The organism is uncultured Eudoraea sp., assembly GCF_947258925.1.
Classification (GTDB): domain Bacteria; phylum Bacteroidota; class Bacteroidia; order Flavobacteriales; family Flavobacteriaceae; genus Eudoraea.
Map to the genome: position 1 here is coordinate 30,856 of NZ_CAMYKG010000015.1, position 57,283 is coordinate 88,138.

Consider the following 57,283-nt stretch of genomic DNA (forward strand, 5'->3'; position numbering starts at 1 on the left):
AGATGATGCCCTGCATATTATAGCCCAAAAGGCAGACGGCGCCATGAGAGATGCCTTGTCTATTTTTGACCGTGTAGTCAGCTTCTCCGGAAATAAACTTACCAGGGCAGCTGTAACTGAGAATTTGAATGTCCTGGATTACGATACATATTTTGCGACAACTGATCTAATTCTTGAACATAATATTCCACAATTATTAGTTTTATTCAATCAAACTTTGGCAAAAGGTTTTGAAGGCCATCATTTTATCAGCGGCCTGGCTTCTCATTTCAGGGATCTACTCGTTTGCAGACATGAAGAAACTATTGAATTATTAGAGGTTGGTGAAAAAGCTAAAAAACAATACCTAGAACAATCCAAAAAAACTTCTGAATCTTTTTTATTAGAAGGTATTGCACTGGCAAATGAGTGTGATCTTAATTACAAGGCCAGCAAAAACCACAGATTGCTGGTTGAATTAACCTTAATGAAATTGGCTTCCATAGATTTTAATGGTGAAAAAAAAAATCTTAAAAACTTAGATGGCACATGGGATCGTGAAATCCAATTAATTCCCACCTCTTATTTTATTGATACTCTACCGGCCAATGAACCCACAGCAAGTATTGCATCACAAATACCTTCAGAGCAGATCAATACTAGTATATCTCATGAAGAGAAAGTCTATAGCAATGAAGAAGCCGAAGTTACTGAAGCGGAAAGAATTGATTCAGAGCCCTTGACGCAAGTTATATCTGAAGATGTATTGATATCCGATCCAAAGAAGAAGATTAATATTAAAGAGCGATCCAAAAGAGTTTCGGGGCTTTCATTATCTAGTTTAAAGGCGAAAAAAGAACATCAGCTGAAAAAGATCGAAGTTGTCATAGATGAAGACAACTTACCTCAGGAACCTTTTACGAAAGATGAATTGATCAAAAATTGGGAAGCATATGTTCACAAACTGGACGAAACAGGCAAAAAGATTATGGCCTCAAATCTCAGTTCGGATCGGCCAAAAATAATTGATAATACTACCATTTGGATCGAGTTGCCAAATAGTACAATGAAAAAAGAAATTGAAAGGGAACAATACCATCTTTTGTCATACCTCCAAAAACAACTCAACAATTATAGCATTGAATTGAAAATAACCGTTAATGAGGAAATTGCTAAAAAATTTGCGTACACACCGGAAGAGAAATACCAAAAGTTGAGGGAGATTAACCCCGCAATTGACCTCTTGAGAAAGGAATTCGATTTAGACCTTTGATTTCTTTACCCACAGTAACCGGAGAGCATAAATCAGCATCACGATCGCTACAATAAGCAGGCCCAAAGACTCTCTTCCCCTTTCAATATTATCAATATCTCCGTTGCCAATAGTAACACCTTCAAACTTATCCGGCCATAAAATGAAAATCCCTACCAAATAGATACCACTCAAAATTATGGCTCCTGTAAAATTCAATTTACCCAAATAAAATAACAAAGATGCCGCTGCAGCCACACCATAAATGGCGTACCATAACAAAGCATCCGGATCATTGTACTGAACATAAGCCGCCCAGACGAATAAAATAGTGAATAACAGAGAAAGAAATTTAAACAGATTTTTCATATTAAAAGATGTTAATTGGTTAACTGCTGAACTATAAGCGGATAGACCCCTGTAGACTCTATTATTTCCTCATCTAATCCCCCCAGACTATTTGTAATATATACCGGGTAATCCAAAGGATCTTCCGGAATCCTGCCGTGAGAACCCTTTATCAGATCTGCCTTTAAAGGTATTATATTCATAACAGTTCTAAACCCCAGTTTCTTTTTTAAGAGTTTCAAAATCACTTTAAACATCACAAACTTGTCCTTGGGGTCTGTTAACATTTCAACGGGGTCATAACCGGGCTTTTTGTGGATATCAACCATTCTGGCATAGTCCGGTGCTTTTGTGTCATCTAACCAAAAGTAATAGGTAAACCATGAATTTTTATCTGCTATCAAAAGTAAATCGCCACTCCTTTCATGATTCAAATGAAACTCTTTCAATTCATTATCTGATAATACCCTTTCAATTCCGTCAATTCCTTTTAATAAGCCCTTTACTTCATCCTTTATAGTTGGGTCATTTAGATAAATGTGGGCTATCTGGTGATCGGCCACTGCAAAAGCTCTGCTGGCTCCCGCATCCAAAAGTTCAAGACCTCTTTCTTCTCTAATACTGATAAAACCCTTGGATCTGAGAATGCGGTTAATGTGAATTGGATTGTTCACATTAGTTATGCCATATTCAGAGAGCAAAACGATATTTGTATTACCTTGATCATAATGAGTCACCAAGGTTTTTACAACCTCATCAACTTCTTTCAGGTCTTTCCCGATCATTTTGAAGTCTATACCGTATCGCTGCAGATTATAATCCAAATGCGGAAGGTATATCAATGTAAGGGTAGGATCGTACAAGCGGTCAGTTTTGATTGCCGCTTCTGCTATCCATTGACTGGACTTTATTGAAGTTTTAGGCCCCCAAAAATTAAATAATGGGAAAGTGCCCAGTTCTTTTTGTAAATGGTCTCTTAATTCTGGTGGGTTGGAATAAACATCCGGGATTTTTCTACCGTCGGCCAGATAGTTCGGACGAGGTGTAACACTATAATTAGTCGTCGAATACATATTATACCACCAGAAGAGATTTGCACAAGTGAAATTACTGTCCAATTGCTTCATCTCATCCCATAATTTGTCGCCCTGGATAAGTTTATTGGATTGCCTCCAAAATTTAACTTCGCATTCATCCTTAAAGTACCAGCCATTTCCAACAATCCCGTGTTCTGATGGCAATTTACCGGTGAGATAAGTCGTCTGAGAAGTACAAGTAACGGCAGGTAAAACCGGTTTGATGTTTGCAGAGGTCCCTTTTTCCAAGAAAGATTGAATAAAAGGCGTATCCCCACCAATAAGTCTTTTTGTTAAACCAACAACATTAATTACAACCGTTTTATTCATACCCTAATGCAGTTTATCTTTAAACCAGTTCATTTCCCTAATTATGGACTCAGATAGTTCCTTTTTAAGTGAATTGGGCAGTACATCCCAGGTATATGTCTCAATTTCAAGATGTTCTGAAACCATATCACTCTTCAGAATAGAAATTACCTTTAGTATATGATCCTGGGTAGAATAAAGCCGGTCGAAGGATTCGAGAAAAATGGGTACATGAAAGTGAGCTCTTAGTTCCTTTACATCAGTTTTATTCTCAAGAACAACAGGCAAATCATTATATGTCTTAACACCATCGTCTGTTTTTTCAGTTACCTGATGCAGATAGGTAGGCTCATCGAACTGCGCTAATGATTTCCATATTTCATCCTTATCCTGTGTTTCAAATTTTATTTTCAAAGCCGCACTTACCTGAATTTTCCCAATCTTAATTCCGGCATCCCTTAATTTTTTAAAAGTATAAGCAGGTTCCTCATAAGCAAGAGAAAAATGACAGATATCATAACAAAGTGTGCAATAGCGGAGAACTATATCCCTCGCCTTTTCCTCGCTGACGCCAAGAGAATCTGCGATTTCCTTAATCGCGATGGGCAAAAGAAAGTTGCTGTAAAACCCCAGCACATCTTCCGTATTCTCCAGCATACCATCGGGTTCCGGTTCAATATCAAGATGAAGGTATTTTGATGTATCCTCTTCCAGTTTGTAAAGGTTTAGTATTACCTGTGTTAGGTGCAGTGCTCCCTTCTCCATGACTGCCTTTTTCTCGGAGGCACTCTTATGCCAATGCCGGTAACTAATTGGTGAGGTGGAAATACCACCAGAAATACCATCGGGCAACAAGTAAGCCAATTGCTCAAATAACCTTATGGTATATTGGACTCTTTCCTTAGTTGTCCAATCGGGTTCATGAACTTTGTCCTTGACCGCTTCATTATGAAAATTACCATAGGGAAAACCATTCATAGTGAAAACATAGAGGCCATTTTGAACAAGCCATTTTTTAAATATTGGCAGATTGCCATCTTCTGAAAGTTCTTCACTAGCCTTATTGGATAAACGTAAACCAACTCCAAGTGGCTGATCTTTGGCTAGTTTATTTTTTATTACCGGCAGGTATTTCTTTAAACTATTGAACGTATTTATCCAGTCCTGACCAGGATGAATATTGGTACAATATGTAAGATGGTATTTATCTTCGATAAACATAATTTATGCCGCATTAATTTTAAATTTTTTATTCAGGGAGTTTATCGCATCGGTCATTAATTCGAGATTAATTTCATGAATGTCAAATTTCTGTCCAATTTCGTTTATCATTGTAATCGTTAATTCACCTCCTAAATGCTCACGAAATTCCTCGATTCCATTTAATAACTCATTCATCTCTTTATTCCCGGATACCGGAATGGATAAGTCGAAGCCTATATTAATAAGTACGCCCAATATTTCATCTAAAACATCTGAAGAAATATACTCTAAGATACATGCATAAGTTAAATCGATTGCCATCCCCTTTGCCACGGCTTCCCCATGTCTCATCGTATAATTACTCATCTGTTCTAACTTATGTGCGGACCAATGACCAAAATCCAGTGGCCTGGAAGACCCATTCTCAAATGGGTCACCATTTTGAGCAATATGGTCCATATGCATTTCTGCACATCGATAAATTGAATGAAGCATTGCCTCCATATTTCGTTCTTTCAAAAGGACAGCATTCTTCTTGATTTCCGTAAAGAAGGATTTATCTTTAATCAGGGCTACCTTTATTGCCTCGGCCACCCCGGCAATCCAATCTCGTTGTTCGAGGGTTGTCAGAAATTTTTGGTCATTAATGACCGCATAGGGTGTAGCAAATGTACCAATGAAATTCTTCTTGCCATGGGCATTAATCCCATTCTTTACTCCAATTGCAGCATCATTTTGTGAAAGAACCGTGGTAGGTATTCGGATGAGTTTAACCCCCCTATGTGCAATTGATGCGGCATAGCCCGCCATATCAATAACGGCACCGCCCCCAATAACCACAATAAAAGAGTGTCTGCAAATGGCATTTTTGTCAATGGCCCCTATAATGCTATTTACATTATCGTAATTGTTTTTGGCCGCCTCACCACCAGGGATTAACAGACTTTCCGTAAATATTAATTGTTTGCTATAATTAAGGCAATAACTCTTAATATTCTCCAGTAAATATGAATGATTTCTTAGCACGCCATCATCTATAACAAAAAGGAGTTTTACCTGATTATTTGGTTTATAGGATTTGATGATTTCCGCGAACAGGCTATTGCTGCTGCCAAACACTTCATTCGTAAAGTGCAAACTATAATTGAAGTTTACGGCAAAAGACTGCTCTATGGGTTTAAATTGCATACTTTTAAATTAGGTTACCGCAAATATCTTAGCGAGTATAAATGACAGTGGTAGCAATAGTAAAACAATAAGCCCAAACTGCCAACTATCAAATGCTGCAGTGATAGAGGCATCCAAAACAATAATTGAAAGTACACCACTTACCACAGCCTTTTTAATGTTTTCAGGGGAATTTACCTTATAAGCTTTAATCAATGAACTATAAATCAGAAAAACAAATAAAGTAAGAAAAGGAAATAGAACAATCCATTGCCTCTGAATATCAGGTGTTATCATCAGAACGGCCAAAATAACTACGGCATATAAAAGACCTGCCCAAATGATATGCTTTTTGTTTTGCCCGTAAACCTCTCCCCTGCTTATTAACGTAATTGCAAAAATATATAAAAGGGGAATCGCGCCATACATCCAATGAGATATTTCACCAAATACAGACATCCCCAAAACGAGGTTTAATGCCCTGCAAAGCCCCATATTAAATGGTCCAAGAAACTGGAATTTTTTAGAGAAGCTATTATATACCAGGATAGATAATGCAAGAATCAAAGCAACATCTCCGCTGAGGTAGTTTACAAAAAACGATATTAAAATCCCTGAAATGAGTAAGCATGCCCCAAAGACTGATGCTCCTTTTTGAGAAACTATACCTTTTGGAATGGGCCTTTCCGGCCTTTCTACCCGGTCTATTTCCAAATCAAATACATCATTGAGAACAACGCCTCCTGCATAAAGAAAAATTGATGCGAAAATAAGTAGGACTACGTTTGGGTAATCAGGAGCATTTATGAAGTTTCCCGAGGAACTTAAGATTGCAAATCCAGAAATACTGCAACCGGCCAATATATCGGCCATGGCGGTGGGTAGATTTGCAGGCCTTGTTAGCTTTAAGTAACCCCAGACAACCTTATTCATGCTATTTATTGGATTTGATCTGAGTCTACCCTTGGTTCCTGACCTCTTAAAACACTGTTATCATTATAAAGTATGGATTGATTTATCCCCTGAGGATTTAACCAGTCTGATTCCTTCATTTTGCCATTTTTACTGAAAGCATCCAGCGCATTTTGATAACAGGTTTTTATGACATCTTCACGGGCAATCCCTCTTTTAAGCATAAGAGATGCTGTTTTTGGCACCGCAAGCGGATCGCTAACGCCCCAGTCTGCCGAACTATCAACAATGATATTTGTACTGCCGTAATGGCGCACTACCTCCACCATACGTTCATTACCCATTTTGGTTTTAGGATATATGGTAAAAGCAGCTATAAATCCTCTATCCAATACTTCTTTTACTGTTTCTTCATTATTATGATCTATAATGACATTGGCGGGATCAAGTCCATGCTCAATGCACACTTCCATACTCCTGATTGTACCTGTTTTTTTATCTCTGTGCGGCGTGTGAACCTGAACAGTCATGTTTAGTTCTTTTGCCAATTCCAATTGTTCCCGAAAATATTTATCCTCAGCCGGAGTTTGATCATCATAGCCAATTTCGCCAATAGCAACCACATTTTCTTTATGAAGATATAGTGGTAAAAGCTCCATTACCTGCTCGGCAAGAGCTTCATTATTGGCCTCTTTTGAATTCAAACCTATTGTACAATAATGCTTTATCCCAAACTGACTGGCCCGGAAAGGTTCCCATCCAACAAGGCTACTATAGTAATCTTGAAATGATCCAACCTGTGTTCGCGGTTGGCCCAACCAAAAAGAAGGTTCAATCACCGCAACAATTCCCGCCTCCGACATAGCTTCATAGTCATCTGTTGTTCTTGATGTCATATGGATATGAGGATCAATAATCATCATTTTTTCTTTCATAGCTTATTTTTTAAATTTTCCCAGCTAACAGCCTTATTCGCAACTTTTTCTAATAAATCCGGATATTTATCCAATAGTTTGGTGGCCTCCTTTTGCTGGGAGTTGAAACAACAAAGGGCTGCCGCCAGATTTTCAGCTTTATTTTTACTCCTGAACAGATGATCCATATCCTCTAATAAGACACCTTCAATAAAATTTGTTGCCGGACGCCAAAATACCGGGTCAATATCTCTGGAGGCCGCCCAGCGTTCATGTGCATAATCAGAAATAATCCTTGCCAGATCACTGTTGGCCATCTTGTCCACATCAACAATATTTTCCAACTTACGTTGCATAAATGCAGCTTTTAAATACATCTGGTTCCATTGCTGATTATTGAAGTGTTGTGAAGGATACGGATTGTTCAATGCAATAGCATCAAAGATAATCTCAATATTTGTTCGCAAGGCTTCAACACCTACCTGTTTATAGTCTTCAGCATGTGGTAAAAGTATTAAAAACTTCAAAAAGGTTTCTAGCTCGCTGGTATCCGCAACTTGTATTAGATTGGCTACCTTGGCTGAAAAATATGCCCTATCAGCCTGAAGCACCCGACAAAGAATATAAATTCGGCTTATCTGCAATACAGTAGCATTTTGTATCCTGAGGTAATCGGCCAATTCTTTATCTATGCCAGAGATTTTTGGTTCTGTTCCAGGGGTAATCTTACCGGCAATTAAGCTATAGGTAAGATATAGATCTTTAGCAGATTTTTTGCTAATTACTTCATCTAAGCTTTTATTAATCCAGTTAAATGTCTCTGCACTGACATCATCTTTCAGAATTTTAGATAACTGATCAGACGTATCCAAATTTTGCATAAGTTTCAATTACAAATAATCAAGGAAATGGACAATGGAAATTTCTTTTAACCAACAAATATATTAAGATAACAACAAACCTTCCTATTAATTGATGCCTATAGTTTTAGGAATCATTGTACATGTCTCGAAGGTTCTTTTTAAATTAGCAAAAATTTCAAGTATGTTAGGACTTAAACTACCAACAGATCCCCGATGGGTAAATATTGTGGAGAAGAATATAGATGAAATTCTAACTGATCATGCCTATTGTGAGCAAAAAGCAGCCAGTACGGCTATTTCACTTATTATAACTTTTCCGGAGTATCCGGAGCTTGTACAGGAAATGACAGCCCTATCCAGGGAAGAAATGGGACATTTTAAAATGGTTCATGATAGGATCATTGCCCGTGGTAAAACCCTTGGAAGGCAACGCAAGGATGAATACGCCCTTCAACTTTTAAAATTTTTTCCAAAAGGAGGAAACCGAACAACTCAGCTCGTGCATCGTCTGTTGTATGCCGCCTTAATAGAAGCCCGCAGTTGTGAGCGTTTTAGGTTGCTTTCTGAGGAACTGGAAGATAGGGAGCTAGCAGATTTTTATCATAAACTCATGGTAAGTGAGGCCGGACATTACACTATGTTTTTAAAATTTGCCAGAAAATATGGTCAAAAGGAGGAAGTAGATAAAAAGTGGCAAGAGCTTTTGGAATATGAAGCAGAGATTATGAAGGGATTAAGTAAAAAAGAAACTGTTCACGGGTAGTGCAGAAGATACTTACACCGCTTAGATATTGCCCGGTGCTTCATTTAAATGCTAAATAAAATACTTCGGCTATTGAACGAATCATACAAAGTTTTATCTTTTTGTCTATTTAATTTTCAATATTCTTCTCATTTAATTTCTTAAGGTAATAGTCATAAATTGCGAATTGCGAGCGTAGTTGTGGTTTATCATTTTTCCTGTAAATATTGTTCTGCTCTTCGTTAAAAATGCGGGCTTTTACATTATCGTTCCATGAAATTTCAAAGGTATCTATTAATTCTTGCTGAATATCTTTATCATAAATTGGACAACCTACTTCTACCCTATTATCCAAGTTACGCGTCATCCAGTCTGCAGAGGAGATATAGATTTTTGGATCTCCCTCATTACCAAAAATAAATACCCTTGGATGCTCCAAGAACTTATCTACAATACTAATAGCTTCTATGTTTTCACTCATTCCTTTGACTCCGGGAATAAGACAACAGACCCCTCTGATTATAAGTTGTATTTTAACGCCTGCTCTGCTCGCTTCATATAATTTATCCACCATTTTATATGAAGTAAAGCTATTCATCTTAATTTTTATGTAAGCTTCGCGGCCCTTTGCTGCCGATTCTATCTCATCATCTATTAATTTGATAAACATGCTCTTTGTATAATGAGGGGAAACAACAAGATGTTTATATTTATAAATCTTGTAGGTGGTTTCAAAAAAATCAAAGACAATCTTCAATTCTTTTAAAATGGATTCATTTGCTGTAAAGAGGGTATAATCTGTATAAATCTTCGCAGTAGATTCATTAAAATTTCCTGTACTAACAAAGCCATATCGTTTAATTAAATCTCCTTCTTCTCTTTCAATTACACATATCTTACTATGCACTTTTAAACCGGGTACTCCAAAAATAAGTTTTACACCTTCGGCCTGCAGTTCTTCTGCATAATTGATATTGGCCTGCTCATCAAAACGGGCTCTTAACTCTATCTGCATGGTCACTTGCTTACCATTCTTTACAGCATTTATTAAAGAAGCTGCCACCTGGGAATCTTTGGCAAGGCGATATACAGTGATCTTAATACTTTTAACTTTTGGGTCGAGTGCTGCCTCTCTGAGAAATTTTATTATGTATGAAAACGTATGGTACGGAGCATACATGAGGTAGTCTTTTTCCGCAATACGTTCCAAAAGACTTCCTTCCAAACTCAGCCCCTTAACCGGTAGTGGTGTAATTTTCTCGTACATCAAATCTTGCCTTCCCAAACTGGGAAAGCCCATATAGTCCCTTCTATTGTGATAGCGGCCACCGGGAATTACACTATCAGTATCTTCAATACCCATTTTGCCTTTTAGAAATTCCAGCGTATCCACATCAATACTTTTATCATATACAAAACGAACAGGATCACTAATTTTTCTACCTTCAACGCTCGATGATATTTTTTCAATGAACGACTTACTTAAATCATTGTCAATATCCAATTCTGCATCTCTTGTGATTTTAATCATGTGAGCAGAAATGGCCTCATAATCGAACATTGGAAATATCCGATCCAAACAAAACCGGATCAGGTCATCCAGAATAATAATGTAATTTCGATTCTCTTCAGCCGGCAATACTACAAAACGCTCTACCCCTTTTGGAATTTCTATAAGGGCATATCTATTCGGCGTCTCCTCTTCATTAAAATCACCCTCTGGTTGCGCTAAAATCATTTTCACAGCCAGATATGCTTCCGTGTCTTTGAGTAAAGGGAATTGATTAAGGTCATTTAAGACAATGGTCATTAACTGTGGACTAACCTTTTCCAGGAAATAATTTTTAACAAACTCTGCCTGGGCTTCGGATACCTCAGTTTCATCTATCAGGAAGATGCCTTCAGACTCCAATTCTTTTATAATATCTTTATGTATTTCAAGGCTTTTACTTTGCTGATTAATCACAATCTTGGTAATTTCAGCGAGCAGATCTTTTGCTTTTTCGCCCCCCAGTACGCTTTTACCTTTTTTACCTGCCAGGACAATTCTTTTTACCGTGGCATACCGCACCTTAAAAAATTCATCCAGGTTGTTTGAAAATATACCTAAAAACCGAAGCCTTTCAATTAAAGGGACATTTTTATCTGCACTCTCCTGTAAAACACGATCGTTAAACATCAACCAGCTAATTTCCCTGTTGATATATTGATCTTTAGATTTAATCATTATCTAAGAAGTTTTGGGATAAAAAGGTGTTCGGTAATACCTTCATTAATTGATTGCCAGTTGGTGACATCAAAGTTAATCTGAACCAAAGCTGAAGTTGGTACGTTTTCGATGGGTCTGTTACCCCATTGATTTACAATATTTGTGAGTGCGTAATTGTGTCCGAAAATAATAACCTTATTCAGGTCGTCATCAAGGTTTTTTACAAAAGACATGACGGACTCTCCTGAAAAATCATATAATTGATCTGATATTTTCAATTCTTGCAGCGGTAAATTAATAGTTCTTAAAAAAATCATACAGGTATGCAGTGCCCTATTCGCCGGACTTGAATAGGCTGCATCTATGTCTTTGGCCAAACTTTTAAACTCGGAACTTACCAAATAAGCATCATTAATTCCTCTTTCCTGCAGAGGCCGGTCCTGATCGCCTACCCCATATTTCCATGAAGATTTTCCATGTCTTACAAAAATAACGGTCTTCATAATTCAATAGTTTTAAGGGGCAAGTCGCTCTATTTTCCAGTTATAATCTGATTGCATTGTGTATCGGATCCTGTCGTGAAGCCTATTATCTCTTCCCTGCCAAAATTCCATGGAAACAGGCTTAACCAGATAACCTCCCCAATAATCGGGACGTTCAATTTCCTTACCCTTATATTTTTTCTCCAGTTTCTTTAATTCAACTTCCAAAACCTCTCTTGAAGGTATTACACTACTTTGATTTGAGACAATAGCTCCCAATTTACTACCTTCCGGCCTGGACTCAAAATATCCATCGGATAGATTTTTAGCTATTTTCTCAACTGTTCCTTTAATAATTATCTGACGTTCCATGATGGGCCAAAAAAATGATAAACAAACTCTTGGCACAGCCTCGATTGCCTTGCCTTTTTCACTGTTGTAATTGGAATAAAAAATAAAGCCCTCAAATGTATATTTTTTAAGGAGTACCACCCTGCTCTTTGGAAATCCATCCAAACCCAATGTCGAAATTGTCATTGCGTTTGGCTCATCGATAGTTTGTGATGCTTCAACCTCATAATACCATTTCTGAAAAAGCTCCATAGGATTATCAGAAATTGCATCTTCTGTTAAAGACTTTTTATTATATGATTTACGATGATTTCCTAAATCTCTGTGCATAATAAACGACAATTGTTAGTTCTACAAAGTTGGGGAAAAGATGTATAAAATTGAAGCGTTATTGAAATTTTATATCAAAGTTTACCATTATAAAATTCTGCTGGGATCCTCTCCCAAAGTTTGATTTATCAGAGTATAAAGGTCTTGCCATCATCCGCTAATTCAACATTGCTAAAAATCTGGATTGCTTCTTCCTTAAATGGCATTATAGACTTATATCGCGTAGAAAAATGTCCAAGAATTAATTGATGCACATTTGCATCACGTGCAATAGTAGCTGCCTGTTTTGCGGTAGAATGTTTTGTCTTTTTGGCTAGATGCCGTTCCGTTTCCAAAAAAGTAGATTCGTGATATAGCAGGTCTACTCCTTCAACTAAGGATATCAGACTTTCGTTAAAAGCAGTATCGCTACAATAAGCATATTTTTTTGGTGGCGGGGGATCAAAACTGAGCTCTGCGTTAGAAATAATAGAGCCATCTTCCAGTTTTACATCCTTTCCCTGTTTAATACTGCTGAAATAAGCTTTGTCAATTTTGTATTTTGCGGTTGCCTCAACATTCAATTTACGCTCTCCGGTTAATTCGCGAAACAAAAACCCGTTGGTATAAACCCTGTGATCCAGGGGTAGCGTACTTACTTCAACTTTAGTGTCTTCAAATAGCAGCTCAGGTTCACTGGAGTTCAATTCATGAAAGATAAGTTGATAATTCGTATATGAATTCCCTAGTTTCAAAAGCAATGTAATAGCCTGTTTTATTCCTTCAGGACCATATATATGGAGTTCCTTTTCCCTGCCCAAAAGTCTAAATGTGGATATAAGGCCCGGCAGACCAAAAAAATGATCACCATGCAAATGTGAAATAAAAATATGTGTTATTCGTGAGAATTTTATTTTATTCTTTCGCAACTGTACCTGTGTTCCTTCACCGCAATCTATTAGAAACAGGTGGTTTTTTATTTCCAACACCTGGGCTGTAGGATTGGTCAACGTTCTTGGAGTAGCTGCGTAGCAACCCAGAATATGCAGCTTCATTTTTGTTTCCGGGTTTCCAATTTATATTCGATGGCTTCTTCTGGCATAAAATTGCTCTTTAAAGTAAACGCATAGGAACTTTCTCCAAATTTATTCAGGTGGTCAAGCCGATCTTTAGCTTCCTGCGCTGTAGGATATTTACCAACCGGCACATACCAACATGCCATATGCATTTCTTTCATAGCTGAGAACCATTCCTTTCTCCTTTTGAATATATCTTTGTGATCAGACTTGTAGGTAAAATTAAAAAGGGCATCTATAGATGTCCATACCGACATATTGACAACAATTTCATCATCATTAAATACCTTTACAGCCGATTCGTTGTTGTCGTCTATTAATCGCCAGATAAAGCCTTCACTTTTTTCCGCTAATTGATTGATCCTGTCCAGGTTATTTACAAAATCTTTCATGATTTCACTGTCCAGAGGAGCCAACATACGGGCAATATTAATTTGGGCAAGATTATAATTCATATACTACAAGTCAAGGTCTCGTTCAATTTCTTCCATTTCAATAATATCCTTTGCTTCCCGGATTGTTGGAACCAGACAGATTTCATCAGGCACCTGATCATATTCCACCTTATTTGTTACCAATACGAAAGATTTATTGGCCGCCCTGTGTGTATTTGATATCTGAAGAAATTCCAGGATATCATTTGATGTGATATTAGAGAACGAAAACAAGTTTATAATCAGATGGTCGTTTTTTATATTCTGATAAGATTTATTCAGGTTTTCCATGAATTTTTTTAAGGAAATATTTTCCTGGTATACGATGGTTGTATTACCTGCTTTATCAAAAATCATTTTGTATTTATTTAATTTTAGAAGCTAATAAATAAATCACGGCCATTCGTATTGCTACTCCATTTTCCACCTGGTTTAGAATTATGGATTGCTTGGAATCAGCCACGTCACTCGTTATCTCAACCCCTCTGTTAATGGGTCCGGGATGCATAATTACAATCTCCTTGTCCAGGTTATCCAGAATTACTTTATTTACTCCGTATTGCTGTGTATACTCCCTTGTTGTTGGAAAATAACTGATATCCAGACGTTCGTTCTGAATCCTCAACATATTGGCTACGTCGCACCAGTTTAATGCCTTTATAAGATTGGTCTCTACTTCAATTCCTAAAGATTCTATGTATTTAGGCAGTAAGGTTCTAGGGCCACATACTTTCACATTTGCACCTTGTAATTTCAGGGCAAAAATGTTTGATAAGGCCACCCTGGAATGCAGAATATCGCCTACAATTACGACGTTTTTACCTGAAACATCGCCCAATTTTTCCCGTATGGAATATGAATCCAATAATGCCTGGGTAGGATGTTCATGGGCCCCGTCACCGGCATTAACTATTGATGCATTTACATGCTTTGAAAGAAATATTCCTGCCCCAGGACTTGGATGCCTCATTACGACCATATCCACTTTCATAGAGAGAATATTATTCACTGTATCAATAAGTGTTTCACCTTTTTTTACAGATGATTGGGCGGCGGAGAAATTTAACACATCAGCAGATAACCGCTTTTCAGCAAGCTCAAAAGACAACTTGGTTCGTGTACTGCTTTCGAAGAAAATATTGGCAATGGTAATATCCCTGAGAGATGGGACTTTTTTAATGGATCTGTTAATGACCTCTTTAAAATGATCTGCAGTTTCAAATATGAGCTGAATATCCTTTTCTTTTAGATATTTAATTCCCAATAAGTGTTTAACACTCAGTTCGCTCATATTTTCCCTATTTACTTATGAGATAAATGATATCCTTTCCATCATTTTCTTTCCACATTACTTTTACTTTCTCTTCATTTATTGCGTCTACCTGCCGTCCCCGATAATTGGGCTGTATGGGCAGGTGCCTGCTAAAACGCCTGTCAATAAGCGTTAATAATTCTATTTCCCTGGGTCTTCCAAAGGATTGAATAGCTGTAAGTGCAGCACGAATACTTCGCCCGGTATAGAGAACATCATCTATCAGGACCACTTTTTTACCTTCTACTAAAAAATCAATATTGGTACTGCTTGCTTCAAGGGTTTTATCTCCTCTCCTAAAATCATCTCTGTAGAAAGTAATATCCAGGAAGCCAAGGTCTATTCGGTTAACCCCGTAATCTTCCTTAAGAATTTTAGATAAACGTTCGGCGACAAAAACTCCCCTGGGTTGCAAGCCAATTAATGCAGTTTCTGTAAAATCTAAATGACGTTCTAATAGTTGACAAGCCAGGCGGTGCAGTATAATGTTAATCTCTTTAGAAGAAAGCAATACTTTTTGACTCATGGGCTAGATAACCTACACTTTTCAATTACAAAAATAGGGATTTCTGATTAATAAATATGATGGTTTAAAATATTGTCGAGGTCTTCAGATGCAGATCTTTAGAGAATAATGCATCCAAATAAAAAAGTCCTGACTAAATTGTCAGGACTTTTAATACATCTCATAAGAGAGCCGAACTCTTGAAAACCTACTTTTTCTTCTTATCGGCTTCCATTTTGTCTTTTAATGCCTGTAACTGCTCATTAGCATCACCAAGGGTTGGTTTTGCCTCTTCTGCAGCTGCAGCAGCTTTCTTCTTAGCTACTTTAACATTGCGTTGCTCTTCTTCTTTGAATATGGCAGTGTGACTGACTACAACCCGCTTGAATTCCTTGTTAAATTCAATAATCTTAAATTCTGCCTCTTCACCTTTATTCAGCTTTTTACCATCTTCCTTTTCCATATGACGTTGAGGAATAAACGCGGTGATGTCATCATTGAAATCTATCACAGCTCCTTTATCAACTATCTCGGTGATTGCTGCTTTGTGCACTGTACCAAGAGCAAATTCCTTCTCATATTTATCCCAGGGATTTTCAGTAGTTTGTTTGTGACCTAAACTTAATTTACGCCCTTCTACATCAAGCTCCAATACTTCCACTTCCAAGGTGTCGCCAACGGTTACAAATTCTGAAGGATGCTTTATTTTCTTAGTCCATGAAAGGTCTGAAATATAAATTAATCCATCAATTCCTTCTTCCAGTTCAACGAATACCCCAAAATTGGTAAAGTTCCTGACAATACCTTTATGTCTTGAACCAACAGGATATTTAGAAGTAATATCTGTCCATGGATCTGGAGTAAGTTGCTTAATTCCTAAAGACATTTTACGATCTTCCCTGTCTAGCGTTAATACAACCGCCTCGAGTTCATCACCAACTTTTACAAAGTCCTGTGCCGATCTTAAATGTGTTGACCATGACATTTCCGAAACATGAATTAATCCTTCAACTCCTTCAGCAACTTCTAAGAAGGCCCCATAATCTGCGATTACAACCACCTTACCTTTTACTTTATCACCAATTTTAATTTCATCGCCAAGAGCATCCCATGGATGTTTCTCTAATTGCTTCAGACCCAATTGTATTCTGGATTTATTGTCATCAAAATCAAGAATAACCACATTGAGCTTCTGATCGAGTTCAACCACTTCATTAGGATGATTGATTCTACTCCATGAAAGATCCGTTATATGAACTAAACCATCAACACCACCCAAGTCTATAAATACACCGTAGGAAGTAATGTTCTTAACAATACCTTCGAGAACCTGTCCTTTTTCAAGCTGACTGATAATCTCTTTCTTCTGCTCTTCTATATCCGCCTCAATCAAGGCTTTGTGAGAGACAACGACGTTTTTGAATTCATGGTTGATCTTAACAACTTTGAATTCCATGGTCTTGCCTACATATTGATCGTAATCCCGAATAGGTTTAACATCGATCTGTGATCCCGGTAAGAATGCCTCAATTCCAAAAACATCGACAATCATACCACCCTTAGTTCTGCACTTCACAAAACCAGTTACTACTTCTTCCTTATCATGTGCTGCATTAACCCTGTCCCAGGCCATAATAGTTCGGGCCTTTCTATGGGATAATACCAACTGTCCGCTTTTATCTTCACGAATATCTATAAGAACTTCAACTTTATCACCAATCTTCAGGTCCGGGTTATATCGGAATTCATTAAGTGAAATAACACCTTCAGACTTGGCATTGATATCTATAATAGCCTCACGGTCTGTCAAATGAGTTACGACTCCTTCAACTACCTCTTCATCGGCAGTATCTACAAAGTTCTCTGCAACTAATTTTTCAAATTCTTCTAACTTGGCGTCTTCAACTCGCTCGATACCTTCTTCGTATTTCTCCCAATTAAAATTTTCCAAAAATTCTTTTGGATCCTGCTTTGGAGTCTCTACTTTTTGTTCTACTTGTACTTCGGTAGAATCTACTACCTCAGTTGTTGCTTTTTCTTCAGCCATCTGCTGATCTGATTTGTATTCCATAGTACTTTCAAGAGTTACACAATTCCTATAGAAGCTGTTATTTGAATTTTTTTAGTACTTCCTTTTCCTCTTGATTATTTGTAAAAAGGAGTGCAAAAGTACAATTAAAATGTTGTTTTGCAAAGTGGTCACTGCGAAGGTTTGGCCTATGACTACACATTTGTATAATTCTGTGTAAAATCGATGTGTATTTTGTACCTTAGTCGTTGCATTTAGTAACTATAAAAATATAAATATATGAGTGTTAAAGGAAAATATCAGGACGTCTTAAATCTAGGTGAACAATTGGGAATTAAGGATGGTAATGTATCGGAAGCAGAAGGTGTTCTAAAGATTAAGGGAGAAGCGCATACCCAATATGAAAAAGATCTTTTATGGGACAAAATTAAAGAAATTGGTGGTGAACATCCCTCTGATATAAAAGCCAACATTACAGTAGGTGACAGTTCTGTTTATCATCGTCATGTAGTAAAAAGCGGAGAATCTTTAAGCAAAATAGCTAAACACTATTATGGTGACCCAATGAAATACAAACAGATTTTTAGTGCAAATACCAATATCCTGAAAAATCCGGATATCATTCATCCAGATCAGGTATTGATTATTCCTAATTTGTAATTGTCAATAAACAAATAAAAAAGAACGCTATTCAGGCGTTCTTTTTTTGCTTTTCTATGACCTGTAAAGCATAGTAATGTATTCTTTCAAACTGTTCTTCCAGGCCCATATCACTATTATCAAAGTTTAGGGCATCAGCTGCTTTCAATAAAGGTGACATCGCCCTGTTTGAATCTATATAATCACGCTCACGAACATTTTTCAGAACCTCCTCATAGCTCACATTATCACCTTTGGCAATTAACTCTTTGTAGCGCCTTGCTGCCCTGATATCCGGAGAAGCTGTCATAAATATTTTCAATTCTGCCTTGGGAAAAACTACGGTTCCTATGTCCCTTCCATCCATAACAATCCCCTTTTTCTTTCCCATTATTTTTTGCATGCTTACTAATTTTTTACGCACCTCCGGGATTACAGCGATTTTACTGACCTGTTTAGAAACCTTCATACTTCTAATTTCTTTTTCAACGTTTTTCCCATTTAGGAACATCTCCGAGTAACCCAATTCCTCATTAAACTTAAATTCCAGTTTCGCCTCTGAAAGCAGACCGGTAAGTTTCTTAACGTCTATTTCTTTATCTATAATACATTTGTTCTGGATGGCAAACAAAGTAATCGCCCTATACATGGCGCCTGTATCTATATAAACGTAATTTAAAGCCCTGGCCAATTCTTTGGCTATGGTACTTTTCCCCGTTGAAGAGTAACCGTCAATTGCAATTATAATTTTTCTCATAAGTTTAAATTAGAGAGAAATGAATTACAGCTAAACCAAAATTCTGCCAGAAATTATTTTTTAGTCGCAGGAACAATATGCTATTGTTAATCGCGATTACAATTTCTTAGCATTCTTTACTTTCTGGTCTGTTATAGCTATATCTATTACCTCACTCATATCTGATACATAGTGAAAAGTCAGTCCTTTTAAATATTCTTCTTTAATTTCAAGGATATCTTTTCTGTTTTCTTCAGATAGGATTATCTCTTTTATTCTGGCCCTCTTAGCGGCAAGAATTTTCTCTTTAATTCCTCCTACAGGTAAAACCTTGCCTCTTAGTGTTATTTCACCAGTCATCGCCAGGCTTTTTTTGACCTTCTTTTGAGCAAATAAGGATACAAGCGAAGTAAGCATTGTAATACCGGCGCTGGGACCATCCTTTGGTGTGGCTCCCTCCGGTACATGAATATGCACATTGTATTTGTCGAAAATTTCAGGATTTATTCCAAAACTTTCAGCATTAGACTTAATGTACTCCATGGCAATGGTCGCAGATTCCTTCATCACTTTACCCAGGTTACCGGTTATATTGAGCGTACCTTTCCCTTTTGAAAGTATCGATTCTATAAATAGAATATCGCCGCCTACACTGGTCCAGGCCAAACCGGTAACAACACCAGCTATATCGTTGTTTTCATATTTGTCGCGTTCCATTCTGGGGGGACCTAATACTTTTTCGACATCTTCGCTGGTTATCTTTATATTGTACGACTCATCCACGGCTATTGATTTAGCCGCATATCGAACCATTTTCGCTATTTGTTTTTCCAGTCCGCGAACACCTGATTCCCGGGTATAGCCTTCAACAATTTTTTCCAACTGGCGCTTCCCAATTTTTAAATCTTTGGATGAGAGACCATGTTCTTTAAGTTGTTTCGGTAATAAATGTCTTTTAGCTATTTCAACCTTTTCCTCGATGGTATAGCCGGTTACATTAATAATCTCCATTCTATCGCGAAGTGCCGGTTGTATGCCAGACAGGTTATTCGCGGTAGCAATAAACATCACTTTCGAAAGATCATAACCTAATTCAAGGAAATTGTCATGGAATTCACTGTTTTGTTCAGGATCGAGTACTTCCAACATTGCCGAAGATGGATCACCCTGATGGCTGGCCCCTAATTTGTCTATTTCATCTAAAATAAAGACCGGGTTAGAGGTACCTGCTTTTTTTATGCTTTGCAGAATTCTACCGGGCATAGCTCCAATATATGTTTTGCGATGTCCTCTAATCTCAGCTTCATCCCTGAGACCACCAAGGGACATTCGCACATATTCGCGGCCCAAAGCCTCGGCAACAGATTTGCCCAATGAAGTCTTTCCAACACCGGGAGGGCCATATAGACACAGGATGGGAGATTTCATATCATTACGCAGTTTTAATACTGCTAAATATTCTATTATTCTTCGCTTAACATCTTCCAGTCCGTAATGGTCCCTATCCAGGATCTTCTGAGCTCTTTTAAGATCAAATTTATCTTTGGAATATTCGTTCCAGGGCAAATCCAGGAACAAATCCAAATAGTTTCTTTGGATAGAATATTCCGCCACCTGCGGGTTCATGCGTTGCATTTTCGCCAATTCTTTCTCAAAATGTTCACCCACAGACTTACTCCATTTTTTGAGTTTTGATTTGGCCTGCATTTCATGAATTTCCTCATCATAGGACACCCCTCCCAATTCTTCCTGAATGGTTTTCATTTGCTGATGCAGAAAATACTCCCGTTGTTGCTGATCCATATCACTTCGCACCTTGGATTGAATATCTTTCTGCAATTCCAGTTTCTGAAATTCCACATTCATATATTTCAAGGTAGCCAATGCCCTCTCCTGCAAATTGCCAATTTCGAGCAAATCCTGCTTGTCTTTTACATCGAGGTTAAGGTTGGAAGAAACAAAATTTATAAGGAAGGAATTGCTTTGAATATTCTTAATGGCAAAGGAAGCTTCACTCGGAATATTGGGGTTGTTTTTAATGATTTTCAGGGCCAGTTCCTTTATGGAATCAATAATTGCCAGAAACTCCTGATCCCCAACCTGAGGCCTTATTTCTTCCGCTTCACGAATGGTAGCCGTCATATAAGGGTCCTCCGTGAGCACTTCGGCAATCTCGAATCGTTTTTTACCCTGAATTATTACCGTGGTATTACCATCTGGCATTTTTAAAACCCGTAAGATTCTTGCAACGGTACCAAGAACATTAATATCCTTAATCCCCGGATTTTCGGTATCCTCATCTTTTTGAGAAACAACACCTATCACCTTAGATCCCTTATTAGCATCTTTGATTAGATTTATTGACGTATCTCTTCCCGCTGTAATGGGTATTACCACCCCGGGAAATAACACTGTGTTTCTGAGAGGTAAAATTGGCAGGACTTCCGGTAAGGTTTCATTATTCATCTCCTCTTCATCTTCAGGAGTTAATAATGGTATTAATTCAGAATCTTCATCAAGTCCTGGTAGCGTCATATTGTCAAAATTTAAATAATTGAAATATCCCATATCATTTTATTCGGTCATTCTGTCATTCACAGACAGTTTCTCCATTATTATTTTAGCGTATAGTTTTGGTAAAGGCCATGAACTTCAATATAATGGGCCATGGATATACGCTTTTCCAATTCATTAGGACAATTCTTGTGCCAACAAGTGGATATTTTTTAAAAAAAGTGTAACATTCCATAAATTAAGAAATCTATTATATAAAGCATTTACTTTTTGAGCCAAAATAAAGTACATACTGAAGCCTTGTTACAATTGTGTCTGGAAGGAAAGCAAAGTGCACAAATGGAAATTTACAACCGTTATTACAAAGCCATGTATAATACGGCCTTTAGGATTGTAAAGGACAGTGCAGAAGCTGAAGATGTTATGCAGGAATCGTTTTTGAATGCGTTTACGAAACTGCATACGTTTAAAGGGGAAGTTACTTTCGGTGCGTGGTTAAAACGCATCGTTATAAACAAAAGCATCTATCATTACAGAAAACAAAAGAAAAAAAACGAGGTAGGATTAGATGACATTTTGTACAAGGTCGAAGATAATGATGGAATTGCCGAGGATCATGAGAGTACAGAACGAATGGCTCAAAAAGTGCTGGAAACCATGAAACAATTAAAGGACAATTACAGAATTTCTTTGACCTTACATCTAATTGAAGGTTATGATTATGAAGAGGTTAGTTCAATAATGGATATAAGTTATGCGAATTGCAGAACTACAATATCAAGGGCAAAGGAAAGTTTAAGAAAAAAAATGATAAAAGCTTAATTATGAAAGACGATCAAATAGAGGAAATGTTTAAATCCCTGGAAGGCGCTTTTGATACAAAAGAACCAGAGGCAGGTCATGAGCAAAGATTCCTGAAGAAATTGAGCGGCGAAAATGGTGTCGTAAGACTAATCCCTAAAAAGAATAGTTGGTGGAGACCATTATCGATAGCAGCTTCCATAATGTTGCTTTTTGCGGTAGGGGCATCGCTTTATACCAATCAACCAACCATTGATGAACAACTTGCTGAAATTTCTCCGGAAGTTTCACAAACCCAGTTTTATTTTGCCAGTCTTATAGAAGATCAAATTAAAGAACTGGAGAAGGAAAACACACCCGAAACCAAAAAAATTGTGGATGACGCAATGGTGCAATTAAATAAACTGGAAACAAACTATAAGAAACTTGAACAAGATCTGCTTAATGGAGGAAATAGCAAGCTAATACTGAGTGCTATGATAACAAATTTCCAAACACGGATAGATCTGATACAAGAGGTTATGGACAAAATAGAAAATATTAAAACCTATAAAACTTTCGATAATGAAAACATTACTATTTAAATATACATTAATTGCGCTTCTTTTAGTACCCATTGTGGGCGTTTCCAACAATGGCAAATTAAAAGGCAAATATTCCAAGGAGAAAACCATTAAAAAGGAATTCGATGTTAATTCAGATGCCTTATTAAAAATCAGCAATAGTTATGGAAATCTTACCTTGAATTCCTGGAACGAGAATAGAGTGGTGATAGAAGTTCATATAAAAACAAGCGGTAATAATGAATCAAAAGTTCAGGAAAAGCTTGACAAAATAACGGTGGATTTTGAAGGAGGCAGTTCTATGGTTTCCGCTAAAACGATATTCAATAAGAACAAAGGAAGCTGGGGATGGAATTGGGGGAAAAGCAATAATGTTAACATGCAAATAAACTATATTATCAAACTCCCCGTAAAAAACAGTGTTCATCTAAACAATGACTACGGGAATATTATGCTGGATCGGGTTGATGGCCATGCGAAGATTAGTTGCGATTATGGGAGATTAGAAATTGGCGAACTGCGTGGAAGGAACAATGAGCTAAAATTCGATTACACCTCGAAATCCACTATAGAATATGTTAATAGTGCTAAGATTTCTGCAGATTATTCTGGGTTTACAATTCAAAAAGCTGGAAATTTATACATTAATGCCGATTATACCAATGCTGCGATCGTTGAAATGGAAAATTTAGAATATACCAGCGATTATGGCAAATTGGAAGTAGATGAAGCAAATAATGTAGAGGGGAATGGCGATTATATAAACGTTAAGTTAGGTACCATTCATGGAAATGTAGACATTAATGCTGATTATGGTTCCGTAGCTATAGCAAATATGGCTCAGGATGCAGGTAATGTTTCAATCCGAACTGATTATACAGGCATCAAAATAGGCTATGACCCGATGTATAATTTCAATTTTGAAATTTTTACGGAATATGCCGGTGTTAGCGGGAAAGATGATTTTGACATTAGTATTAGTAAAGAGAAATCCAACGAGCGCTATTACAAAGGGTTTTACGGTAATGCGGGTAGTGAAAATATGATCTCCATAACCAGTGATTATGGTAGTATTTCGTTTAGCAAAAATTAACTGACATCCATTATATAAACACTAATAACTTAAACATACTATTATGAAAAAAATATTAACCCTAACCCTGACGCTATTCACAATCGCCCTTACCAATGCACAGTGGGGAAAGAAAATAAAAGGAAACGGTAATGTCGTTACAATTGAAAGGTCTACCGGCGAATACGATGCGATTGCGGTGTCGGGATGGTTTGATGTAATTCTTGTAGAAGGGAAAGAGGGCAGGATAAGTATCGAGGGAGAAGAAAATTTGCTCGAACATATTAAAACGGAAGTAAAAGAGGGTAAATTGGTGATCAAAGTAAAAAAAGGTTATAACCTTCAGCCTTCGTCCTGGAAAAAAGATGGTGGCATTTATGTAACTGTTCCCATAGAAAGTGTTGATGCTGTTTCCTTGTCCGGATCCGGGGATATCCTAGGAAAGAAAACCATTTCTGCTACAAATTTCAGCACAAGAATGTCGGGCTCCGGTGACATTACTCTGGATGTTGAGTCTAAAACAGTAAAAGCATCAATGTCTGGTTCGGGCGATATCAATCTAAGCGGCACAACCGAATTATTTGATGTTCAAATTTCGGGCTCCGGTGACGTGAAAGCATATGACCTTATAGCGGATACCGTAGATGCAAGTATTTCGGGGTCTGCAGATATTAGGGTAACAGCAAAAGAAATGCTGAAAGCCAGAGTATCGGGTTCAGGAGATATACATTATAGAGGGGATCCGAAAAAGATAGATAGTAAAACTTCCGGATCTGGAGATGTAACAGAAGGTTAGTAAACGATCAAAAAACGAAGAAGTAGAATACCCTGGTGGAAACATCAGGGTTTTTTATTTACCCTGGTCAGTAAAAATAACCCACTAAGAAAAAACAGCCCGAGAAATATAGTTGCGTTTCGCATACTCCCGGTATATTGCGCAATAAATCCATATAAGAAAGTGCCAATTACAATCCCCAGTTTTTCTGCAACATCATAAAAACTAAAAAAGGATGCAGTATCGGTTGTTTTCGGGATGAATTTGGAGTAAGTAGACCTGGATAAGGCCTGGATACCGCCCATAACAATTCCCACAAAACCGGCAGCAATATAGAAATCTGTTGGTGTTATTATAAAATAGGCATAAATACATATCAGAACCCAAAGAATATTTATTACCATGAGTGTCTCAATGTTTCCAAATCTTCTTGAAGCCTTTGCGGTTATAGTGGCACCAAAGATTGCAACAAGTTGTATAAGCAGTATACTTACAATTAATCCCGTTGTACGCTCATTATCTGAACCCCAGTTTATTTCCTGTTCTCCAAAATAGGTAGCAATCAACATTACGGTTTGTACAGCCATACTGTATACAAAAAAGGCTATCAAAAAACGTTTTAATTTTACCTCGTTTCCCAATTGATGCCATACCCCTTTTAATTCCTTAAATCCATTGAATATTATATTACTGCGTTTCCCACTGCGCTTAATCCCGGTTGGCAGGTGATAGAAGGTATACTGACTGAATAAAATCCACCAAATACCCACGCTAACGAACGAATATTTCATTGCCTTTATCTCGGCTACTTCAGCTGCGTCGTTTTCAATGCCAAAGATTTCCGGTTTCATTACCATAGCAAGGTTGAATAAAAGTAATATTACGCTTCCAATATAGCCCAGTGAGAATCCTTTGGCACTTATGCTATCCTGTTGTTCGGGAAAGGCTATGTCGGGTAAATAGGAATTATTAATAGCGAAACTCACCCAGAAGCCGACCAGGCTAAAAAAGTAGCAAACCAGACCGAAATATATATTTTCCAATGAAAACCAGTATAGTCCCATACAGGAGATCGCGCCCAGGTAACAAAAGAATTTCATAAAGATTTTCTTATTGCCCAGATAATCGGCAATACCCGATATGAGTGGTGTGATTAAAGCAATGAATAAAAAAGCTGCAGAAGTGAGATAACTTATCAATGGGGCCCTGGCAATTTCACCCCCAAAAACAGATACTTTTTCAATTTCAGCTATTCGGAATAGAGCACCGTAAAAAATTGGAAAAATAGCAGACGCAATAACCAGGCTATACACAGAATTAGCCCAATCATAAAATGCCCATGCATTTAATAGTTTTTTACTTCCCTTTATTGCAAAAGTTCTAGCCATTTATAAAATAAGCTGTTCTGGATGAACCACTCCGAAGATACAACTATTAGGGAAATCACAATTTAAATCATCCTATTGAAAGGAAGTTACCCCAAACTTCTGCGCTTCCTGTTTTGCCAATGGAGCCCATTGGGTTAGGTTGGCAATTCTGGTATCATTGGAAGGGTGCGTACTTAAGAACTCCGGTGGTGCCGCCCCTCCTGCGGCTACTTTCATACGTTTCCACAATTCTGCGGCCTCGTCGGGATTATATCCTGCGATGGCCATAATCTGAAGACCTATTCTATCTGCCTCGGTTTCATGACTTCGGCTAAAAGGCAACATAAGTCCCACAGTGGAACCTATACCATAGGCCTGATTAAACATATTCCTTGTTTTTGAGTCCTGTATGGCAATATTTCCTGCTACAGCTCCAATTTGCTGTAAGGTCCCGGCGCTCATGCGCTGCGCCCCGTGGTCTGCTAAGGCATGTGCAACTTCATGCCCCATTACTACTGCGACTCCTGTTTCTCCGCTGCAAATAGGAAGAATACCCGTATAGAAGACGATCTTACCTCCCGGCATACACCAGGCGTTGATTGTTGTGTCTTTTACCAAATTGTATTCCCAACGATAGTCCTTAAGATACCCGGGATACCCATTGGCTGATAACCATCTTTCAGCAGCAGAAGAAATTCGTTGTCCCACTTTTGTAATCATCTTTGCCTCTGTGGAGTTTTCAAGAACGTCATTTTGACCAAGAAAATCATCATATTGGGCAAATGCCATTGGGAAAATCTGACTGTTGGGATAGAAGTTCAGCACTTTTTGACCGGTAAACGGATTTACCTTACAAGAAGCTATTCCAAGGAATAATGCGGTAACCAGAATAATCTTTTTAGTGCTCATCTTGATAAAATTTAAGTAGAATATTACAAAATTTTATTTACCTATAATATGTAATTCTGTAAATTCCTTTGTCACGTGTATTGTATTACTACCATTAAGTTTAACCTCTTTAAGGGGTACTATTTCATTGTCTATTTCTATCTCCTTTATTTTAAAGGGAAGATCAATTAAGTTTAATTTAAATGTATTGTAGGAGGTAGTAAATGTCCCATTTTTAAACTGCTGAATAATTAATTCATTTTCCTTCCCGTTCAATTTAAAGTTTCGGAGACTATAACTACCTTTAGTGTAATCATAACCATCCTGTGCATCCTCATAAACAGCTGATTTTTCGATTCCATATTTGAAGTATACCTCAAGTATCAATTCTTCTATTTCTTTTTCCCCTACGTATTGTTGAACAGGATATTTTGGAATAATTGCACCTTCTTTTATAAAAATAGGAATCTTATCAATATCAGCATCTACCCATTTCTCCATTCCCCCTTCTATAACTTCTCCAGACCAATAATTATGCCATTTACCCTTTGGGATATACATTCTTCTGCCCTGGGCATTAGGCTCCTGCACCGGACATACTAAGATATGATCACCGAAGATAAACTCATCCGTCCTGAAATGTGTTTGCAGGTCTTCCTGATCAAAATAAACCAGGGGTTTTAGCATGGGTATGTTTTCCCTGGAATACTTCCAGAACATCGTATACAGGTAAGGAAGAAGCTGGTATCTTAATTCAATAAACTTTTTTACTATTTTCGTCACTTCTTTATCAAAGGACCAGGGTTCCTGATCCCCGTGATCTCCACTGGAATGGACTCTGAAAAAGGGATGAAAGATACCGAGTTGAATCCATCTGGCAAAAAGTTCACCATTGGGTTGTTCAGCAAATCCTCCTATATCTGAACCAACAAATGACATCCCACTCATACACATTCTCTGAACCTGTACATTGGCGATCCATAAATGCTCCCAGGTTGCTACGTTATCACCTGTCCATGTGGAACAATAACGCTGTGCGCCGGCATAGGCTGCTCTTGTAATAACAAATGGTCGTTTGGGATACACATATTTCTTTACTCCTTCATAAGTAGCCCTTACCATCTGTGTACCATAAATATTGTGGGCCTTTCTATGGCTACATGGGTGGCCGTCAAAATCATGTCTGGTGTCCAAAGGTGCTGTTTTAGACGGTACTTCCATAATTGCCGGTTCATTCATATCATTCCATACTGCATGTGCCCCGGTTTCAGACATAAGCTCTTTATAAAGGCCTGCCCACCATTCTCTAACCTTTGGGTTAGTAAAATCAGGAAAACTACATTCCCCGGGCCAAACCTTGCCTCTCATCAGGGGTCCATCTCCCCTTTTGCAGAAATAGTCATTTTCAATTCCTTCCTTATATACCCAATAGTCTTTATCTACCTTAATACCCGGATCTATCATCACAACGGTTTTAAAGCCATCCTCGTTCAAATCATCTATCATGGCTTTTGGATCCGGAAATTTTTTCTTATCCCATGTAAAACATCGAAATCCATCCATATAATCAATATCCAGATAGATGGCATCACAAGGTATTTTAAGGGCTCTGAAATTAGCAGCTATTTTCCTTACTGCACTCTCCGGGTAGTAACTCCATTTGGACTGATGAAATCCCAATGCCCATAATGGTGGCATTTCCGGTGTCCCCGTTAAATCGGTATAATCACCAACTACTTTTGACATTTCGGGACCATAAAAAAAGTAATAATTCATCTCTCCGCCATCTGCCCAGAAACTCGTTATATTTCTTCGTTCGTGCGCAAAATCAAAATGTGTCCGAAATGTATTATCGAAAAATATCCCATAAGCAATATTATTATGGAGACCTATATAAAAAGGAATGGCCTTATATAAGGGGTCCTGATCTTTGGTGTATGCATATGAATCCGTTACCCAATTGTGCACTCTTTTCCCTTTTAAGTTAGAGTGTGTAGCTTTATCACCCATGCCGTAAAAGCTTTCGGCCGGTTGAGTGATTTTACTCATTTTTACAGAATTGCCCCCATATTCGTAATTCTCTTCCCAATGAAAGCCTAATTCGTCCTCATTGATAATATTTCCCTCCAGGTCCGAAATCTGGGTTCGCATCGTCTTTTTATCGATCAATACCTGGATCTTAGACGTAATAATGAGATATTCTGTTTTGGTTTCTTTAGATTCAAGTTTATTGTAGCCCCTGCTAGCATCCGGACTAATAGCATATGAGAAATCTGGTTGAAAAACCTCTTCGGTTGCATATCTGAAGCGAATGGCACTATTGCGCAGTACGGTTATTTCCAGAATAACACCATTCTCGGAGCTAAAATAAAATTTATCTGAATCCCGCTTAAATGCTATTATCTTATTGGGGTATAAATTTCCTTTGTATTCTAATTCTGTATTGGTAATCATAAAGGGTATTTTAAAAGACCCACAAAAAAAAGACTTTAACTTTTAAAATTAAAACGATCTTATGACCAATTATAAACTATAACGTTATAGTTAGCCATAATTATTGGAAAACTACCATTCCAAGTGGAGGAATTGTAATTTCAATAGAAGTTTTATGACCATGCCAGGGGGTTTTGGAAACTTTTATACCGGTATTTTTACTTCCACTTCCACCATATTTTTTGGCATCGCTGTTAAAAACCTCTTTAATCGCACCTTTTTTTGGCATTCCTATCCGGTATCCTTCCCTTGGAACAGGAGTAAAGTTACAGGCCACTATTAGGTCTTTTTTCGGGTCGTGACCACTGCGGATATAAGTGAGTACAGAATTTTCATAATCTCCATAATCTATCCACTGAAATCCTTCCGGACTGAATTGTTTTTCATATAAAGCAGGCGATGTGCGATATAGTTTATTTAGATCTTTTACCAGCTCCTGTATTCCCGAGTGAAGATCATATTGCAGCAAATGCCAATCCAGACTTTGCTCAAAATTCCATTCAGAAGATTGTCCAAACTCAGCTCCCATAAAAATGAGGTTAGCACCCGGATGAGTAAACATATAACCATAGAGCAATCGGAGATTGGCGAATCTTTGCCATTCATCGCCCGGCATTCTATACAATAAGGACTGCTTTCCATAAACCACCTCGTCGTGTGAAAATGGCAACATAAAATTTTCTGTAAAGGCATAGGTCATGCTAAATGTCAGATCATTCTGATGATGCCTTCTGTAAATAGGTTCTTTTTTAAAGTATTCCAGGGTATCATGCATCCATCCCATCATCCATTTCATTCCAAATCCCAAACCTCCTATACTTACTGGCTTGGAAACCATAGAGAAGGATGTAGATTCTTCTGCTATAGTTTGAATCCCTTTGAAACTGCTGTATACCTCCTGATTAAGTTCCCGGATAAAAGATATTGCTTCAAGATTCTCATTATTGCCATAAATATTCGGTTCCCACTCCCCTTCTTCACGTGAATAATCCAGATAAAGCATCGAGGCAACCGCATCTACACGAAGACCATCTGCATGATATTGGTCTAACCAAAAGTTAGCATTGCTAATTAGAAAAGCCCTTACCTCGTTTCTGCCGTAATTGAATATCAAACTTTTCCAATCCGGGTGATATCCTTTTCTTTTATCGGGATTCTCATAAAGACAAGATCCGTCAAAAAACCCTAATCCATGCGCATCTTCAGGAAAATGTGAAGGTACCCAATCCAAAATAACACCAATGTCATTTTGATGCAGTTTATCTACCAGGAGTTTAAAATCTTCCGGTTTGCCAAATCTTGAAGTTGGTGCAAAATAGCCTGTAAGCTGGTAACCCCATGAAGGGTCGTATGGGTACTCCATAATCGGCATAAATTCTACATGTGTAAAATTCATGTCTTTTAAATATTTTACGAGATCATCTGCCAAATCCACATAAGACATAAATTTATTATCATCAGTGCGTTTCCATGATCCCAGATGTACTTCATATACGGAATACGGTTTGTCCAGATTGTTCTTGGTTTCGCGGGTATCCATCCATTTTTTGTCCTTCCATTTATAGGAATCGTCCCATACCACTGATGCCGTATTTGGTGGATGCTGACAATATCTGGCAAAAGGGTCTGCTTTCTCCGTCTTAATATCGTTATTATGTGAATGTATTTTGTATTTGTACAAAGCACCTTGCTCTACTCCGGGTATAAAACCTTCCCAAATTCCGCTTTCATCCCATCTCACATTAAGCTGATGCTCTCCTTCCACCCAATAATTAAAATCCCCAATTACCGAGACAGACTTGGCCGTAGGTGCCCAAACGGCAAAATAGGTTCCTTTTTTGCCCTTAACTTTAAGGGGATGCGATCCCAGGTGTTTATAAAGCCGATAATGCTTTCCTGCTTTAAATAAATTAATATCAAAATCCGTTAATAAGCTATAGGGTATTACATTGCCCATATTTTTGTTGTTAGTTGGTTTCATTAATAATATTCATAATCCCCTGTAAAGGAATTACCGCCCACCTGGGTCTTGAATTCATTTCATACCCCAATTCGTAAACCGCCTTTTCGAGCATACAATACTTTAAAAGAAAGATTCGTTCCTGGCGGTAACCAATATTAATATTATGTTCCTGAATCAGACTTGCATAGGTTTCAAGAAAAACGCCAATGAAGTAACGATAGAGAATTTCTCCCGCAAGAAAAAGATCATCCTGTGAGAATGCATAATCCTCCATATGATTGAAAATAGTTGCATAAACTGCGTAATGAAATGACCTGAAAATACCTGCAATATCCTTTAATGGGGGTTGTTTCACCTTCCTGTCTCTAATGGTACTCTCCGGTTCCCCTTCAAAATCAAGCAAATAAAAATCATCGTCCTTAACCAGAACTTGCCCAAGGTGATAATCTCCATGTACCCTTATCCTTTCGCCCTTGAGTTTGGTCCAGTCAAAATTTACAAATCGTTTTCTGATCTCATTTTTCCGCTCTAAGAATTCCGAAGCCAATTCCCGCGATAGCCCTTCCAAACGATGGAGGTTATTTTCAACCGTATTTAACCTATTTTGAAACTGGTATAATAATCTGTTCTTTAACCACACCTCATAGTCCCCATTGAAATGAGTGGGTGTAAATGCCGTATCTTCAAATTCTGAGCCCAGAGCTATATGCATTTCTGCCGTTCTTTGGGCAAGTACCTGTAACTTCAGGAAAATATTCAATCCTGCCCAATCAATAATCTCTGGTGGCACATCTCTTATATTCAGCCGTTCAAACAATTCTGTTTGAGGCAGCTGATGAACGTTTATATTCTTATATTCAAGGTTACTGAAAATTTTATGTAACTCTTTCAACATAAAATCCCAAGCATCCCCCTGATTTGGTACTAACTCCTGCATTAAAGCAATTGTAATATTAACATTATCAGAATCCATTATACTGATATTACCCTGATAAGCCGGTGTATTCTTGTAGCCTTTTCGCTCCGAAAGGAACTGACTCATTTCATAATCGGGATTTTTATCAGCATAAATTCTTCTGAAAAACTTAATAACGGATTTGTCATTAATAATTACCGAGGTATTGCTCTGTTCAAGACCCATAAAACGCGAGGATTCATAAGTTGTATCATGAAAATCCGCGCTTTTATGATACCTTACCCGAGTCGTATCATTTGGTTCTGCATTAACAATTCGCTCAAAAACTAATTTTCTAAAAGCCTCAAGGTTTATGGCATCTATTATAAAACCTTCCTGTCCATTGATACTAAGAGGAAGAATCCTGTCTTTTTCGGCAAAATTCTCATCTGTAACAAATGCGATTGGCAGAAAGTAATGCTGATAAAAAGCTTCTTCAAAATTAACTTCAATTAATAAACCATAGTATACTTCGCCTTTCTGTTGTATACGGAAATACTCCTGGAGCTCAATATACTTCAGCTTACTTGCTTTACCCCCATACCAGCGTTGTTTTACTACATAGGCTTCAAGAACATCGGAAAGAAAGACTTTTAAAAAGTTTTTATCCTCCAATAAATTTTCCCAAGACGCATTAAATGAGTAGGGAGGCTGGAGTATGGCTTCTTGTTTCTTCTTGGACATTTCTACTTTTTAAGATGAAATAAATGAAATGGTAAGGCTGGATGTAATTCTACAAAGTTCCACTCATCATACCAAAGATAACTATTGTCAGTGACAACATCATGCATAGTAATTCCATGACTAATGTCATGAGATAATTCATCCAGGGGAAGCTGTAACATTCCTCGCTGTGAATAGTGAGAATCGAGATTGATAATCACCAATACTTCATCTGTTTTATCATCATTCCATTTATAAAAGGCTATGAGCTGTTCATTATCTATTCTGCAAAACCTGATATTGTTGGTTTGTTGCAATGCCTTATGATGCTTCCTGGCCTGGTTTAAGCGTGTAATTATAAGCGTGAGTTTATTCTTAATGGACCAATCCCAGAATCGTACTTCATACTTTTCAGAGTTAAGATACTCCTCTTTTCCGGGTAGGGCATCAGAAAGCATATATTCAAAAACAGGACCATAGATCCCAATATTACCACAAAGGGTAGCCGCCAGGGCATAGCGTGTAATATGCATGGCTTCATTTGCACCTTGCAAATGATAGGGGTTAATATCGGGAGTGTTAGGCCAGAAATTTGGACGATAATACTCCTTCATTTCTGTCTGGGTAAGCTCGGTCATATATTCCATGAGCTCGTGCTTATGTACCCGCCAGGTAAAATAGGTATAAGACTGTGAAAAACCCTGCTTGGCCAATTGCTGCATAACCTTAGGCCTGGAAAAAGCTTCTGCTAAAAAAAGTACATCGGGATGTTTCTTTTTGACCTCGGATATCAACCAATTCCAAAAATAGTAGGGCTTGGTATGCGGATTATCCACCCGGAATATTTGTACTCCCAGTTTAACCCACTTCAGGGTGACATCCAAAAGTTCTGACCATAATTCCTTATAAGCTTTAGACTCAAAATAGAAGTTGACAATGTCCTGATATTTCTTCGGGGGATTCTCGGCATATTGCATGGTTCCATCCGGTCTTTTTCTAAACCATTCAGGATTACTTGTTATATAGGGATGATCAGGAGCTGCCTGAAAAGCTAAATCCAGAGCGACCTCAAGATTGAGTTCTTTGGCTTTTTTTATGAGACTTTGAAGGTCTTTTTCTGTACCTAATTCCGGATGAATTTCCTTATGACCTCCTAATTTAGAACCTATTGCCCATGGTACGCCCGAATCTCCTTCCGCGGCATTGGTTACATTATTCTTACCCTTTCTGTTGACTTCACCTATGGGATGTATTGGAGGAAAATAAAGGACATCAAAACCCATTTCAGCTATTTTAGGCAGAATGTGCTCACAATCTTTAAATGTGCCATGTTTCCCTTCCACCGGGGATGAAGACCTTGGAAAAAATTCATACCAGGTACTGAAATTAGCCTTTAATCTGTCTACATATACCTGCAACTCCGCACTTGTATTGGCTAAAACACGATTTGGATTTTCAACAAACAATTCATGAAGTTTTTCTGAAACTGCTTCTTTAACTGCTTTCGCATATAAATCCTTGTTTTTAAAGGATTCTATTACATCCTGTATATACTTCTTGTCTGAAGCACCAACTTTTTTTGATAGGTATTCTAAATGCCGGACCCCGTCGAGCAACTCGCTGTTTACGCGTTGATTATCCTTTAATTTTGCCTCTATTCCATGTTGCCAGTTTTGCGCATGATCTACCCAGGCAGAAACCCTGTAGGTATAAAATCCTTGTTTTAGAACTTTAAAGGAAGCCCTGTAAACATCATTAACCAGGTCTTCCATACGTATGGAGCTATAATTTCTCTCGTTTTCATGCTTGTATTGCAGCTCTGCCTGAATAATATCATGACCGTCTCCTAAGACATCCGCATAAACCATAACAGACTCTCCAACTACCCGCTTAACAAAAAAAGCCCCGCAATGGAGCTGTGGAGTAATATTTTCAATCACCACACGTTGTTGTCTTAACTTCATACTTTCTTTCTAGGGTTGGCGTTAAAAATATGAAATAATCTGAAATAGTTTGGTCCAAAGCCCCAATTTTTATGGAATTAGATGATTATCCAATAGGTTTATTCCATTTTTGGAACGCTTTTTGTTTTGAGGTTAGGAGAATCTTTAGAATTTAATCGAATTAATTAAAATATTTAAAACAATAATCTTAAAACATAATCAATTATGAAAACAATTAAACTACTATCTGTCGCATTTTTAACGCTTATTTTTTTCTCTTGTGAAGGACCGACTGGACCTCCGGGACCTCCCGGATTTGATGGAGTAGACGGTATTGACGGCGTAAACATACTTGGACAAGTCCTGGAAATAGAAGGTACTTTTGACGCTGGCAATGACTATTTTTTACTTTATGAATTTCCGCAAACTGTAGAAGTTTTTGAATCGGACGTTGTTTTAGTATACCTTCTTTGGGACGTAGCCGAAGACGGTAATGGCGAACCCCTTGATATCTGGAGGTTATTACCTCAAACACGTATTTTAGACCAGGGGTTATTGCAGTATAATTATGACTTTACTTTTTTGGATGTAAGTGTCTTTCTGGAGTCAGACTTTGACCTTGGCACACTTAGTCCGGGAGATACGGATAACCAGGTATTCAGAATTGCCATTGTCCCTGCAGAATTCGCCCAAAGTTCTAAAATGGATACTTCTAATATTAATGAAGTTATGAGCAGTTTGAATGTAAGAGAAATAGATATTAACAGAGTACAGTTGGATTAACATAATTTGATCTAGGAAAAATTATCCCCGCAATTAAATTGTGGGGATTTTTTTATATACTAATCCTTAACTTTGAAAGGATTTAGGTTTGAAATCGTCAAAGAAAATAGAAAAAGAAAAAATTGATTGTTATGAAGAATTATGTATGGATTATCCTTTTGCTATCTCTGGGGTGCAAAGGAGTTTCTCAGGAAAAAGAAAAAGAAACAACAGAAGCAGAGAACAAAACGGAAACTTTTAAAGTTGCAAAATCTGAAGAAGAATGGCGTAAGGAACTTACGGATATGCAATTTTACGTGCTCAGAAAAGCAGGTACGGAAAATGCGGGTTCCAGCAATTTATTAAACAATAAAGAATCTGGTACATATGTCTGCGCCGGCTGTGGTACGGCTTTGTTCAGAAGCGAAGACAAATTTGATTCAGGGACAGGATGGCCAAGTTTCGACAAGGAAATTAAAGGTAATGTGGCCTATGATGTAGATTACAAAATAGGCTATAAAAGGACCGAAGAGCACTGTGCAGTTTGTGGAGGGCATCTTGGGCATGTTTTTGAAGATGGTCCCCGGGAAACTACCGGATTAAGGCATTGCATAAACGGAGCCGCCCTGCGTTTTGTACCCGCAGAGAAATAGAACTGCAACACTCTACCTATAATGAAGGGCTTAGCACCATAACCAAATTGATGAATTTACCCGCAGATTACCTTAAAAGTATTCTATTTGAAAGCCAGCGGTATAAATCCCTTGGTGATAAAACATTTATCCAACTGAATGAATCGGATATTCATTGGAAGTATGAGAGTTCCGGTAACAGTATCGCGGTTGTTGTAAAACACTTATCGGGAAATATGCTGAGCAGGTGGACTAACTTTCTAACGGAAGATGGTGAAAAGATTTGGCGCAACAGGGACTCGGAATTTGAAGCGTCTTACAAAACAAAAAAAGAAATGCTAACAGCCTGGGAAACCGGCTGGAATTGTTTTTTTAAGGCCATTCAACAAGTAAACTCTGAGAATTTTGAAAATAAAATAAAAATAAGGAATGAACCCCACACGCTTATCGAGGCCTTAAACAGACAACTGGCCCATTATTCCTATCACGTTGGTCAAATAGTTCTCATTGGGAAGACTATAAAGGGTAAAAGCTGGGTTTCTCTTTCTATACCAAAAGGCCAATCAGAGGCCTACAATAAATCTAAGTTCAAGGGTTAAATTAAGATTCTTGATGAAGTTTAAAAGCTTTCAATTTGGTTTTGTAACTTTGCGATCTCATAAATCTGAATCACAAAAAATACTGGAATGAGCAAATTCGATATTATTGTTTTAGGGAGTGGACCAGGAGGTTATGTTACCGCCATAAGAGCATCGCAACTTGGGTTTAAAACTGCTATTGTAGAAAAAGAGAATCTGGGTGGTGTATGTTTAAATTGGGGATGCATCCCTACCAAAGCACTATTGAAATCTGCACAGGTATTTGAATATTTACAGCATGCCGAAGATTACGGGTTAAAAGTAGAAGGAGCTGATAAGGATTTTGAAGCGGTAGTAAAACGAAGCAGAAATGTAGCTGATGGGATGAGCAAAGGCGTTCAATTCCTCATGAAGAAAAATAAAATTGACGTTATTAATGGTTTTGGAAAGTTAGCCCCCGGAAAAAAGGTGGTTGTAACAGACGCTGAAGGCAAAGACACAGAGCACAGCGCGGACCATATAATAATTGCTACAGGTGCCAGAAGCAGGGAACTACCCGCTTTACCTCAGGACGGCAAGAAAATTATTGGTTACCGAAAGGCAATGACTTTGGAGAAACAACCCAAAAAAATGATAGTCGTTGGAAGCGGAGCTATAGGGATAGAATTTGCTTATTTCTATAATGCTATGGGGACCGAAGTCACCGTAGTCGAATTTTTACCGACTATTGTTCCTGTGGAAGATGAAGATGTATCCAAACAACTTGAACGAAGTTTCAAAAAAGCAGGTGTCAAAATTAAAACCTCATCCGAAGTTACCCATGTAGATACCTCCGGTGATGGCGTTAAAGCTACTGTAAAAACGGCCAAAGGAGAAGAAATCCTGGAGGCTGATATTGTACTTTCTGCTGTAGGTATAAAATCAAATATTGAAAATATAGGACTCGAAGAAGTGGGTATCGCTACGGACAGGGATAAAATACTTGTCAATGATTTCTACTCAACCAACATTCCTGGTTATTATGCCATTGGGGATGTTACTCCCGGTCAGGCCCTGGCGCATGTTGCTTCTGCCGAAGGTATCCTTTGTGTGGAAAAGATAGCAGGGATGCATGTAGAACCCTTGGATTATGGCAATATTCCGGGCTGCACCTATTGCATGCCGGAAGTTGCATCCGTTGGACTCACGGAGAAACAAGCGATAGAAAAAGGCTATGAAATAAAAGTTGGTAAATTCCCTTTCTCGGCAAGTGGCAAGGCAAAAGCTTCGGGAAATTCCGATGGTTTTGTTAAGGTCATTTTTGACGCAAAATATGGTGAATGGTTAGGATGTCATATGATTGGTGCCGGGGTAACAGATATGATTGCAGAGGCCGTGGTAGCACGTAAGTTAGAGACTACAGGACATGAAATCCTGAAGGCTGTACATCCACACCCTACAATGAGTGAGGCGGTAATGGAGGCAGTGGCCGAAGCCTATGGTGAGGTTATTCATCTTTAACACAGAAAATCTAACAGACTTTAATGCTCAAAACATTTCGTATTAGTGCAATATTAGAAGGTATTTCTTATTTGCTCCTATTTAGCTTTAGTATGCCCTTGAAGTATTGGGCAAACATTACTGAACCCAATATTTACATTGGATATGTACACGGATTTCTATTTATTGCCTATATAATTTTGGCCGTATTTTTTGCAGTGGATAAAAAAATTGCCCCTAAAAAAGGAATTATGTTGGTATTGGCTTCTCTATTGCCCTTTGGCACATTCTATATGGATCGGCATTACCTGAAACCACTTTCAGCTTCATAAAAAACTCCAGATTGCCAATTCATAACTTTTCAATCCAAAACCAAGGATAACCCCTTTAGAACATGAAGAAATATAGGACTTATGCCTGAAGGCCTCACGTTTGTAAGTATTAGAGATATGAACTTCAACGACCGGTGTATTAACAGCCTTAACAGCATCCCCCAAACCTACAGATGTATGCGTATAAGCGGCAGCGTTTAAGATTATCCCATCATAGGTAAAGCCAACCTCCTGGATTTTATCTATTAGTTCCCCTTCTATATTAGACTGGTAATATTCTAATTCCAAATCCTTGAATTTGGACTGTAAATCACCAAAGTATGATTCAAAGGTTTTGCCACCATAAATTTCTGGTTCTCTTTTTCCCAGAAGATTAAGATTTGGCCCGTTAATTATTATAATTTTCATAGGCTAAAAGTAGTAAAATGTAAAGTACTAAAAAAGTGATTAAACTGCTACTTGGGTCAATTGCAGATCTAAATTAGATTGATAAAAGAATTGAAAACTTCAAATTATGTGAAACAAGCAATATCTTTATGGTATGAATTGGAAGCAGGCCCAAACAGATTATGAATACTATTTGAAGATTGAACGTGGTTTAGCTGCTAATTCCATCAGCAATTATCTTAGAGATGTAGAAAAACTCAGATTATTCCTTGAAGAAAAGGGAATAGAAGAAACTCCTGATTCCCTGGACCGTGAAACATTGCAACTTTTTATTTATGAAATTGCAAAAGAAGTAGGTCCCAGGTCACAGGCGCGCATAATTTCTGGGCTTAAAAGCTTTTTTAACTATTTAGTTTTTGAGGATTACCGAAAAGATACGCCTTTGGATCTGATAGAATCCCCGAAAATTGGCCGCAAACTACCAGACACCCTTTCCACGGAGGAAATAAATAAGCTAATACAAGCCATTGACTTATCCGCCCCGGAGGGAGAAAGGAACAGGGCCATGTTAGAAACTCTCTATGGATGTGGACTAAGAGTTTCCGAACTAATCGGACTCAGGATATCTGATCTGTTCTTTGAAGAAGATTTTATTAAAGTCACTGGAAAAGGAGATAAGCAGCGTTTTGTACCTATTAGCAACGTAAATAAAAAGTATATTTCAATTTATCAAAAAGAAGTCCGTAATCATCAAAATATTCAAAAGGGGTACGAGGATATTTTGTTTTTAAACAGGAGGGGTAAACAACTTAGCAGGGCAATGCTTTTTACCATCATAAAGCAACTTGCCATCAAGATTAATCTTTCAAAAAACATTAGTCCACATACCTTCAGACATTCATTTGCCACCCACTTGTTAAAGAATGGGGCCGACCTTAGGGCCATTCAGCAAATGCTGGGTCACGAAAGCATTACCACTACGGAAGTATACATGCATGTAGACCGTACACATCTGGCAGAAGTAGTTAATAAATACCACCCAAGACAAAATTAATCCTCGATTTACATTGCCTTTTTTAAATTTAAGTAACCGGCAAGAAAGGGGTTTGATTATATTTATCGGGAAAACAGAATTCTTAAAATATGAACAAATTAATTCTTAGTAGCATTATTTTATTGAGTTTAAATATGCTTATCGCTCAGAAAACAAAAGCTGATGTATTACTGCAACTCGATGAACGATCTGAAGATTTTGGAACTGTAGCCCAAACTATATGGGAATATGCGGAAATGGGGTATATGGAAGAAAAGAGTGCTGCATTGCTTCAAAAGACGCTGGCCAATGCCGGTTTTAGCATTAAAAAAGGAGCCGCGTCCATTCCAACGGCTTTTATAGCCGAATATGGAAGCGGTGCCCCGGTAATTGCTGTCCTTGGAGAATATGACGCTTTACCGGGACTTTCACAAAAAGCCGTTCCGGAAAAATCCTCAGCGGGTTTAGCTGCCGGTCACGGATGTGGGCATCACCTTTTTGGAACTGCTTCTGCGGCTGCAGCAATCGCGGTAAAGGAATGGATGACAGCTACGAATACTCAGGGAACCATTCGTTTTTATGGTTGTCCGGCCGAAGAAGGTGGTTCCGGGAAAGTATATATGGTCCGTGATGGATTATTTAAGGACGTTGATGTTGCTTTGCATTGGCATCCAAATGCAAAGAATGAAGCAAATGCCGGTGCTGCACTGGCCAATAAGTCTGCGAAGTTCAGATTTTACGGGATTTCTGCACATGCTGCGGCTTCGCCCGAAAAAGGGCGTTCTGCACTGGATGGTGTGGAAGCCATGAACCTAATGGTAAATATGATGCGGGAACATGTCCCCGAAAAAGCAAGGATCCACTATGTTATTACCCAAGGTGGTAAAGCACCCAATGTAGTTCCGGATTTTGCTGAAGTTTACTACTATGCCCGTCATGCGAAAAGAGATGTGGTGCTCGAAATTTTTGATCGAATAGAAAATGCTGCGAAAGGCGCGGCAATCGGTACCGGAACCACCATGGATTATGAATTAATAGGAGGAACCCATGAACTATTGCCCAATCTGACGATACAAAAGTTAATGCACGATAATCTTACCAAAGTAAACGGCATAACCTATACCCCTGAGGAAATTGTTTTTGCAGATAAGATAGCGAAAACCATGGGATATGATAAGGCCGACCAGGAAACCGCAAAAATCATTCAGCCTTATCAAACGGAGGCTATCCCTTTCGGTTCTACGGATGTGGGGGATGTAAGTTTTACAGTGCCCACTGCAGGCATGAGTTCTGCGACCTGGGTTCCCGGGACTCCGGCACACAGCTGGCAGGCTGTTGCAGCGGGAGGAACCGGTATAGGTCAAAAAGGGATGATGGTGGCAGCAAAAACTCTTGCATTGACCGCCATTGATCTTATGGCAGATAAGGATCTCATCAATAAGGCAAAAGAAGAATTTGTTGAGCGCAGGGGTGCAGATTTTGAATATATACCCTTGTTAGGGGACAGGCCACCAGCACTGGATTATAGAAAATAACTGAACTGATAAAGCTTTTCTGATTTAATGCAATTGACATTTCCATATACCAATAGCTCAGATATTAATTACCTCATCTGTAACATTTCTGAAATATTCACTACTAATATTTAAGTAACTACCAACCTAACGTGAACAAAGAGCTGGAGCACAAATTTGTTACTGAACTTGAGAACAATCAGAATATTGTTCACAAGGTGTGTACTTTGTACACGACAAACAGGGATGCCCACAATGATCTTTTTCAGGAAATAACGATTCAATTATGGAAAGCATACCCGAAATTCAGAGGAGATTCAAAATTCAGCACATGGATGTACCGAGTGGCCTTGAACACGGCTATAACCATGTATCGGAAATCGAAAAAGAACATAAAAACTCAGGATTATGATTCGGTGATTTTTCGAATTAAATCTGATGAATATGATCCAACTGAAGAACAACAATTACAGTTAATGTATAAAGCAGTACGGCAACTGGGTGATATCGATAAAGCATTGGTATTCCTATATTTAGAGGATAAGGATTATCGTGAAATATCTGAAGCACTTGGAATAAGTGAAGTGAATGCACGGGTAAAAATGAACCGTGTTAAAAATAAACTACGAACCATACTTAATCCTTAAGATTATGATGGATGAATTAGAATTATTGAAAAAGGATTGGCAAAAACGGGAAGAACAACACCCTAAATTGTCCTATGACGAAATCTATAAGATGATTAAAAAGAAATCATCTTCAACGGTTAAATGGATCTTTTATATAAGTATCATTGAGTTTGTCTTTTGGGCGGTTCTTAACTTATTATCCTACAGCAAAGAATCCCTGGAGCTCGAAAAAACCTGGCACATATATGAAATCACGACTACGCTTACGATTATTAATTATATAGTATTAATCTATTTTATCTATAAATTTTACACCAACTATAAACGCATATCCCTTACCGAATCTTCAAAAAAATTGATGAAGACCATATTGGATGTCAAGAAAACAGTTAGCCAATATGTCTGGTTTAATATTGGAATTTTTGTTGCCTATTTAATTGTAAGCCTGTATGGAAATCTGAAACATGGTGTGAATAGTCAGGAAATAGCCGAAGCGGCCGCCAGGGCAGGTAATGAAACACTTTTCTGGGTTATGCTCGTTGGCATGATCTTATTAGCAATAGCAATAGTCCTTGTGCTTATCTGGTTATTTTACAAACTACTTTACGGAATATTGTTAAGCAGACTTAGAAAAAATTACAACGAGTTAAAACAGTTGGAAGTTTAACTTCGCCATCTGCGTTGTTTATTCTTTTCTTCGTAGGCCATTAATTCTTTCTCAGGAATTACTTTTAGGAATGAAGGATGCTGTTCGATGGCATATTCCAATTTTTCAATAATTGATTCGATAGACTCATTTTCATAATCTATCTCCAAAGGTTCTTTTATCACCATTGATTGAAGTATTCCTTTTTTCTTTATGAGCAGCCCTTTTTTGTCGAATGACCTTCTAAAACCATCTATGACCACAGGAACCACAACAGGCTTATACCTCTTAATAATATGCGCGGTGCCCTTTCGCAATGGTTTCCAAGGAGTCGTTGTGCCTTGCGGAAAGGTAATTACCCATCCATCATTCAAGGCCTTACCTATATTGGAAATATCACTCATTTTTACCTGGCGGTTGACATCTTTTCCTTCTGCACGCCACGTTCGTTCTATACTTACAGAACCCACATAAGCGAAAATTTTAGTGAGCAAACTTTTACGCATGGTCTCTGCAGCCGCTACGTAGTAAATATTCAACTTAGGCCTCCATAAATACCCAATATTTTTTATGGAATCATCGCGGCCATGTAAACTGGCGTTAAATACGTGGAACATTGCAACTACATCGGCAAAATAAGTCTGGTGATTGCTCACAAATAATACATTCTGGTCTGGTAGATTGCGTATTATTTCTGAGCCTTCAATTTCCAGGGTGTTAAAACCTTTATAACGTTGATGTGTAACAAGCCCGAGAGTGCGGATTATCCACAACTTGATAAATAAAATATGTCCGAAAGGATTCTCCTTAAATAAACTCATAGTCTACAAAACTACAAAATATGCCTTATAACACCTGTTTGAAAAGTTCTTTGATTTCACTTAACATCATAGCAGTCGCCCCCCAAACGGTATAACCCATTAATTTAAAGGCAGGTACCTCAATACTTTCCGCGTATGAAGTTGACAAAATTTGGGTGATCATCCTGGAATCATCCATAAAATCCATAAGTGGGACTTCAACCAGTTCATTTACTTCCTTTATTTCCTTAACAAAGGGCTTTCGCTTATTGTATAAACCAATATAGGGTTGTACATCAAAATTACTGGGTGGTATGTAAATCTCGCTTAGCGGACGGATTATTTTAACATCTCCAGGTTCAACACCAACCTCTTCATGAGCTTCCCTAAGCGCCGTGTCTAGCAGGTCTTTATCCCCTTTTTCCGCCTTGCCTCCCGGGAGTCCTACCTGATTAGAATGTATCCCGGGATAGGTATTTCTAAGGATAAGCAATAAATTAGTTAGTTGCTTTTCATCCGGATAAAATAAAGCAACAACCCCGGCTTTCCTGGGGTTTGGCTTCTTACTTTTCAGTTTCTCCAATTCGTCAATTCGAATTTGAGGAGCCATTTTATAGTGTGAAGATGTACCCGGAAGAGGTAGATTTTTTATTTTTGATACCTGAACTTCAAAATCTGTATAGTACATGTCGCTTTTAAGAATTACCTTCCTTGCAATATTACCAATATTTTTTTTTGGTTCCTGTAAACAATCTCCTTCTAATAACGACAAGCAAGATAAACCCGAAGCTGTAGAGTCTGAACCCGTTCTTTCAGATTCAATTGCTGACCCTATTGTAAAAGAAGTAGAAGAAGACGTCTTTGTACTAACCGAAGAAAACGCTATAGATTTCTTTTTCGACTACCAGAAAAACCTTAAAACAACGCAGGTGAAGCTTACTACCAGTATGGGTAGTTTTACGGTAGAATTATATGATAATGTACCTTACCACAAAGCTAATTTTATATACTTGACCAAAAAGGGATATTTTGATAACACCATGTTTCACAGGGTGGTAAAGGATTTTATCATTCAGGGAGGGAATGCAGATAATAAAGAGACGGCCGCCAAGCGCAAAGCCATTGGACGTTATCTTTTACCCCCGGATACACGTAAAGGCTACAAACATCACAGGGGCACTATCTCCATGCCAAGCAGTGAAATAGATAATCCCCACATGCTTGCCTCTCCGTATGAATTTTTTATTGTTGTTACAAAACCAGGTTCCTATCATCTAGATGGTGATTTTACACCCTTCGGAAAAGTCGTTAGCGGGATGGATGTAGTAGATAATATAAACCAGCAACCGGTAGACAGCGGTGACTGGCCCATGAAAAACATCTACATACTTAAGGCCGAAATTGTGGAGTAATTATTGAGTTTTATAGATACTGGGAAGCACTATTCTATATTTAACGGCTAATAATCGTATACCTATAACAATAAGAATAGAAGCCAAATAAACATATTCATCCCCCAAAGGAAGTTTTCTAAGCAAAAAATAACTGAGTCCTCCCACCACGCAAGCTGTCGCATATATTTCCTTATGAAATATTACAGGTATTTCATTACATAAAATATCCCGGATAACACCGCCAAAACTAGCCGTAATAGTACCCAGAATAATACACATAACTGGTAAAAGGTCTGCATTTAGACCTTTTTCGATTCCAACCATCGTATACAAACCAATTCCCAGTGTATCAAAAAGAAATAATGACTTTCGTAAATATTTTAATTTTTCACTGAAGGTTATAGCCAGAATTACAGTACCAACAATAGTAATAATATAAGTGGCTTCCTGCATCCATGCTACCGGAGTATTTCCGATGAGTAAATCCCGGAGCGTTCCTCCGCCCACGGCGGTGACAAATGCAATAATAAACACCCCGAACAGATCCAGGCGTTTTTCCATAGCAACAAGCACTCCGGATATAGCAAAGGCTACGGTGCCTAATAAATCCATTAGAAAGTAAAACATAATTCCTGCTATTTAGGTAAATCCAATTCTGAGCGTTAAAACTATAAAAATAAACTTTGCCAGGAAGAGGGGCACAAAAGAATTGATTTTTGTAAAAATGATAATAAAATTGTAAGATTATACAAGTATAAATATTGTCTTGTGAAGGAAAACCCAACCAACAAGCTATGAAGTGTATGCTATGGATATAAAAAAAGGACGTCTGAACACAGGCTATTTCTTTCTTGGATTATTTGCCTTTTTTATTGGGTTATATCCTTTGCGATTTATTGGATTACCTTATGAAGACAGTCTTCTAGGGTCAAAACCTCAAGCGCTGCTCAATAGTTCTATTTATCTTACTGCTTTTTATACACATATTTTTTTAGGGGGCCTTGCCCTGCTCACAGGATTTTCTCAGTTTTACAAAAGACTAAGAGTAAAAAGAATAGGCCTTCACAGGACATTAGGAAAAATATATGTGCTGTCTGTATTACTCAGCGGTATTTCGGGTTTGGGCATCGCATTTTATGCAACAGGGGGTATTATCCCTGCTCTTGGGTTTGCCGGGCTTGCCATACTTTGGCTTTATACTACCTTTAATGCTTATACCAGTATTAAAAAAGGAGAAGTTACGAACCACCAACGGTGGATGATCCGTAGTTACGCACTTTGTTTTGCCGCTGTTACACTTCGACTTTACCTCCCTACATTCACCGGTTTATTGCATATGGACTTTATTCCTGCCTATAAAATTATTGCCTGGTTGTGTTGGGTACCAAATATCCTTATAGCGGAGATTTTCATCGTAAGAAGACTTACCTAAATCTTCCAATTGCCAGGGGTGCCGTCATTTGTTTATTTAGAAGTATTAAATGATAAAATACAGTTATTTTTTTCTAAAATTGAGTTTTATTTATCACTACTTTTAAGAAATGATTTTGGTCTTTATAAATAAATCGCAAAGCATACAAATACGTATATGGGATTAAAAAGACCGTCGTTGCGTTAAAACATCAAAACATTAATATTTAAATAGTATAGCTGCATTCTGGTATTCATGAGAATTTTATTTCTAGTTATTTTCATATTTATAATGTCTAAACCTTTCGTCCTATTTGATTTTTCCAAAGAAAGTAATATCCAAAACTGGATCGTTGTGAATGATGGTGTTATGGGAGGTCTGTCAAAAGGATATTTCTCCATTAATGACAATGGAGATGGCTTATTCAGGGGTAATGTATCTCTCGAAAATAATGGTGGTTTCTCTTCAGTTCGGTACAATTTCGAATCCAAATCGGTCACTGACTTTAAGAAAATAACGCTTCGTCTTAAAGGGGATGGAAAGCGATACCAGATAAGGGTGAAAACAATGGTTTCGGATTATTATTCATACATCGCCTATGTAGAAACGAATGGGGAATGGCAGACTGTTGAAATTCCATTTACAGAAATGATCCCGTCATTTAGGGGTTATAAACTAGATCTTCCCAATTATCCCGGGGAATATATGGAGCAATTTGCAATTCTAATTGGAAACAAAAAAAGAGAAGATTTTGAATTATACCTGGACAAAATAATAATCGAATAGCCGGATAAATATAAATATCCCTAAGATATTTGCAAATCAGGTTTTTAAAACGAAAAAATGAATTATAAATTTATACAAACCAATATGAATAAAGCATTGTCCACATTCCTATGTGTACTCTTTGCTGTGGCCCTGAACGCACAAAATATCATAGGATTTAAATCTGAAAATATAAAAAAACAGCTCGAACTGGAAGCTTCTTTTGAATCCCAGATATCCAGTACTAATCTGGATTCGTGGATGAAAAAAATGGCGGCGCGCCCCCACTATGTGGGCACTGAATTTGGAAAGGAAAATGCAGAATGGATGCTGAAACAATTCAAATCCTGGGGCTATGACGCAAAAATTGAAACTTATCATATACTGTTTCCATATCCAAAAGTCAGAATACTCGAATTAACAGCTCCAACTGTCTACAAGGCAAAATTGACTGCTGTGCCGGTTGAAGGTGACCCATATACAGAACAGGGAGATGAATTATTGCCCAGCTACAATGCATTCTCCACAGATGGAGATGTTGAGGCAGAACTGGTATTTGTCAACTATGGGATTCCTTCAGATTACGAAGCGTTGGAAAAACTTGGAATAGATGTTAAAGGTAAAATTGTTATCGCAAAATATTATGGGTCCTGGCGTGGTATTAAACCCAAACTAGCGGCTGAAAAAGGAGCTATTGGTTGTATCATTTATTCTGATCCTGAGGATGACGGTTATGTTCGGGGCGATGTTTACCCGGAAGGTGCTTTTAAGAATAAAACAGGTGTGCAACGCGGATCTGTTATGGATATGCCCTTATATCCGGGAGATGTGCTCACTCCGGGTTATGGTGCTACCGAAAAAGCAGACAGGTTGGACAGAAAAGATGCCCCAACGATTACAAAAATACCGGTATTACCTATTTCCTATGAAGATGCCGCTCCATTATTAGAGGCACTTAAAGGTCCGGTTGCTCCAGTAGCATGGAAAGGGGGGTTACCACTCACCTACCATATTGGCCCGGGACCTGCAAAAGTTCATCTAAAACTGGAATTTGACTGGCAATTAAAGCCGGCATACAATGTCATAGCCACTCTTAAAGGAGCACAGTTTCCCGATGAATGGATTTTACGTGGAAACCACCACGATGCCTGGGTTCATGGGGCGGCAGATCCGGTTAGTGGGATGGTGGCCTTAATGGAAGAAGCCAGAGCCGTTGGCGAATTAGCCAAAAAGGGACAACGGCCAAAACGAACCTTGATCTACTGTGCATGGGATGCTGAAGAACCCGGGTTAATTGGTTCAACGGAATGGGTAGAAGATCATAAACAGGAATTGCAGGAAAAAGCAGTCGCGTACATTAATACCGATGGTAATGGCAGGGGGTTTTTTAACGCTGGTGGTTCTCACACACTACAGACCCTGGTAGCTGAAGTAGCAGATGTGGTTACAGATCCACAAAAGGGTGTTTCAATAAAGGAAAGAAAAATTGCCAGAGATAAAATAAATTCCGGAAGTGCTGACTTTAAATTGTACGCACTGGGATCGGGTTCTGATTACACCCCATTTATTCAGCATGCCGGAATTGCATCACTGAATCTGGGTTTTGGAGGTGAAAATGCCGGTGGAGAATATCATACAATTTATGATACGTATTCGCATTATAAACGTTTTAAGGACCCTGAGTTCGCCTATGGGGCTACTCTGGCGAAGACCGCAGGCAGAATTGTATTGCGACTGGCAAATGCTGATCTGCTGCCTATAGCATTTGACCCCTGGCACCAGACGTTATCGAGCTACCTTGAAGAAATAATGAAGTTATGTAAAACCATGAGGAAAGACGTAGAAAAACATAATAACCTCATTGAGGATAATGCATTTTATCTGGCTTCAGATCCAACTAAACCCTTTATTGAACCTCAGAAAAAACAGCATATCCCCTACCTGGATTTTACGCCAATTCAAAATAGTATGACCAGGATAAAAGCATCTATTGATTTATTCAATTCAATAGATTTAAATTCCCTTTCAAATAGTGATCTTGAAGCATTAAATAAAAAATTAATGCATACCGAGCTCTCCTTAACCGATGCTTCCGGTTTGCCCAGAAGGTCTTGGTACAAACACCAGATCTATGCTCCGGGTTTCTATACAGGGTATGGCGTTAAAACCTTACCTGGCGTTAGGGAAGCAGTAGAGCAAAAAGAATGGCAGGAAGCCCAGCAGCAAATTAAAAAACTGGGGCTCACATTGGATAAATTAAATCATCATATTGAATCACTTTATTCAATTGCCAAGAAAAAATAGTCTGGTTCTAATAAATCTCGTTAATTAAATACCAATGATTTCAAGCAGGTACTTTTTATATTTTATAGCCTTTATTGCAATAGTTTTATTGTCAGAGTCGTGCAATCAGAATTCTAAAATCCCAAAGGAAGTTCCATTGACTTATGTTTTGGATTCCCTATCCGCAACCACTTTAGTGGATGCAAGTCAGGAGTATATTTCGCCAAATTTGGCAGAAGGGCTTACCCTGGATTTGTGGGCCTCGGATTCTTTGGCTCCGGATCCGATTGCCATTGATATTGATGATGAAGGGAATATCTATCTGACAAGAACCAACAGACAAAAAAATTCCGAATTCGATATTAGAGGTTATCAGGAATGGATGACAGCTTCAATAAGCCTTCAAACTGTTGAAGACAGGCGTGCTTTTTTACGTGAAACATTCGCACCAGAACGTAGTGAAGAGAATGAATGGTTTCCGGATCTTAACAATGATAGCATCCATGACTGGAAGGATTTAACGGTTGAAAAAGATGAAATCTGGAAACTGGAAGATACCGATAAAGATGGGGTCGCAGATATTTCCACTCGAATTCTGGAAGATTTTAATGAAGAAATTACAGATGTTGCAGGAGCTTTGTTAGTGCGGGAAGATGATATTTTTGTGGGTATAGGCCCCGATATGTGGCGAATAAAAGATGCTAACGGAGATGGTGTCCTCGATACTAAAACTTCAATTGCTCACGGATTTGCGGTTCATATTGGATTTGGAGCGCATGGAATGTCAGGCGCCATTGAAGGCCCGGATGGTAAGATTTATTGGGGAATTGGTGATATTGGTGCCAGTATTACCACCGTTGAAGGCGATACACTTCATTACCCGAATCAAGGGATGATTGTACGAAGTAATCCGGACGGAACAAACTTTGAGGTATTTGCAAGAGGACTTCGAAATACGCACGAATTTGTTTTTGACGCATATGGTAATTTAATTTCTTCGGATAATGATGGGGATCACAGAGGCGAAAGTGAACGCCTTGTGCATATTGTTGAAGGTTCAGATGCAGGATGGCGGGCTAATTGGCAATATGGAAAATATACAGATCCAAAGAACAATAGTTATAAGGTTTGGATGGATGAGAAACTATACCTGCCCCGCTGGGAAGGACAAGCAGCCTATATAATACCACCAATAACAAACTACCATAATGGTCCCACAGGTATGGTTTATAATCCTGGTACGGCACTTGGAAAAGATTGGTTAAATCAATTCTTCCTGGTGGAATTTGTTGGTGATCCTGCACTATCGCATATTTGGTCTTTTAGCTTAAAGCCAAAAGGTGCGTCGTTTGACCTGGAAAAGGAATTGGATGTTTTGAGCGGTATCCTGCCCACAGGTTTAGAATTTGGCCCCGATGGTGCCTTATACCTTGCCGACTGGATAAATGGCTGGGGAACAAAAAATTATGGTCGTGTCTGGAAACTTGATGTAGAGGATTCAAAAAACGATCTGAAAGAGCAAAGACTGGAGACAAAAAGGCTCATGACTTTGGAATATGATGATTTGTCTGTTGACGATCTTGCTGAACTCTTGTCTTATCCGGATATGCGCATAAGGCAAAAAGCCCAATTTGAGCTGGCAGATCGCACATTTTGGGGCTACAGAACCCTTAAAGATGTTATCATTGAAGATACAACCCAATTTGCCAGGATACATGCCATTTGGGGAATTGGTCAGATCGCGTCAACAAATTATAAAAAGGCTGAACCCTTACTCGATTTGTTGAATGATGACGATCCTGAAATTATAGCCCAGACCGTTAAAGTATTAGGCGATATATATTATAAAGAGGCAGGCGAAAGTCTTATCCCGCTGTTAACGCATGAAAATGCCAGAGTCCGTTTCTTTGCGGCACAGGCTTTAGGGAGAATAGAATATAAGGAGGCTGTTCAACCCTTAATTAATTTTCTTGCGGTGAACAATGATGAGGATGTTTACCTGCGTCATGCCGGGGTATTGGCTTTAAGTAGAATTGGTGAAATAAAACCCATTATTTCCCTGGTGAGGAGTCCGCAAAGAAGTCTGCGAATTGCCGCGGTATTGGTCTTAAGGCGGCTACAAAATCCTAAAATCGCAGTATTTCTAAGGGATAAGGATGAATCTATTGTGACCGACGCAGCAAGGGCCATTAACGACGATTGGTGAATTCCGGAAGACATGCCCGCTTTGGCAGGTCTTTTGAAAGGAGAACGGTTTACATCAGATTAATTTCATTTGCCAAAAGAACCGATGTTTCAGGGGATCTACGGGGGGAAGCTTTGGCAACTATTGGTACCTGGGCCTCTCCTTCGGTTTTAGACAGGGTAGACGGGCGTTTCAGGGGAGAAATTAAACGCGATTCGATTATCGTTAAACAAAAAATTGAAGGGGACATCCCTGTTTTTTTAAAAGACAAAGATCCAAATATACTTATTGGGACTTCCAAAATTCTGGGTACCCTTGGAATAACTTCATATAATGCTCAGTTAAAATCCATTTTTTACAAGGACCGAAGGCCGGCTGTTAGGGTAGCAATGATAGAAGCTTTAGGAGAACTGCAAGATGTTGAAATAGCCTCATTGGTAAAGAAGGGGATGCAGGACAGCGATGAAAACGTCAGGGCGGCGGCAGTTCAACTTATTCCTGATTTAAATATCCCCAAAAACAAATTGCCGGGTGTAATAGGTCCAATATTTAAAAATGGATCTGTCCGGGAACAACAGGGAATGATCACAGCATTGGCAGAGATGCCTCTTGAGCAAAGTGGGGATGCCTTAAAGAGCCTGATTCAAAAAGCAGGATATAATCAGCTTGAGCCCGGGGTGATTCTCGATCTAATTGAAGCTGTTGAGTCTACTCAATCATCAGAACTGATAGCCAGTTTAGACAGGTTGAAAAATAGTGGTTATTCAGTGGATTCGTATAAGGAAGCCCTTTATGGCGGAAGAAATTGGCCTGGAGCGAATGTTTTTAAGAACAATTCTGCCGCTCAATGTGTAAGATGCCATGCCGTTGGGGGAGCAGGTGGCAAAGTTGGTCCGCCACTTGATAATATTGCAAATATCCTGAGTAGAGAAGAACTTTTAGAATCGCTCATTGAACCCGGCGCCCGCTTAGCACCCGGGTATGGATCTGTGACTTTGACTCTTAAGGACGGTCAGGTGGTATCAGGGATCCTTGCAGCTGAAAACAGGGAGGAGATCATTTTAAAAACCTCTGATGCCGAGCCCATGGAAATTGCGGTTTCAAGAATAAAGAAAAGACAAAATATGCCATCGGCAATGCCGGCAATGGGCACGGTATTGTCTAAAAGAGAACTAAGAGATTTAGTTGAATATTTATCAAATTTAAAGGGAAAATAATCAATTGAATAAATCCGAATGGGATTTACCGAACCGGCTTTTTAGTGTTTCCAGATATTGGAATTTAATTATTACCTTGAACAATTCAATTTAAATCAGAGGGACCGTCACGAAATAGGATCTTCGTAGAACCCAATATTTGTTTTGAAAGCAATCTATTTAATAGCAGTTAAAAAAATTAATAATTTCAAAAATCTTAATTACCTAAAACCTTTATGAAACTTCGATTAATTTTATTATTACTTTGTCTTACATATCTGAATATTAAGGCGCAGGAGACCAAAAAAGACTATACTGAAGCCTTCAAAGTTATTCAGGTTTGGTTAGATGCTCAAAAAGATTACGAAAAACTCCCGGGTATTTCTGCGTCAATCATTAAGGATCAGGAAATAATCTGGTCGGGGGCTTTTGGAAAAGCAAATATAGAAGCCGACGTAAATACAGAAACAACCACCATTTGCAGTATCTGTTCTATTTCAAAATTATTTACGGCTACGGCCATTATGAAGCTGTATGATAAAGGTAAGCTTCGTCTTGATGATAAAGTAAGTGATCTATTGCCCTGGTATAATCTGGATCAGAAATTTGCTGATAGCGGACCTATTACAGTGCGCACTTTGTTAACGCATTCCTCCGGATTACCCAGAGAGGCTAATTTTCCTTATTGGACCGGCCCCGATTTTCCATTTCCAACCCAGGATGAAATCAAAAAAGAATTAGGCAATCAGGAGACATTGTACCCTGCATCAACGTATTTTCAATACAGTAATCTAGGCCTCACTCTTTTAGGAGAAATTGTGGAGCAGGTATCCGGAATTCCTTTTACAACCTATGTAGAGGAAAACATTTTAAAACCACTTGAACTGAATGATACCCGAACACAACTCCCTGAACGTTTATACGGTAGTCAATTGGCCATTGGGTATTCAGCCTTAAACAGGGAAGGGCAGCGTAAAAAAGTGAAGCTATTCCAGGCAAATGGTATTATGGCTGCAGCAGGATTTTCATCTAACGTCCTGGACCTTGGGAAATTTGCATCCTGGCAATTTCGGTTATTGGATTCAACAATTACGGAAATCATTAAACCCTCAACCTTAAAATATATGCAGCAGGTACACTGGACAGACCCCGACTGGAAGACAACCTGGGGTTTGGGTTTTGCAGTTTCAAAGGGTAGTGATGGTACAAAATGGGTTTCGCATGGTGGCAGCTGTCCTGGCTACAGATCGGGAATACAGCTAAATCCAAAATCCAAAATGGCCTATGCTGTTATGATCAATGCCAATGGGACCAATCCTCATAAATATGCCAGGGAAATGCATGCCATTCTCAAGAAGGTGAAAAAGTCCGATTCAACGATAGCAGATAAATCCCCTAAAAAAGACCTTTCTGAATATACCGGATATTATAGTGATCAGCCATGGGGTAGTGAAAGTTATATTTCAACCTGGGAAGGAAAACTGGTTATTTTGAGCCTTCCGGCAACCTCACCGTCAAAATCCATGATTTTCTTTAAGCATGTAGAAGGGGATAGCTTTCAGAAGATAAGAAAAGACGATGAACCCGGAGAGATGATAGTATTTGAAAGAGATGAAACAGGGAAGGTTACCAGATACAGTCAGCATGGAAACTATTCGAATAAAATCAGGGACTAATGAAATTTAAATCAATTTTTCTAATGGTTGGCTGTAGCCTTTTTATGGCTATTTCATCCTCACAGGAACTTAATGCTTTAGCAGCTGAATTTTTAAACACTTTGGATCCGGATTTAAAGTCAATTACAATTTTTGATTTGGATGACAAAGAACGCCTTAATCTTCATTTCGTACCGATAAAAAGGAAAGGGCCCACTTTTCATGACTTTAATGATGAACAAAAAGAGGCCGCTATGGCCCTGCTCAGAGAATCATTGAGCAGCGAAGGGTTTCGAAAAACAAAAGAAATTATGGCACTGGAAGATGTTTTGCTGGAGATTGAAGGAGGTAAATTCAAAATGCCGGATGGTTCACCGGGTCGTGATGCACTTAATTATCATTTTTGTGTTTTTAATGATCCGGCAACTCAGCAGTTTTGGGGATGGCGATTTGAAGGACATCATATTTCCTTTAATTTTGTCGCCTCAAGTGGGAAGATTGTTGCCTCTACACCATCTTTCCTGGGGTCAAATCCGGCTATAGTCCGGGAAGGAGCGCAAAAAGGCAAAGAGGTTTTAAAGATGGAAACACAATTGGGGTTTGCCATGGTAAACTCCCTTTCAAAAGACCAGCTGGACAAAGCCCTTTTTTCTGAAAAAGCTCCCAGAGAAATTTTCACCACTAATAAACAAGTTGTAACGAACCTTGACCCACCGGGTATTTCCTATGCAGAATTAGATAAAAATCAAAAAGAAGCTTTAGAAAAGTTACTTATGGTTTATTTGGACAATTATGAATCAGGGTTTTCCCAGTCTCTTATGGATAAAATAAATACTGCGGGAATGAATGAGCTCTCATTTGCATGGGCAGGAAGTTTAGTACCCGGAAAAGGCCACTATTACAGAATACAAAACCCCGTAATTTTAATAGAATATGACAATACTCAGAATAATGCCAATCATGTTCATACCGCTGTAAGGGATCTTACGAATGATTTTGGGCGCGACCTTCTGAAAGAACATTATAAAGAAAGTCATAAACATTAAAAGATAATTTCTTCGATAGTCCGGAATCCACAACTTTTTGCAGTTAACTTAACGAATTGACCCAGAAGCCAATGCGAGTGGAATTCATCCATTATTATGCCCATTCTATGCATAAATAGCAACCAACTATACAGTTTAACTTTAGAATTATTTCTTCAAACATTTAATTCCTTATCTTTAAACGAACTCGATTGAAGTTTCCATAACTATCCATGCAAATTCGTCGTTTTCAAATTCCCCCATTTCAACGAAACTTATGTATCGCCTTTGAGGTACAAGACTAGGGTAGAAAAAACAAACAACAAAACTAATGAAAACAAAATCCAGCCTGTTAATCCTGGCCATTGGGCTTCTTGCCTTGATTTATTTTTTACAAAATCAAAATGAGGATAAAAAACTGGACTATTCCCAAAAAGCGTCCTTTTATTCTATCAAATGTACCGTAGCAAAATATTTATTGGAAGATGTGGATACCACCCAACAGATTTCACCATTATTTGAAAACCTGGGAAATCTTACTTTCCCTATTTCTACATCCAAAGAAATGGCCCAGACATTTTTTAATCAGGGCTTAAAACTCACCTATGCTTTTAATCATGCGGAAGCGATGACCCGATACCACCAGACGAGCGCAAGGAGAAATATAATGAGGCATTATCAAAAGCGAAAAAACTGGCCGCTAATGCAAGTGCAAAAGAACAGGCATTGATTAATGCACTTACATCAAGATACAGTACTGACCTAACTAAAGATGTGGCTGAATTGAATATGGCGTATATGGAGGCTATGACTGATGTAGTAAAACAATTTCCGGATGATTCAAATATTCAAACGCTATATGCTGCATCCGTAATGAATACTGTACCCTGGAATTATTGGGATAAGGATGGAAATCCGTCACCTAATATTACCGAAGCCAAAGCAGCACTGGAACGCGCTATGGAATTAAATCCGGATAATCCCGGAGCACATCACTATTATATTCATATGGTAGAGCTTCCAAAACCGGACCTTGCAGTTCCAAGCGCTGATAAATTAGCATCTCTAATGCCTGCCGCAGGACATATTGTTCATATGCCTTCTCATATCTATATTAGGGTAGGTCGTTATCTGGACGCAGTTAAGACCAATCAGGCAGCTATTTTAGCCGATGAAGACTACATATCACAATGTTATTCACAGGGACTTTATCCCCTGGGGTATTACCCGCATAATATTCATTTCCTTTGGTCTGCCGCAAGTTTATTGGGTGCAAGTGAAATAGCCATTGATGCGGCTAAAAAAACAGCTGAAAAAGTACCTACCGGAGAATTGATTTCGCTTCCATTTCTTCAGGATTTTGCATCAACCCCTATGCTTTCCTATGTTCGTTTTGGCAAATGGAATGAGATATTGACCATCCCGGCCCCAAATCCAGAAATTAAACATGTAAACCTAATGAGGCACTATGCCCGGGGAATAGCATTTGTGCGAAAAAACAATGCTAAAGAAGCTAAAGAAGAGTTGGAAGCTATTGCTGCCTTTAAAGAAGACCCTGAACTTGAAGAGCTCGTGGCTACCGCCAATAATAACTCGGCTTCCATTGCCAATATAGCCTATGAAGTTGTCGCCGGTGAACTGGCCTCACTTAACGGAGACTTGCCCAAAGCAATTGAACATTTAAAAAATGCTGTTGCCCTGGAAGATAAACTGGTCTATACCGAACCTGCGGC

General features: G+C 38.3%; 53 protein-coding genes and 1 pseudogene. 26 read left to right on the top strand and 28 right to left on the bottom strand.

The window, feature by feature from the left end; all coding sequences use genetic code 11:
• On the top strand, positions 1–1,252 hold a 1,252-nt coding region (locus Q0X77_RS06990; RefSeq protein ID WP_297795091.1), incomplete at its 5' end, for a DNA polymerase III subunit gamma/tau.
• Here Q0X77_RS06990 and Q0X77_RS06995 read toward each other — a convergent pair.
• From Q0X77_RS06995 to Q0X77_RS07025, 7 genes are read right to left on the bottom strand one after another with little or no spacing between them, the layout of a single operon-like run.
• Entirely contained in the window at positions 1,241–1,600 is a 360-nt protein-coding gene (locus Q0X77_RS06995; protein WP_297795094.1) for a transmembrane 220 family protein, read from the bottom strand. The genes Q0X77_RS06990 and Q0X77_RS06995 overlap by 12 nt on opposite strands.
• Positions 1,601–1,611: 11 nt before the next feature.
• Positions 1,612–2,985: an alkaline phosphatase family protein gene (locus tag Q0X77_RS07000; RefSeq protein WP_297795097.1), complete on the bottom strand. Its 1,374-nt coding sequence runs from the start codon at positions 2,983–2,985 to the stop codon at positions 1,612–1,614.
• 3 nt (positions 2,986–2,988) lie between these two features.
• A complete protein-coding gene (gene eboE, locus Q0X77_RS07005) occupies positions 2,989–4,185 on the bottom strand; it encodes a metabolite traffic protein EboE (RefSeq protein WP_297795100.1) in 1,197 nt (398 codons plus the stop codon).
• A gap of 3 nt (positions 4,186–4,188) precedes the next feature.
• On the bottom strand, positions 4,189–5,355 hold the full coding sequence (locus Q0X77_RS07010; RefSeq protein WP_297795103.1) for a 3-dehydroquinate synthase: 1,167 nt from the start codon (positions 5,353–5,355) through the stop codon (positions 4,189–4,191).
• 9 nt (positions 5,356–5,364) lie between these two features.
• A complete protein-coding gene (gene eboC, locus Q0X77_RS07015; protein ID WP_297795106.1) occupies positions 5,365–6,267 on the bottom strand; it encodes a UbiA-like protein EboC in 903 nt (300 codons plus the stop codon).
• A gap of 5 nt (positions 6,268–6,272) precedes the next feature.
• Positions 6,273–7,181, bottom strand: a complete 909-nt coding sequence (locus tag Q0X77_RS07020) for a TatD family hydrolase (protein WP_297795109.1) — start codon at positions 7,179–7,181, stop codon at positions 6,273–6,275.
• Positions 7,178–8,041, bottom strand: a complete 864-nt coding sequence (locus Q0X77_RS07025) for an EboA domain-containing protein (protein WP_297795111.1) — start codon at positions 8,039–8,041, stop codon at positions 7,178–7,180. The genes Q0X77_RS07020 and Q0X77_RS07025 overlap by 4 nt, the downstream gene beginning before the upstream one ends.
• A 163-nt stretch (positions 8,042–8,204) precedes the next feature.
• Here Q0X77_RS07025 and Q0X77_RS07030 point away from each other — a divergent pair, with 163 nt between their 5' ends.
• Entirely contained in the window at positions 8,205–8,786 is a 582-nt protein-coding gene (locus Q0X77_RS07030) for a tRNA-(ms[2]io[6]A)-hydroxylase (RefSeq protein WP_297795114.1), read from the top strand.
• Positions 8,787–8,895: 109 nt separating this feature from the next.
• Here Q0X77_RS07030 and ppk1 read toward each other — a convergent pair whose 3' ends face one another.
• The 9 genes from ppk1 to rpsA form a co-directional block, all read right to left on the bottom strand.
• Positions 8,896–10,992, bottom strand: a complete 2,097-nt coding sequence (gene ppk1 / locus Q0X77_RS07035; protein WP_297795117.1) for a polyphosphate kinase 1 — start codon at positions 10,990–10,992, stop codon at positions 8,896–8,898.
• Positions 10,992–11,477, bottom strand: coding sequence for a histidine phosphatase family protein (locus tag Q0X77_RS07040; RefSeq protein WP_297795119.1), 486 nt, complete (start codon positions 11,475–11,477; stop codon positions 10,992–10,994). Before Q0X77_RS07040 ends, ppk1 begins: the two co-directional genes overlap by 1 nt.
• A 12-nt stretch (positions 11,478–11,489) precedes the next feature.
• Positions 11,490–12,137: a pyridoxamine 5'-phosphate oxidase gene (gene pdxH / locus Q0X77_RS07045; RefSeq protein WP_297795122.1), complete on the bottom strand. Its 648-nt coding sequence runs from the start codon at positions 12,135–12,137 to the stop codon at positions 11,490–11,492.
• A 128-nt stretch (positions 12,138–12,265) separates the two neighbouring features.
• Positions 12,266–13,171: a ribonuclease Z gene (locus Q0X77_RS07050; RefSeq protein WP_297795125.1), complete on the bottom strand. Its 906-nt coding sequence runs from the start codon at positions 13,169–13,171 to the stop codon at positions 12,266–12,268.
• Positions 13,168–13,647 carry a DUF3291 domain-containing protein gene (locus Q0X77_RS07055; RefSeq protein WP_297795127.1) on the bottom strand — a complete coding sequence of 160 codons (480 nt, stop codon included), beginning with the start codon at positions 13,645–13,647 and terminating at the stop codon, positions 13,168–13,170. The genes Q0X77_RS07050 and Q0X77_RS07055 overlap by 4 nt, the downstream gene beginning before the upstream one ends.
• Before the next feature lie 3 nt (positions 13,648–13,650).
• Positions 13,651–13,983: a ribonuclease Z gene (locus tag Q0X77_RS07060; RefSeq protein ID WP_297795130.1), complete on the bottom strand. Its 333-nt coding sequence runs from the start codon at positions 13,981–13,983 to the stop codon at positions 13,651–13,653.
• A 7-nt stretch (positions 13,984–13,990) separates the two neighbouring features.
• Entirely contained in the window at positions 13,991–14,917 is a 927-nt protein-coding gene (locus Q0X77_RS07065; RefSeq protein WP_297795132.1) for an aspartate carbamoyltransferase catalytic subunit, read from the bottom strand.
• Between the two features lie 7 nt (positions 14,918–14,924).
• Complete coding sequence (gene pyrR, locus Q0X77_RS07070) at positions 14,925–15,464, bottom strand: bifunctional pyr operon transcriptional regulator/uracil phosphoribosyltransferase PyrR (protein WP_297795135.1); 540 nt, start codon at positions 15,462–15,464, stop codon at positions 14,925–14,927.
• A 187-nt stretch (positions 15,465–15,651) separates the two neighbouring features.
• Entirely contained in the window at positions 15,652–17,490 is a 1,839-nt protein-coding gene (rpsA, locus tag Q0X77_RS07075) for a 30S ribosomal protein S1 (protein ID WP_297795231.1), read from the bottom strand.
• 261 nt (positions 17,491–17,751) lie between these two features.
• Between rpsA and Q0X77_RS07080 the strand changes: the two genes are divergently transcribed.
• Positions 17,752–18,132 carry a LysM peptidoglycan-binding domain-containing protein gene (locus Q0X77_RS07080; RefSeq protein WP_297795138.1) on the top strand — a complete coding sequence of 127 codons (381 nt, stop codon included), beginning with the start codon at positions 17,752–17,754 and terminating at the stop codon, positions 18,130–18,132.
• 31 nt (positions 18,133–18,163) lie between these two features.
• Here the strand turns inward: Q0X77_RS07080 and cmk are convergent, their stop codons facing one another.
• Both cmk and lon read right to left on the bottom strand, forming a co-directional pair.
• Positions 18,164–18,868, bottom strand: a complete 705-nt coding sequence (gene cmk, locus Q0X77_RS07085) for a (d)CMP kinase (RefSeq protein ID WP_297795141.1) — start codon at positions 18,866–18,868, stop codon at positions 18,164–18,166.
• A 96-nt stretch (positions 18,869–18,964) separates the two neighbouring features.
• The gene (lon, locus tag Q0X77_RS07090; protein ID WP_297795143.1) at positions 18,965–21,382 is read right to left on the bottom strand and encodes an endopeptidase La; all 2,418 of its coding nucleotides are present in this window, start codon (positions 21,380–21,382) and stop codon (positions 18,965–18,967) included.
• Between the two features lie 249 nt (positions 21,383–21,631).
• Here lon and Q0X77_RS07095 point away from each other — a divergent pair, with 249 nt between their 5' ends.
• Genes Q0X77_RS07095 through Q0X77_RS07110 form a run of 4 tightly spaced genes read left to right on the top strand, consistent with a single transcriptional unit; the run spans position 21,632 to position 24,593 of the window.
• On the top strand, positions 21,632–22,183 hold the full coding sequence (locus tag Q0X77_RS07095; protein WP_297795146.1) for an RNA polymerase sigma factor: 552 nt from the start codon (positions 21,632–21,634) through the stop codon (positions 22,181–22,183).
• Positions 22,184–22,185: 2 nt separating this feature from the next.
• Entirely contained in the window at positions 22,186–22,746 is a 561-nt protein-coding gene (locus Q0X77_RS07100; protein ID WP_297795149.1) for a hypothetical protein, read from the top strand.
• Positions 22,727–23,818: a hypothetical protein gene (locus tag Q0X77_RS07105; protein WP_297795151.1), complete on the top strand. Its 1,092-nt coding sequence runs from the start codon at positions 22,727–22,729 to the stop codon at positions 23,816–23,818. The genes Q0X77_RS07100 and Q0X77_RS07105 overlap by 20 nt, the downstream gene beginning before the upstream one ends.
• A 43-nt stretch (positions 23,819–23,861) precedes the next feature.
• Positions 23,862–24,593, top strand: coding sequence for a head GIN domain-containing protein (locus Q0X77_RS07110; protein ID WP_297795154.1), 732 nt, complete (start codon positions 23,862–23,864; stop codon positions 24,591–24,593).
• Between the two features lie 44 nt (positions 24,594–24,637).
• Here Q0X77_RS07110 and Q0X77_RS07115 read toward each other — a convergent pair whose 3' ends face one another.
• From Q0X77_RS07115 to Q0X77_RS07140, 6 genes are all read right to left on the bottom strand, one after another.
• The gene (locus tag Q0X77_RS07115) at positions 24,638–25,960 is read right to left on the bottom strand and encodes an MFS transporter (RefSeq protein ID WP_297795156.1); all 1,323 of its coding nucleotides are present in this window, start codon (positions 25,958–25,960) and stop codon (positions 24,638–24,640) included.
• Positions 25,961–26,032: 72 nt separating this feature from the next.
• On the bottom strand, positions 26,033–26,848 hold the full coding sequence (locus Q0X77_RS07120; protein WP_297795158.1) for a M48 family metallopeptidase: 816 nt from the start codon (positions 26,846–26,848) through the stop codon (positions 26,033–26,035).
• A 33-nt stretch (positions 26,849–26,881) separates the two neighbouring features.
• Positions 26,882–29,281 (bottom strand): glycoside hydrolase family 31 protein, encoded by a 2,400-nt coding sequence (locus Q0X77_RS07125; protein WP_297795159.1) that lies wholly within the window; start codon positions 29,279–29,281, stop codon positions 26,882–26,884.
• A 100-nt stretch (positions 29,282–29,381) separates the two neighbouring features.
• Entirely contained in the window at positions 29,382–31,277 is a 1,896-nt protein-coding gene (gene glgB / locus Q0X77_RS07130) for a 1,4-alpha-glucan branching protein GlgB (RefSeq protein ID WP_297795233.1), read from the bottom strand.
• A gap of 10 nt (positions 31,278–31,287) precedes the next feature.
• Entirely contained in the window at positions 31,288–32,922 is a 1,635-nt protein-coding gene (locus Q0X77_RS07135) for a trehalose synthase (RefSeq protein WP_297795162.1), read from the bottom strand.
• A gap of 2 nt (positions 32,923–32,924) precedes the next feature.
• Positions 32,925–34,865, bottom strand: coding sequence for an alpha-1,4-glucan--maltose-1-phosphate maltosyltransferase (locus Q0X77_RS07140; protein ID WP_297795165.1), 1,941 nt, complete (start codon positions 34,863–34,865; stop codon positions 32,925–32,927).
• A 204-nt stretch (positions 34,866–35,069) separates the two neighbouring features.
• Here Q0X77_RS07140 and Q0X77_RS07145 point away from each other — a divergent pair, with 204 nt between their 5' ends.
• The 5 genes from Q0X77_RS07145 (at position 35,070) to Q0X77_RS07165 (ending at position 38,627) form a co-directional block, all read left to right on the top strand.
• A complete protein-coding gene (locus tag Q0X77_RS07145) occupies positions 35,070–35,627 on the top strand; it encodes a collagen-like protein (protein WP_297795167.1) in 558 nt (185 codons plus the stop codon).
• Between the two features lie 131 nt (positions 35,628–35,758).
• On the top strand, positions 35,759–36,259 hold the full coding sequence (gene msrB / locus Q0X77_RS07150; protein ID WP_297795170.1) for a peptide-methionine (R)-S-oxide reductase MsrB: 501 nt from the start codon (positions 35,759–35,761) through the stop codon (positions 36,257–36,259).
• 50 nt (positions 36,260–36,309) lie between these two features.
• A complete protein-coding gene (locus Q0X77_RS07155; RefSeq protein ID WP_297795173.1) occupies positions 36,310–36,837 on the top strand; it encodes a DUF1572 family protein in 528 nt (175 codons plus the stop codon).
• An 87-nt stretch (positions 36,838–36,924) separates the two neighbouring features.
• On the top strand, positions 36,925–38,316 hold the full coding sequence (gene lpdA / locus Q0X77_RS07160; RefSeq protein WP_297795176.1) for a dihydrolipoyl dehydrogenase: 1,392 nt from the start codon (positions 36,925–36,927) through the stop codon (positions 38,314–38,316).
• Between the two features lie 23 nt (positions 38,317–38,339).
• Complete coding sequence (locus tag Q0X77_RS07165; protein WP_297795178.1) at positions 38,340–38,627, top strand: DUF3817 domain-containing protein; 288 nt, start codon at positions 38,340–38,342, stop codon at positions 38,625–38,627.
• On the opposite strand, the gene aroQ is transcribed toward Q0X77_RS07165, so the two are convergent.
• Positions 38,622–39,035, bottom strand: a complete 414-nt coding sequence (gene aroQ, locus Q0X77_RS07170; RefSeq protein ID WP_297795181.1) for a type II 3-dehydroquinate dehydratase — start codon at positions 39,033–39,035, stop codon at positions 38,622–38,624. The genes Q0X77_RS07165 and aroQ overlap by 6 nt on opposite strands.
• 133 nt (positions 39,036–39,168) lie before the next feature.
• On the opposite strand from aroQ, the gene xerD reads away from it, so the two are divergent.
• The 4 genes from xerD (at position 39,169) to Q0X77_RS07190 (ending at position 42,857) form a co-directional block, all read left to right on the top strand.
• The gene (gene xerD / locus Q0X77_RS07175) at positions 39,169–40,068 is read left to right on the top strand and encodes a site-specific tyrosine recombinase XerD (protein ID WP_297795184.1); all 900 of its coding nucleotides are present in this window, start codon (positions 39,169–39,171) and stop codon (positions 40,066–40,068) included.
• 89 nt (positions 40,069–40,157) lie between these two features.
• Positions 40,158–41,582, top strand: coding sequence for an amidohydrolase (locus Q0X77_RS07180; protein WP_297795187.1), 1,425 nt, complete (start codon positions 40,158–40,160; stop codon positions 41,580–41,582).
• Positions 41,583–41,713: 131 nt separating this feature from the next.
• Positions 41,714–42,208, top strand: a complete 495-nt coding sequence (locus tag Q0X77_RS07185; RefSeq protein WP_297795190.1) for a sigma-70 family RNA polymerase sigma factor — start codon at positions 41,714–41,716, stop codon at positions 42,206–42,208.
• 4 nt (positions 42,209–42,212) lie between these two features.
• Positions 42,213–42,857: a hypothetical protein gene (locus Q0X77_RS07190; protein WP_297795193.1), complete on the top strand. Its 645-nt coding sequence runs from the start codon at positions 42,213–42,215 to the stop codon at positions 42,855–42,857.
• Here Q0X77_RS07190 and Q0X77_RS07195 read toward each other — a convergent pair.
• Positions 42,854–43,657 (bottom strand): 1-acyl-sn-glycerol-3-phosphate acyltransferase, encoded by an 804-nt coding sequence (locus Q0X77_RS07195; protein ID WP_297795196.1) that lies wholly within the window; start codon positions 43,655–43,657, stop codon positions 42,854–42,856. The genes Q0X77_RS07190 and Q0X77_RS07195 overlap by 4 nt on opposite strands.
• Before the next feature lie 25 nt (positions 43,658–43,682).
• Positions 43,683–44,324: a CoA pyrophosphatase gene (locus tag Q0X77_RS07200; protein WP_297795198.1), complete on the bottom strand. Its 642-nt coding sequence runs from the start codon at positions 44,322–44,324 to the stop codon at positions 43,683–43,685.
• Between Q0X77_RS07200 and Q0X77_RS07205 the strand changes: the two genes are divergently transcribed.
• Complete coding sequence (locus Q0X77_RS07205; RefSeq protein WP_297795201.1) at positions 44,323–45,048, top strand: peptidylprolyl isomerase; 726 nt, start codon at positions 44,323–44,325, stop codon at positions 45,046–45,048. The genes Q0X77_RS07200 and Q0X77_RS07205 overlap by 2 nt on opposite strands.
• Here Q0X77_RS07205 and Q0X77_RS07210 read toward each other — a convergent pair whose 3' ends face one another.
• On the bottom strand, positions 45,049–45,657 hold the full coding sequence (locus Q0X77_RS07210) for a trimeric intracellular cation channel family protein (protein WP_297795203.1): 609 nt from the start codon (positions 45,655–45,657) through the stop codon (positions 45,049–45,051).
• Positions 45,658–45,838: 181 nt separating this feature from the next.
• On the opposite strand from Q0X77_RS07210, the gene Q0X77_RS07215 reads away from it, so the two are divergent.
• The 9 genes and pseudogenes from Q0X77_RS07215 to Q0X77_RS07255 all read left to right on the top strand — a co-directional run.
• A complete protein-coding gene (locus Q0X77_RS07215; RefSeq protein WP_297795206.1) occupies positions 45,839–46,462 on the top strand; it encodes a DUF2306 domain-containing protein in 624 nt (207 codons plus the stop codon).
• Between the two features lie 270 nt (positions 46,463–46,732).
• Positions 46,733–47,227 (top strand): CIA30 family protein, encoded by a 495-nt coding sequence (locus tag Q0X77_RS07220; protein ID WP_297795209.1) that lies wholly within the window; start codon positions 46,733–46,735, stop codon positions 47,225–47,227.
• Positions 47,228–47,284: 57 nt separating this feature from the next.
• Entirely contained in the window at positions 47,285–49,510 is a 2,226-nt protein-coding gene (locus Q0X77_RS07225) for a M28 family metallopeptidase (RefSeq protein WP_297795212.1), read from the top strand.
• A 34-nt stretch (positions 49,511–49,544) separates the two neighbouring features.
• Positions 49,545–51,695, top strand: coding sequence for a HEAT repeat domain-containing protein (locus Q0X77_RS07230; protein ID WP_297795214.1), 2,151 nt, complete (start codon positions 49,545–49,547; stop codon positions 51,693–51,695).
• The gene (locus tag Q0X77_RS07235) at positions 51,692–52,891 is read left to right on the top strand and encodes a HEAT repeat domain-containing protein (RefSeq protein ID WP_297795217.1); all 1,200 of its coding nucleotides are present in this window, start codon (positions 51,692–51,694) and stop codon (positions 52,889–52,891) included. Before Q0X77_RS07230 ends, Q0X77_RS07235 begins: the two co-directional genes overlap by 4 nt.
• Before the next feature lie 215 nt (positions 52,892–53,106).
• Positions 53,107–54,546: a serine hydrolase gene (locus tag Q0X77_RS07240; protein ID WP_297795220.1), complete on the top strand. Its 1,440-nt coding sequence runs from the start codon at positions 53,107–53,109 to the stop codon at positions 54,544–54,546.
• Positions 54,546–55,571, top strand: coding sequence for a DUF3500 domain-containing protein (locus Q0X77_RS07245; RefSeq protein ID WP_297795223.1), 1,026 nt, complete (start codon positions 54,546–54,548; stop codon positions 55,569–55,571). Before Q0X77_RS07240 ends, Q0X77_RS07245 begins: the two co-directional genes overlap by 1 nt.
• A 310-nt stretch (positions 55,572–55,881) precedes the next feature.
• Positions 55,882–56,280: a hypothetical protein gene (locus Q0X77_RS07250; protein ID WP_297795225.1), complete on the top strand. Its 399-nt coding sequence runs from the start codon at positions 55,882–55,884 to the stop codon at positions 56,278–56,280.
• Positions 56,277–57,283 (top strand): annotated as a pseudogene (locus Q0X77_RS07255) (hypothetical protein); the annotation flags it as partial. The gene Q0X77_RS07250 and the pseudogene Q0X77_RS07255, both read left to right, overlap by 4 nt.

Bases quoted from the DNA above. Each gene is read 5' to 3' on its own strand.
- Q0X77_RS07025 (WP_297795111.1), bottom strand. From the start codon at position 8,041: ATGCAAAATTTGGATACGTCTGATCAGTTATCTAAAATTCTGAAAGAT.
- Q0X77_RS07240 (WP_297795220.1), top strand. From the start codon at position 53,107: ATGAAACTTCGATTAATTTTATTATTACTTTGTCTTACATATCTGAAT.
- Q0X77_RS07120 (WP_297795158.1), bottom strand. From the start codon at position 26,848: ATGAGCACTAAAAAGATTATTCTGGTTACCGCATTATTCCTTGGAATA.
- Q0X77_RS07140 (WP_297795165.1), bottom strand. From the start codon at position 34,865: ATGAAGTTAAGACAACAACGTGTGGTGATTGAAAATATTACTCCACAG.
- Q0X77_RS07125 (WP_297795159.1), bottom strand. From the start codon at position 29,281: ATGATTACCAATACAGAATTAGAATACAAAGGAAATTTATACCCCAAT.
- Q0X77_RS07200 (WP_297795198.1), bottom strand. From the start codon at position 44,324: ATGTACTATACAGATTTTGAAGTTCAGGTATCAAAAATAAAAAATCTA.
- Q0X77_RS07010 (WP_297795103.1), bottom strand. From the start codon at position 5,355: ATGCAATTTAAACCCATAGAGCAGTCTTTTGCCGTAAACTTCAATTAT.
- Q0X77_RS07135 (WP_297795162.1), bottom strand. From the start codon at position 32,922: ATGTCCAAGAAGAAACAAGAAGCCATACTCCAGCCTCCCTACTCATTT.
- Q0X77_RS07180 (WP_297795187.1), top strand. From the start codon at position 40,158: ATGAACAAATTAATTCTTAGTAGCATTATTTTATTGAGTTTAAATATG.
- cmk (WP_297795141.1), bottom strand. From the start codon at position 18,868: ATGAGAAAAATTATAATTGCAATTGACGGTTACTCTTCAACGGGGAAA.
- Q0X77_RS07030 (WP_297795114.1), top strand. From the start codon at position 8,205: ATGTTAGGACTTAAACTACCAACAGATCCCCGATGGGTAAATATTGTG.
- Q0X77_RS06995 (WP_297795094.1), bottom strand. From the start codon at position 1,600: ATGAAAAATCTGTTTAAATTTCTTTCTCTGTTATTCACTATTTTATTC.
- Q0X77_RS07060 (WP_297795130.1), bottom strand. From the start codon at position 13,983: ATGATTTTTGATAAAGCAGGTAATACAACCATCGTATACCAGGAAAAT.
- msrB (WP_297795170.1), top strand. From the start codon at position 35,759: ATGAAGAATTATGTATGGATTATCCTTTTGCTATCTCTGGGGTGCAAA.
- Q0X77_RS07055 (WP_297795127.1), bottom strand. From the start codon at position 13,647: ATGAATTATAATCTTGCCCAAATTAATATTGCCCGTATGTTGGCTCCT.
- pdxH (WP_297795122.1), bottom strand. From the start codon at position 12,137: ATGCACAGAGATTTAGGAAATCATCGTAAATCATATAATAAAAAGTCT.
- Q0X77_RS07105 (WP_297795151.1), top strand. From the start codon at position 22,727: ATGAAAACATTACTATTTAAATATACATTAATTGCGCTTCTTTTAGTA.
- rpsA (WP_297795231.1), bottom strand. From the start codon at position 17,490: ATGGCTGAAGAAAAAGCAACAACTGAGGTAGTAGATTCTACCGAAGTA.
- ppk1 (WP_297795117.1), bottom strand. From the start codon at position 10,992: ATGATTAAATCTAAAGATCAATATATCAACAGGGAAATTAGCTGGTTG.
- aroQ (WP_297795181.1), bottom strand. From the start codon at position 39,035: ATGAAAATTATAATAATTAACGGGCCAAATCTTAATCTTCTGGGAAAA.
- eboE (WP_297795100.1), bottom strand. From the start codon at position 4,185: ATGTTTATCGAAGATAAATACCATCTTACATATTGTACCAATATTCAT.
- Q0X77_RS07215 (WP_297795206.1), top strand. From the start codon at position 45,839: ATGGATATAAAAAAAGGACGTCTGAACACAGGCTATTTCTTTCTTGGA.
- Q0X77_RS07080 (WP_297795138.1), top strand. From the start codon at position 17,752: ATGAGTGTTAAAGGAAAATATCAGGACGTCTTAAATCTAGGTGAACAA.
- Q0X77_RS07250 (WP_297795225.1), top strand. From the start codon at position 55,882: ATGAAAACAAAATCCAGCCTGTTAATCCTGGCCATTGGGCTTCTTGCC.
- eboC (WP_297795106.1), bottom strand. From the start codon at position 6,267: ATGAATAAGGTTGTCTGGGGTTACTTAAAGCTAACAAGGCCTGCAAAT.
- glgB (WP_297795233.1), bottom strand. From the start codon at position 31,277: ATGGGCAATGTAATACCCTATAGCTTATTAACGGATTTTGATATTAAT.
- lon (WP_297795143.1), bottom strand. From the start codon at position 21,382: ATGACGCTACCAGGACTTGATGAAGATTCTGAATTAATACCATTATTA.
- Q0X77_RS07110 (WP_297795154.1), top strand. From the start codon at position 23,862: ATGAAAAAAATATTAACCCTAACCCTGACGCTATTCACAATCGCCCTT.
- Q0X77_RS07210 (WP_297795203.1), bottom strand. From the start codon at position 45,657: ATGTTTTACTTTCTAATGGATTTATTAGGCACCGTAGCCTTTGCTATA.
- Q0X77_RS07100 (WP_297795149.1), top strand. From the start codon at position 22,186: ATGAAAGACGATCAAATAGAGGAAATGTTTAAATCCCTGGAAGGCGCT.
- Q0X77_RS07155 (WP_297795173.1), top strand. From the start codon at position 36,310: ATGAATTTACCCGCAGATTACCTTAAAAGTATTCTATTTGAAAGCCAG.
- Q0X77_RS07190 (WP_297795193.1), top strand. From the start codon at position 42,213: ATGATGGATGAATTAGAATTATTGAAAAAGGATTGGCAAAAACGGGAA.
- Q0X77_RS07115 (WP_297795156.1), bottom strand. From the start codon at position 25,960: ATGGCTAGAACTTTTGCAATAAAGGGAAGTAAAAAACTATTAAATGCA.
- Q0X77_RS07145 (WP_297795167.1), top strand. From the start codon at position 35,070: ATGAAAACAATTAAACTACTATCTGTCGCATTTTTAACGCTTATTTTT.
- pyrR (WP_297795135.1), bottom strand. From the start codon at position 15,464: ATGAGTCAAAAAGTATTGCTTTCTTCTAAAGAGATTAACATTATACTG.
- lpdA (WP_297795176.1), top strand. From the start codon at position 36,925: ATGAGCAAATTCGATATTATTGTTTTAGGGAGTGGACCAGGAGGTTAT.
- Q0X77_RS07230 (WP_297795214.1), top strand. From the start codon at position 49,545: ATGATTTCAAGCAGGTACTTTTTATATTTTATAGCCTTTATTGCAATA.
- Q0X77_RS07000 (WP_297795097.1), bottom strand. From the start codon at position 2,985: ATGAATAAAACGGTTGTAATTAATGTTGTTGGTTTAACAAAAAGACTT.
- Q0X77_RS07020 (WP_297795109.1), bottom strand. From the start codon at position 7,181: ATGAAAGAAAAAATGATGATTATTGATCCTCATATCCATATGACATCA.
- Q0X77_RS07050 (WP_297795125.1), bottom strand. From the start codon at position 13,171: ATGAAGCTGCATATTCTGGGTTGCTACGCAGCTACTCCAAGAACGTTG.
- Q0X77_RS07065 (WP_297795132.1), bottom strand. From the start codon at position 14,917: ATGAGCGAACTGAGTGTTAAACACTTATTGGGAATTAAATATCTAAAA.
- Q0X77_RS07220 (WP_297795209.1), top strand. From the start codon at position 46,733: ATGTCTAAACCTTTCGTCCTATTTGATTTTTCCAAAGAAAGTAATATC.
- Q0X77_RS07040 (WP_297795119.1), bottom strand. From the start codon at position 11,477: ATGAAGACCGTTATTTTTGTAAGACATGGAAAATCTTCATGGAAATAT.
- Q0X77_RS07165 (WP_297795178.1), top strand. From the start codon at position 38,340: ATGCTCAAAACATTTCGTATTAGTGCAATATTAGAAGGTATTTCTTAT.
- xerD (WP_297795184.1), top strand. From the start codon at position 39,169: ATGAATTGGAAGCAGGCCCAAACAGATTATGAATACTATTTGAAGATT.
- Q0X77_RS07245 (WP_297795223.1), top strand. From the start codon at position 54,546: ATGAAATTTAAATCAATTTTTCTAATGGTTGGCTGTAGCCTTTTTATG.
- Q0X77_RS07205 (WP_297795201.1), top strand. From the start codon at position 44,323: ATGTCGCTTTTAAGAATTACCTTCCTTGCAATATTACCAATATTTTTT.
- Q0X77_RS07225 (WP_297795212.1), top strand. From the start codon at position 47,285: ATGAATTATAAATTTATACAAACCAATATGAATAAAGCATTGTCCACA.
- Q0X77_RS07195 (WP_297795196.1), bottom strand. From the start codon at position 43,657: ATGAGTTTATTTAAGGAGAATCCTTTCGGACATATTTTATTTATCAAG.